General features: G+C 70.9%; 50 protein-coding genes and 1 pseudogene (1 of these 51 only partly in view). 29 read left to right on the top strand and 22 right to left on the bottom strand.

Annotation, left to right across the window (positions count from 1 at the left end; genetic code table 11):
- From ITJ50_RS03100 to ITJ50_RS03070, 7 genes are all read left to right on the top strand, one after another.
- Positions 1–622, top strand: the 3' portion of a protein-coding gene (locus tag ITJ50_RS03100; RefSeq protein WP_042538033.1) for a GntR family transcriptional regulator. 95 nt of this gene lie to the left of the window's left edge; 622 of the gene's 717 nt are visible here — the last part of the coding sequence; its start codon lies beyond the left edge, outside the window; it ends in the stop codon at positions 620–622.
- Positions 623–715: 93 nt separating this feature from the next.
- Positions 716–1,738, top strand: a complete 1,023-nt coding sequence (locus ITJ50_RS03095) for a sugar phosphate isomerase/epimerase family protein (protein WP_194589893.1) — start codon at positions 716–718, stop codon at positions 1,736–1,738.
- Positions 1,735–2,688, top strand: a complete 954-nt coding sequence (locus tag ITJ50_RS03090; RefSeq protein ID WP_071404415.1) for a 3-hydroxyacyl-CoA dehydrogenase family protein — start codon at positions 1,735–1,737, stop codon at positions 2,686–2,688. The genes ITJ50_RS03095 and ITJ50_RS03090 overlap by 4 nt, the downstream gene beginning before the upstream one ends.
- A 16-nt stretch (positions 2,689–2,704) precedes the next feature.
- Positions 2,705–3,484: an SDR family NAD(P)-dependent oxidoreductase gene (locus tag ITJ50_RS03085; RefSeq protein WP_194589892.1), complete on the top strand. Its 780-nt coding sequence runs from the start codon at positions 2,705–2,707 to the stop codon at positions 3,482–3,484.
- A gap of 140 nt (positions 3,485–3,624) precedes the next feature.
- The gene (locus tag ITJ50_RS03080) at positions 3,625–5,016 is read left to right on the top strand and encodes an MFS transporter (protein ID WP_017887782.1); all 1,392 of its coding nucleotides are present in this window, start codon (positions 3,625–3,627) and stop codon (positions 5,014–5,016) included.
- On the top strand, positions 5,013–6,719 hold the full coding sequence (locus ITJ50_RS03075; protein WP_194589891.1) for a dihydroxyacetone kinase family protein: 1,707 nt from the start codon (positions 5,013–5,015) through the stop codon (positions 6,717–6,719). The genes ITJ50_RS03080 and ITJ50_RS03075 overlap by 4 nt, the downstream gene beginning before the upstream one ends.
- Entirely contained in the window at positions 6,716–7,474 is a 759-nt protein-coding gene (locus ITJ50_RS03070) for a triose-phosphate isomerase family protein (RefSeq protein ID WP_159556190.1), read from the top strand. The genes ITJ50_RS03075 and ITJ50_RS03070 overlap by 4 nt, the downstream gene beginning before the upstream one ends.
- Here ITJ50_RS03070 and ITJ50_RS03065 read toward each other — a convergent pair.
- The 3 genes from ITJ50_RS03065 to ITJ50_RS03055 form a co-directional block, all read right to left on the bottom strand.
- The gene (locus ITJ50_RS03065; protein ID WP_017887779.1) at positions 7,471–8,142 is read right to left on the bottom strand and encodes a response regulator; all 672 of its coding nucleotides are present in this window, start codon (positions 8,140–8,142) and stop codon (positions 7,471–7,473) included. The two genes, ITJ50_RS03070 and ITJ50_RS03065, sit on opposite strands and share 4 nt — an antisense overlap.
- Positions 8,139–9,350, bottom strand: coding sequence for a sensor histidine kinase (locus tag ITJ50_RS03060; RefSeq protein ID WP_017887778.1), 1,212 nt, complete (start codon positions 9,348–9,350; stop codon positions 8,139–8,141). The genes ITJ50_RS03065 and ITJ50_RS03060 overlap by 4 nt, the downstream gene beginning before the upstream one ends.
- Positions 9,351–9,600: 250 nt before the next feature.
- The gene (locus ITJ50_RS03055; RefSeq protein WP_017887776.1) at positions 9,601–10,287 is read right to left on the bottom strand and encodes an SDR family NAD(P)-dependent oxidoreductase; all 687 of its coding nucleotides are present in this window, start codon (positions 10,285–10,287) and stop codon (positions 9,601–9,603) included.
- Between the two features lie 498 nt (positions 10,288–10,785).
- Between ITJ50_RS03055 and ITJ50_RS03050 the strand changes: the two genes are divergently transcribed.
- The gene (locus ITJ50_RS03050) at positions 10,786–11,646 is read left to right on the top strand and encodes a manganese catalase family protein (RefSeq protein ID WP_194589890.1); all 861 of its coding nucleotides are present in this window, start codon (positions 10,786–10,788) and stop codon (positions 11,644–11,646) included.
- 90 nt (positions 11,647–11,736) lie between these two features.
- Here the strand turns inward: ITJ50_RS03050 and ITJ50_RS03045 are convergent, their stop codons facing one another.
- Positions 11,737–12,063: a hypothetical protein gene (locus ITJ50_RS03045; protein ID WP_017887773.1), complete on the bottom strand. Its 327-nt coding sequence runs from the start codon at positions 12,061–12,063 to the stop codon at positions 11,737–11,739.
- A gap of 11 nt (positions 12,064–12,074) precedes the next feature.
- Positions 12,075–12,533, bottom strand: coding sequence for an Hsp20/alpha crystallin family protein (locus ITJ50_RS03040; RefSeq protein ID WP_056072606.1), 459 nt, complete (start codon positions 12,531–12,533; stop codon positions 12,075–12,077).
- Between the two features lie 226 nt (positions 12,534–12,759).
- Here ITJ50_RS03040 and ITJ50_RS03035 point away from each other — a divergent pair, with 226 nt between their 5' ends.
- From ITJ50_RS03035 to glgX, 4 genes are all read left to right on the top strand, one after another.
- A complete protein-coding gene (locus ITJ50_RS03035; protein WP_017887771.1) occupies positions 12,760–12,942 on the top strand; it encodes a hypothetical protein in 183 nt (60 codons plus the stop codon).
- A gap of 18 nt (positions 12,943–12,960) precedes the next feature.
- Positions 12,961–13,497 carry a MarR family winged helix-turn-helix transcriptional regulator gene (locus ITJ50_RS03030; RefSeq protein ID WP_194589889.1) on the top strand — a complete coding sequence of 179 codons (537 nt, stop codon included), beginning with the start codon at positions 12,961–12,963 and terminating at the stop codon, positions 13,495–13,497.
- Between the two features lie 133 nt (positions 13,498–13,630).
- Positions 13,631–14,245 carry a TetR/AcrR family transcriptional regulator gene (locus ITJ50_RS03025; protein ID WP_017887769.1) on the top strand — a complete coding sequence of 205 codons (615 nt, stop codon included), beginning with the start codon at positions 13,631–13,633 and terminating at the stop codon, positions 14,243–14,245.
- A 59-nt stretch (positions 14,246–14,304) separates the two neighbouring features.
- Positions 14,305–16,323, top strand: a complete 2,019-nt coding sequence (gene glgX / locus ITJ50_RS03020; RefSeq protein ID WP_194589888.1) for a glycogen debranching protein GlgX — start codon at positions 14,305–14,307, stop codon at positions 16,321–16,323.
- A gap of 148 nt (positions 16,324–16,471) precedes the next feature.
- On the opposite strand, the gene ITJ50_RS03015 is transcribed toward glgX, so the two are convergent.
- Both ITJ50_RS03015 and ITJ50_RS03010 read right to left on the bottom strand, forming a co-directional pair.
- Entirely contained in the window at positions 16,472–17,587 is a 1,116-nt protein-coding gene (locus ITJ50_RS03015) for a Gfo/Idh/MocA family protein (RefSeq protein ID WP_194589887.1), read from the bottom strand.
- Positions 17,584–18,384 carry a sugar phosphate isomerase/epimerase family protein gene (locus tag ITJ50_RS03010; protein WP_031260100.1) on the bottom strand — a complete coding sequence of 267 codons (801 nt, stop codon included), beginning with the start codon at positions 18,382–18,384 and terminating at the stop codon, positions 17,584–17,586. The genes ITJ50_RS03015 and ITJ50_RS03010 overlap by 4 nt, the downstream gene beginning before the upstream one ends.
- 250 nt (positions 18,385–18,634) lie before the next feature.
- On the opposite strand from ITJ50_RS03010, the gene ITJ50_RS03005 reads away from it, so the two are divergent.
- From ITJ50_RS03005 to ITJ50_RS02995, 3 genes are all read left to right on the top strand, one after another.
- Positions 18,635–19,933 carry an MFS transporter gene (locus tag ITJ50_RS03005; RefSeq protein ID WP_017887765.1) on the top strand — a complete coding sequence of 433 codons (1,299 nt, stop codon included), beginning with the start codon at positions 18,635–18,637 and terminating at the stop codon, positions 19,931–19,933.
- Between the two features lie 110 nt (positions 19,934–20,043).
- The gene (locus tag ITJ50_RS03000; protein ID WP_194589886.1) at positions 20,044–21,366 is read left to right on the top strand and encodes a carboxylesterase family protein; all 1,323 of its coding nucleotides are present in this window, start codon (positions 20,044–20,046) and stop codon (positions 21,364–21,366) included.
- A gap of 306 nt (positions 21,367–21,672) precedes the next feature.
- Positions 21,673–22,113: an NUDIX hydrolase gene (locus ITJ50_RS02995; RefSeq protein WP_056072589.1), complete on the top strand. Its 441-nt coding sequence runs from the start codon at positions 21,673–21,675 to the stop codon at positions 22,111–22,113.
- 9 nt (positions 22,114–22,122) lie between these two features.
- Here ITJ50_RS02995 and ITJ50_RS02990 read toward each other — a convergent pair whose 3' ends face one another.
- The 3 genes from ITJ50_RS02990 to ITJ50_RS02980 form a co-directional block, all read right to left on the bottom strand.
- Positions 22,123–22,392: a hypothetical protein gene (locus tag ITJ50_RS02990; protein WP_140448647.1), complete on the bottom strand. Its 270-nt coding sequence runs from the start codon at positions 22,390–22,392 to the stop codon at positions 22,123–22,125.
- Positions 22,393–22,849: 457 nt separating this feature from the next.
- Positions 22,850–23,038 carry a hypothetical protein gene (locus ITJ50_RS02985; protein ID WP_017887761.1) on the bottom strand — a complete coding sequence of 63 codons (189 nt, stop codon included), beginning with the start codon at positions 23,036–23,038 and terminating at the stop codon, positions 22,850–22,852.
- A 74-nt stretch (positions 23,039–23,112) separates the two neighbouring features.
- Positions 23,113–23,481, bottom strand: coding sequence for a VOC family protein (locus tag ITJ50_RS02980; protein ID WP_071250378.1), 369 nt, complete (start codon positions 23,479–23,481; stop codon positions 23,113–23,115).
- 54 nt (positions 23,482–23,535) lie between these two features.
- Between ITJ50_RS02980 and ITJ50_RS02975 the strand changes: the two genes are divergently transcribed.
- Both ITJ50_RS02975 and ITJ50_RS02970 read left to right on the top strand, forming a co-directional pair.
- Positions 23,536–24,177: a nucleoside/nucleotide kinase family protein gene (locus ITJ50_RS02975; RefSeq protein ID WP_194589885.1), complete on the top strand. Its 642-nt coding sequence runs from the start codon at positions 23,536–23,538 to the stop codon at positions 24,175–24,177.
- A 73-nt stretch (positions 24,178–24,250) separates the two neighbouring features.
- Entirely contained in the window at positions 24,251–25,084 is an 834-nt protein-coding gene (locus ITJ50_RS02970) for an SDR family oxidoreductase (protein ID WP_082046845.1), read from the top strand.
- A gap of 1,401 nt (positions 25,085–26,485) precedes the next feature.
- Here ITJ50_RS02970 and ITJ50_RS17255 read toward each other — a convergent pair.
- The 4 genes and pseudogenes from ITJ50_RS17255 to nucS all read right to left on the bottom strand — a co-directional run.
- Positions 26,486–27,031, bottom strand: a pseudogene (locus ITJ50_RS17255) (ArnT family glycosyltransferase); the annotation flags it as partial.
- Between the two features lie 361 nt (positions 27,032–27,392).
- A complete protein-coding gene (locus tag ITJ50_RS02965; protein ID WP_042538012.1) occupies positions 27,393–28,670 on the bottom strand; it encodes a CynX/NimT family MFS transporter in 1,278 nt (425 codons plus the stop codon).
- A complete protein-coding gene (locus tag ITJ50_RS02960; RefSeq protein WP_194589884.1) occupies positions 28,667–29,341 on the bottom strand; it encodes an HAD hydrolase-like protein in 675 nt (224 codons plus the stop codon). The genes ITJ50_RS02965 and ITJ50_RS02960 overlap by 4 nt, the downstream gene beginning before the upstream one ends.
- A gap of 101 nt (positions 29,342–29,442) precedes the next feature.
- Positions 29,443–30,138 carry an endonuclease NucS gene (gene nucS, locus ITJ50_RS02955; RefSeq protein WP_017887754.1) on the bottom strand — a complete coding sequence of 232 codons (696 nt, stop codon included), beginning with the start codon at positions 30,136–30,138 and terminating at the stop codon, positions 29,443–29,445.
- 174 nt (positions 30,139–30,312) lie between these two features.
- Between nucS and ITJ50_RS02950 the strand changes: the two genes are divergently transcribed.
- The 6 genes from ITJ50_RS02950 (at position 30,313) to ITJ50_RS17740 (ending at position 38,402) form a co-directional block, all read left to right on the top strand.
- A complete protein-coding gene (locus tag ITJ50_RS02950; RefSeq protein ID WP_194589883.1) occupies positions 30,313–31,701 on the top strand; it encodes a purine-cytosine permease family protein in 1,389 nt (462 codons plus the stop codon).
- A gap of 149 nt (positions 31,702–31,850) precedes the next feature.
- A complete protein-coding gene (locus tag ITJ50_RS02945; protein WP_194589882.1) occupies positions 31,851–33,407 on the top strand; it encodes a hydantoinase/oxoprolinase N-terminal domain-containing protein in 1,557 nt (518 codons plus the stop codon).
- Entirely contained in the window at positions 33,404–34,588 is a 1,185-nt protein-coding gene (locus tag ITJ50_RS02940) for a DUF917 domain-containing protein (protein WP_228500599.1), read from the top strand. Before ITJ50_RS02945 ends, ITJ50_RS02940 begins: the two co-directional genes overlap by 4 nt.
- Positions 34,585–35,709, top strand: coding sequence for a DUF917 domain-containing protein (locus tag ITJ50_RS02935; protein WP_071248827.1), 1,125 nt, complete (start codon positions 34,585–34,587; stop codon positions 35,707–35,709). The genes ITJ50_RS02940 and ITJ50_RS02935 overlap by 4 nt, the downstream gene beginning before the upstream one ends.
- A gap of 78 nt (positions 35,710–35,787) precedes the next feature.
- Positions 35,788–36,882 (top strand): DUF917 domain-containing protein, encoded by a 1,095-nt coding sequence (locus tag ITJ50_RS02930; RefSeq protein ID WP_194589881.1) that lies wholly within the window; start codon positions 35,788–35,790, stop codon positions 36,880–36,882.
- Positions 36,879–38,402, top strand: a complete 1,524-nt coding sequence (locus ITJ50_RS17740; protein WP_194589880.1) for a helix-turn-helix domain-containing protein — start codon at positions 36,879–36,881, stop codon at positions 38,400–38,402. The genes ITJ50_RS02930 and ITJ50_RS17740 overlap by 4 nt, the downstream gene beginning before the upstream one ends.
- A 12-nt stretch (positions 38,403–38,414) precedes the next feature.
- On the opposite strand, the gene ITJ50_RS02920 is transcribed toward ITJ50_RS17740, so the two are convergent.
- A complete protein-coding gene (locus ITJ50_RS02920) occupies positions 38,415–39,713 on the bottom strand; it encodes an MFS transporter (protein WP_194589879.1) in 1,299 nt (432 codons plus the stop codon).
- 105 nt (positions 39,714–39,818) lie between these two features.
- Between ITJ50_RS02920 and ITJ50_RS02915 the strand changes: the two genes are divergently transcribed.
- Both ITJ50_RS02915 and ITJ50_RS02910 read left to right on the top strand, forming a co-directional pair.
- Complete coding sequence (locus ITJ50_RS02915; RefSeq protein ID WP_194589878.1) at positions 39,819–40,952, top strand: substrate-binding domain-containing protein; 1,134 nt, start codon at positions 39,819–39,821, stop codon at positions 40,950–40,952.
- A 192-nt stretch (positions 40,953–41,144) separates the two neighbouring features.
- On the top strand, positions 41,145–43,313 hold the full coding sequence (locus ITJ50_RS02910; RefSeq protein WP_194589877.1) for an AAA family ATPase: 2,169 nt from the start codon (positions 41,145–41,147) through the stop codon (positions 43,311–43,313).
- Positions 43,314–43,428: 115 nt separating this feature from the next.
- On the opposite strand, the gene ITJ50_RS02905 is transcribed toward ITJ50_RS02910, so the two are convergent.
- From ITJ50_RS02905 to ITJ50_RS02895, 3 genes are all read right to left on the bottom strand, one after another.
- Positions 43,429–44,685, bottom strand: a complete 1,257-nt coding sequence (locus tag ITJ50_RS02905; RefSeq protein ID WP_194589876.1) for a hypothetical protein — start codon at positions 44,683–44,685, stop codon at positions 43,429–43,431.
- Between the two features lie 41 nt (positions 44,686–44,726).
- On the bottom strand, positions 44,727–45,926 hold the full coding sequence (locus tag ITJ50_RS02900) for a lipopolysaccharide biosynthesis protein (protein WP_194589875.1): 1,200 nt from the start codon (positions 45,924–45,926) through the stop codon (positions 44,727–44,729).
- Positions 45,927–46,009: 83 nt separating this feature from the next.
- Complete coding sequence (locus ITJ50_RS02895; RefSeq protein ID WP_194589874.1) at positions 46,010–47,320, bottom strand: MATE family efflux transporter; 1,311 nt, start codon at positions 47,318–47,320, stop codon at positions 46,010–46,012.
- A 236-nt stretch (positions 47,321–47,556) separates the two neighbouring features.
- Here ITJ50_RS02895 and ITJ50_RS02890 point away from each other — a divergent pair, with 236 nt between their 5' ends.
- Positions 47,557–48,132: an RNA polymerase sigma factor gene (locus ITJ50_RS02890; protein ID WP_194589873.1), complete on the top strand. Its 576-nt coding sequence runs from the start codon at positions 47,557–47,559 to the stop codon at positions 48,130–48,132.
- Positions 48,132–48,896: a hypothetical protein gene (locus ITJ50_RS02885; RefSeq protein ID WP_071249901.1), complete on the top strand. Its 765-nt coding sequence runs from the start codon at positions 48,132–48,134 to the stop codon at positions 48,894–48,896. The genes ITJ50_RS02890 and ITJ50_RS02885 overlap by 1 nt, the downstream gene beginning before the upstream one ends.
- 165 nt (positions 48,897–49,061) lie before the next feature.
- Here ITJ50_RS02885 and ITJ50_RS02880 read toward each other — a convergent pair whose 3' ends face one another.
- On the bottom strand, positions 49,062–50,399 hold the full coding sequence (locus ITJ50_RS02880) for a uracil-xanthine permease family protein (RefSeq protein WP_071249899.1): 1,338 nt from the start codon (positions 50,397–50,399) through the stop codon (positions 49,062–49,064).
- 81 nt (positions 50,400–50,480) lie between these two features.
- Between ITJ50_RS02880 and ITJ50_RS02875 the strand changes: the two genes are divergently transcribed.
- Entirely contained in the window at positions 50,481–52,445 is a 1,965-nt protein-coding gene (locus tag ITJ50_RS02875) for a M13 family metallopeptidase (RefSeq protein WP_194589872.1), read from the top strand.
- Positions 52,445–53,383: a serine hydrolase gene (locus tag ITJ50_RS02870; RefSeq protein ID WP_017887737.1), complete on the top strand. Its 939-nt coding sequence runs from the start codon at positions 52,445–52,447 to the stop codon at positions 53,381–53,383. Before ITJ50_RS02875 ends, ITJ50_RS02870 begins: the two co-directional genes overlap by 1 nt.
- A gap of 121 nt (positions 53,384–53,504) precedes the next feature.
- Here the strand turns inward: ITJ50_RS02870 and ITJ50_RS02865 are convergent, their stop codons facing one another.
- From ITJ50_RS02865 to ITJ50_RS02855, 3 genes are all read right to left on the bottom strand, one after another.
- A complete protein-coding gene (locus ITJ50_RS02865; RefSeq protein WP_194589871.1) occupies positions 53,505–54,881 on the bottom strand; it encodes a hypothetical protein in 1,377 nt (458 codons plus the stop codon).
- 60 nt (positions 54,882–54,941) lie between these two features.
- A complete protein-coding gene (locus ITJ50_RS02860; protein ID WP_194589870.1) occupies positions 54,942–55,361 on the bottom strand; it encodes a GNAT family N-acetyltransferase in 420 nt (139 codons plus the stop codon).
- 291 nt (positions 55,362–55,652) lie between these two features.
- Complete coding sequence (locus ITJ50_RS02855) at positions 55,653–56,930, bottom strand: SGNH/GDSL hydrolase family protein (RefSeq protein ID WP_194589869.1); 1,278 nt, start codon at positions 56,928–56,930, stop codon at positions 55,653–55,655.
- Positions 56,931–57,100 lie beyond the last annotated feature (170 nt).

The following is a 57,100-nucleotide window of genomic DNA, read 5'->3' as shown; positions in this document are numbered from 1 at the left end:
CCACGACGTCGAACCGGGCATGCGGCTGTCGATCGACGGCCTCGCTCGCTCGCTGGGGGTCTCGCCGACCCCGGTCCGCGAAGCCCTGGTGCAACTCGAACGCACCGGCCTCGTCACCCGTGAAGCGAACAAGGGCTACCGGGTCTCCCCGCCCCTGGCCGGTGACCAGCTCGAGGCACTGTTCGACGCCCGGCTGATCGTCGAGAGCGGCGCGGTCGAGCTCGCGGCCCGCGGCGACGTCGGCGGCCTGCGCGAGCGACTGGCAGCAGCGCTCGACGAGCAGGCTGCGGTGGCCGCCGAGGTCGCCTCCGTCGGTGCTGCGCACGCGCCGGAAGAGCTGATGGCCCGCTTCTTCCGCAGCGACTGGCAGTTCCACCAGCTGATCTTCGACGCGACACGGAACCCGTTCCTCGAGGAGATGTCCGAGATCATCACGACGCGCGTGCACCGCATGCGGCAGATCGTCGAGGGTGGCGGGGACGACACGGATCGTGCGGTCCAGGAACACCGGGCCATCCTGGAGGCGCTCGCTGCGGACCCGACGTCGGCCGTCGCCGCGATGCGGCTCCACATCGACGCCGTCCGGTTGCGTTCGCGCGCGGACGCGTCCCACACGAGCTGAGGCGGAGGGGTTGCGTTCCGGCGTCGTGCGAGTATCTTTCCTATAGGAAAGAGGTTCAAGGCTGAACCACCACGACATGCAAGGGAGCATTCCGTGACCACTCCACAGGACTGGGTCGACCAGGATTGGGACCCCACCACCTGGACGTCGGAGACCTGGCCGGTCGCCGCGTGCCTGCACGGGTTCGCGCAGGTCACCCGCGACGGGACGGCCTTCCACGACGCTCCCGCCGAGGTGTGGGACGAGGTGTTCGGGCAGATCGAGGCCGTCGGCTTCTCGCTCGCCGAACTCGCCGACAGCCACATCCGGCCCGCTGACCTCGAAGCCTCGCGCCGCGACGAGCTGTTCGCCGTCGCGAAGTCGCACGGCATCGGGATCCCGTCGGTGCACCTGCAGCGCAAGAGCGTCATCCAGCCCGGGCACGAGGACGAGAACCTCGCGTACGCCCACCGCACCATCGACGCGGCGGCCGAGTGGGGCATGCAGGTGTTCTCGACGGGCCTGCACCAGCCGTTCACCGACGCTCAGAAGCGGGCGCTCTGGTTCTGGACGGCGCCGGGTCCGAAGGACCCCGACGACGCCGAGGTCTGGAACGCCGCGGTCAAGCGACTGCGGGAGCTCGGCGAGCACGCTGCGAGCGTCGGGCTGCCGATGGCGCTCGAGCTGTACGAGGACACGTACCTCGGCACCGCCGACAGCGCGGTCCGCCTGGTCGAGGAGATCGGGCTCGACAACGTCGGCCTGAACGCGGACGTCGCGAACCTCATCCGCCTGCACCGTCCCGTCGAGGACTGGCGGGAGCTCTTCGCGAAGACCATGCCGCACACCAACTACCTGCACGTGAAGAACTACACGCGTGACGAGGCCGGCGACGGGAGCTGGGCGACGAGCGCGCCGAGCACGATGGAGACGGGCCTCATCAACTACCGCCAGGTCCTGCGCGACGCCGTCGCCGACGGGTTCCGCGGGATCGTCATGACCGAGCAGTACGGCGGGGACAGCCTCGGCGTCTGCGCCACCAACCAGCAGTACATCCGATCCGTCCTCGCGACGACGAAGCTCGACGCGACGGCGACCCCGACTGCAGCAACCAGCACCGAAGGAGCAATCCGATGAGCACCCTCGACATCGCCGTCGTCGGGTCCGGCTACATGGGCGGCGGGATCGCCCAGGTCCTCGCCCTCGCCGGCCACACCGTCCGGATCGCCGACGTCTCGGCCGAGATCGCCGAGCAGAACCTGGAGCGACTGCTCGGCGAGACCGCACAGTTCGTCGCCGACGGGCTGTTCCCCGAGGACGCCGTCGAACGGGTCCGCGCACACCTGAGCGCTGCCGAGTCGATCGAGGCCGCCGTCGCCGACGCCGACTTCATCGAGGAGGCCGTGCCGGAGAAGCTCGAGATCAAGCACGCGACGCTGCGCCGCATCAGCGAGGCCGCCCGCCCCGACGCCGTGATCGGCTCGAACACCTCGACGATCCTGATCGAGTCGCTGGCCGAGGCCGTCGTGGGCCCGGAGCGGTTCCTCGGCGTGCACTTTTCGAACCCGGCTCCGTTCATCCCCGGCGTCGAGCTCATCCCGCACCCGACCACCAACGAGCACGCGATCGAGGTCGGCGAGACCGTCGTCGCCGCGACCGGCAAGCAGTCGGCACGGGTGAAGGACTCGACCGGGTTCGTCCTGAACCGCCTGCAGTACGCGCTGTTCGAGGAGGCCACGAAGATCGCCGACGAGGGCATCGCGAGCCCCGACGACATCGACACCATCGTGCGCACCACGTTCGGGTTCCGCCTGCCGTTCTTCGGCCCGTTCGCGATCGCCGACATGGCAGGGCTCGACGTCTACGCCTTCTGCTTCGAGTCGCTGCAGACCCGCTGGCCCGAGCGCTTCGCCACCCCGCCGTCGCTGCAGCAGCACGTCGACGCCGGTGAGCTCGGCACGAAGTCGGGCGCCGGGTACCTCGAGGTGCCGGCCGACCGCACGCCCGAGCTCGTCGCCTACCGGAACAAGGCGTACGTCGCGATGCAGAAGCTCCTCGACGAGCTCGGCCCGGCACCGATCCACTGAGCCCGGAGCACGAACCATGAGCACGCAGAACCCCCAGACCGAACAGACCCGCACCGTCGTCCTCACCGGGGCCGCCTCACCGCGGGGCATCGGCCGCGCCACCGCCCACCACCTGGCCGAGGCCGGATGGGACGTCGGGATCGTCGACCTCGACCAGACGGCGAGCGAGCAGGTCGCCGCCGAGATCCGCGAACAGCACGGTGTGCGGGCCGTCGGTGTCGGTGCGAACGTCGCCGACGAGTCCGCCGTCCGTGGGGCCTTCGACACGATCGAGGCCGAACTCCGGCCGATCACCGCGCTCGTGAACCTGGCCGGGGTCTCCTCCGCGCACGCCTACCTCGACCTGCCCGAGGGGGAGTGGCACCGTGTGCTGTCGATCAACCTCGACGGCGTGCACTTCGCCAGCCTGCGGGCGGCGGAGTCGATGGTGCGGTCCGGCTACGGGCGCATCGTGAACCTGTCGTCGGTTTCCGCCCAGCGCGGCGGCGGCACCTTCAGCAAGACCCCGTACACGGTGGCGAAGGCCGGCGTGATCGGCCTCACCCGTGGTCTGGCACGCGAGCTCGGCCCACGCGGCGTCACGGTCAACGCGATCGCCCCCGGTCCGATCGACACCGACATCATGGGCGGCACCCTGTCCGAGGAGCGGAAGGCCGAGATGGCCGCCGACGGCGTGCTCCCGCGCATCGGCACCCCGCGGGACATCGCTGCCGCCATCGCGTACCTGATCAGCGAGGACGCCGGGTTCGTCACGGGCCAGACGCTCAACGTCGACGGCGGCCTGTACATGCACTAGGGCCAGCCGCCCACGGAACGCGCGCCGACCGGGCGACGCGATCCGTGCCTCCCGTCCGACAGGCCGACAGGCCGACCAGCCGACAGGCCCGACCGCCGGACGCCAGAACGACCGCACCGTGCTCGCAAAGGAGCGATCCCGTGTCACTACCCCCTGCCCCCGCGCTCGGGTCGACGAACGACCCCGGCCTGAAGTCCGCCATCGGCAAGGCGACGAAGCACCTCATGCCGATGCTCGTCATCCTGTACTTCGTCGCGTTCCTCGACCGCACGAACGTCGGCTTCGCCGAAGAGGCCCTGCGCGTCGACCGCGGTATCTCCGACGCCGCCTTCGCCCTGGGCGCCGGCATCTTCTTCATCGGCTACGCGATCTTCGAGATCCCGTCGAACCTGTTGCTCAAGCGGTTCGGTGCGCGCTTCTGGCTCGCCCGGATCGCCGTCACGTGGGGCATCGTCGCCGCACTGTTCGCCTTCACGACGAACGACACGATGTTCATCATCCTGCGGTTCATCCTGGGTGTGACCGAGGCCGGGTTGTTCCCGGGCGTGATCATGTACCTGTCCGAGTGGTTCCCGAACAAGGTGCGCGTGCGCATGTTCGCGATCTTCTACCTGGCGCAGCCGTTCTCGCAGATGATCGGCGCCCCGTTGTCCGGCGGCCTCATCAGCGTCGGCGACCAGGTCACCCCGTTCCACGGCTGGCAGGTCATGTTCGCCGGCGAGGGCATCCTCGCGGTGCTGGCCGGTGTCGCGGCCCTGGTGTTCCTGACGAACAGTCCACAGCAGGCGAAGTGGCTCGAACCGGGCGAGAAGGCGTCGCTCACCGCGGCCATGGAGCGCGAGGACACCGCTCGCACCGAGGACGGCCCGAAGGGCATCTGGCGCGCGATGGCGAGCGGGCGCGTCTGGTACTTCACGATCATCTACTTCTGCCTGCAGGTCGCCGTGTACGGCACGACGTTCTACCTGCCGCAGCAGGTGTCCTCGCTGCTCGGGCAGGACGTCGGCTGGCAGGTCGGGCTCGTGACCGCGATCCCGTGGCTCGTCGGGCTCGTCGCCTGCTACCTGATCGGGTCGCGGGCGGACTCCGTCGGCCGACGCCGGCGCTGGGGCACCCTGTTCTACGTCACGACCGGCCTGTCGATCCTCGGCTCGGCGTGGGCGGGGGCGAACGGGCAGCCGGTGCTCGGCATCCTGTTCATCACGCTGGCCGTCGCGAGCTTCCTGTCCGTCGGCCCGATCACCTGGGCGTACCCGACGGCCTTCCTGACCGGTGCCGCAGCCGCCGCGGGCATCGGCCTGATCAACTCGCTCGGCAACCTCGGCGGGTTCGTCGCCCCGATCATGCGCACCGCGATCAACGAGGTGGTGCCCACCGACAGCGGTGCGTTCGGCATCGTCTCGCTCGGCGTCCTGGCGTTCGTCGCCGCGGTGATGATCTTCTGCACCAAGTTCTTCCGCGGGGCCAAGGCCGACGAGCTGCTCGACACCTCGCACGTCCGCACCACCGACCCGAAGGGCAGCAAGCGATGACCCGACTGTTCAACGACCCGGCGGACTTCGCCGACGAGGCGACCGACGGCTTCGTCGCCGCGAACGAACGGTGGGTGCGGAAGGTGCACGGCGGCGTCGCCCGCGCCACCACGAGCCCCGACGGCACGGTCGCCGTCGTGATCGGCGGCGGCTCGGGGCACTACCCCGCGTTCGGCGGACTGGTCGGACACGGCTTGGCCGCGGGTGCCGCGATGGGCAACCTGTTCGCCAGCCCCAGCGCCCAGCAGGTCACCGGCGTCGCGAAGGCCGCCGAGCACGGCGGCGGGGTGCTGCTCAGCTACGGCAACTACGCCGGTGACGTCCTGAACTTCGACGCCGCTGCCCGCACGCTCGAGGCCGACGGCATCCCGGTCCGGACGGTCCGCGTCACCGACGACGTGACGAGCGCCCCGGCCGACGACCGCGCGAAGCGCCGCGGCATCGCGGGTGACCTCTGCGTCTTCAAGGTCGCCGGCGCCGCTGCCGAGCGCGGGGACGACCTCGACACGGTCACCGCCGTCGCCGAGCGGGCGAACGACCGGACGCGCAGCTTCGGCGTCGCGTTCTCCGGGTGCTCGCTGCCGGGTGCCGAGGAACCCCTGTTCACGGTCCCCGAGGGCCGGATGGCGGTCGGCATGGGCATCCACGGCGAGCGGGGCATCGACGAGACGGACGTGCCCACCGCGGACGGGCTGGCCGAGCTGCTGGTGTCCCGGCTGCTCGACGAACTGCCCGACGGCGTGGCACTCGAGGGCCAGCGGGTGGTCCCGATCCTGAACGGCCTGGGCTCGGTCAAGTACGAGGAGCTCTTCGTCGTCTACCGCTCGGTGCAGCGGCGCCTGGCGGACGCCGGGGTCGTCATCGTGGAGCCCGAGGTCGGCGAACTCGTCACGAGCTTCGACATGGCCGGGGTCTCCCTGACGCTGTTCTGGCTCGACGACGAGCTCGAGGAACTCTGGGCAGCACCCGCGGACACCCCCGCCTACCGCAAGGGCGGTGCCGTCGCCGAACAGCGAGTCGACTCGTCCACGGTGGCGGCGGACGCCGAGGGCGTCGGCATCGGCCCGGCGACCGACGAGTCCCGCGCGGTCGCCGAGCAGGTCGCCGCCGGGTTCGCCGCGGTCCGCGCCGTCCTCGACGAGCACGCCGACGAACTCGGGCGCATCGACGCCGTGGCCGGTGACGGCGACCACGGCATCGGGATGCAGCGCGGATCGCACGCCGCCGACGTCGCGGCCGCCGACGCGGTCAGCCGCGGTGCCGGTGCCGGCACCGTCCTGCTGGTCGCCGCGGATGCCTGGTCCGACAAGGCCGGCGGCACGTCCGGTGCGATCTGGGGTGCCGCCCTGGAGGCACTGGGTCGCGTGGTCGGGGACGACTCGCGTCCGTCGGGTGCCACCGTCGCGCAGGGGGTCCGCGCGGCCACCGAGGCCGTGCTCGCGTTCGGCGCCACCGTCGGTGACAAGACGATGGTGGACGCCCTGGTGCCGTTCGACGAGGTGCTCCGCACCCGGCTCGACGCCGGGGCGGCGCTCGCCGAGGCCTGGGGCGACGCGGCCCGTGCCGCCCGTCAGGCAGCGGACGCCACCGAGTCCCTGGTGCCGAGGATGGGCCGGGCGCGGACGCACGCCGACCAGGCCGTCGGCACCGCGGACCCCGGTGCGCTGTCCTTCGCCCTCGTCGTGGAGACGGTCGCCCCGTGATCACCGTCGGGGTGTCGCTGAAGACGTACTTCTCGCACGCCCGGACGCTGTCGTGGGCGGCCGAGGTCGCCGACATCGCCCGGCGACACCCCGCGGTGCGCTCGGGTGCGGCGTCGCTCTTCGTGGCGCCGACGTTCCCGGCCCTCGTCCCGGTGCGTGAGCTGCTCACCGGCACCGGTGTGCAGCTCGCCGCGCAGGACCTGTCGTGGGCCGACGCGGGCGCGTTCACCGGCGAGGTCTCCGGCGCCGAACTGCGGGAGATCGGTGTCGACCTGGTCGAGATCGGGCACGCCGAACGGCGCTCCCTGTTCCACGAGGACGACGCGACGATCGCGGGGAAGGTGCACGCGGCCTTCCGCAACCACCTGCGTCCGCTGGTCTGCGTCGGGGAGCCGGACCGGGCCTCCGATCCGACGGAAGCGGTGGCGGCGGTGACCGCGCAGCTCGACCGGGCCGTCTCCACCGCCGTCGCCGACGGGCTCGCCGGACCCCTGACCGTCGCCTACGAACCGGTGTGGGCGATCGGCGCCCCGGTACCCGCACCGGACGACCACATCGTGGCGGTGCTCGCCGGGATCGAGCAGCACCTCGCCACGCGGCCCGAGCTGCACGGCAGCACCGTGCTCTACGGGGGCAGCGCCGGGCCCGGTCTGCTCACCCGGGGGCAGGGGCGGATCAGCGGGCTGTTCCTCGGACGCTTCGCCCACGACCCGGCCGCGGTCGAGGCGATCCTCGACGAGGTCGCCGCGGACTAGTCCTCGCGGGTGCCCGCCAGCCCGTGGTCGTGGGCGTAGACGACGAGCTGCACCCGGTCGCGCAGTGACAGCTTGCCGAGGATGCTCGAGATCTGGGTCTTCACCGTCGACTCGGTGACGTACTCCTTCGTGGCGATCTCGGCGTTCGACAGGCCGCGGGACGCCCACCCGAACACGACGCGCTCCCGCTCGGTCAGGGTCGCGAACTCCGGCGGCTGCGGTGCCGGGGCCCGTGCCACGTCGGTGCCGAACAGCTGCGCGAGGTCGTTCGGGGCGATGACCGAGCTGCCCTCGTGCACGGCCCGCACAGCGGCGAACAGGAACGGCGGCGTGGTGTCCTTGAGCAGGAACCCGCTGGCGCCGAGCCGGATCGCGGTCGCCGCCGCCGGGTCGAGCCCGAAGGTGGTGAGCACGACGACGCGCGGCAGCGGCCCCGGGACGGCGCCGGAGTAGAGCTGCCGGACGGTCTCCACGCCGTCCATGCCGGCCATCCGCATGTCGAGCAGCACCACGTCGGGCCGCACCTCGGGGATGAGCGCGAGCGCTTCGGCCCCGTCGGAGGCCTCACCGACCACACGCATGTCGTCCTGGGCATCGAGCACCACCCGGAGCCCCGCGCGGAACAGCGCCTGGTCGTCGGTGAGCAGGATCCTGATCGGTCCGGTCATCGGACGGGTCCCCCTTGGACGTCGAACGGGATGCGGGCGCGTGCCGTGAACACGTCGTCCAGCACGGCGGCGTCGAACGACCCACCGAGGGCGCCGAGGCGCGAGTCCATGCCGTCGATCCCGCGGCCCGAGCCGGCCGTGGTGCCGTCACCGGCGACGTTCTCGACCTCGAGCACCAGGTCGGCGTTCCGCCAGGTCTCCCGCACGACGACCGGGTTGCCGGGGGCGCCGTGGCGCAGGGCGTTCGTGAGCATCTCCTGCAGCACGCGGCGGGCGGCGGTGCCGGTGTCCGGGCGCAGGGCCAGCGGGACCCCGCGCACCGTGCGGTCGACGTCGACCCCGGCGTCGCGGATGCCCTGCACGATCTCCTCGAGCGAGCCCGGGCCGGTCGCCTCGGCGGAGCCGTCGATGTGGCCGAGGACCTGTCGGACCTCGACCAGGGAGCTGCGGGCGGTGCTCGCGATGGTGGCGCTGACCGCTCGGATGCGCGCCTCGTCGTCGAGGAACGGCACCGAGTCGGCCTGCGCGATGATGACCGCGAGCGAGTGGCCGACGACGTCGTGCACGTCCCGGGCGATGTCCGCGCGGATGCGTTCGGACTCAGCGACGTCGATCGCGCGGGTGGCGGTGGCCTCGGCCTCGGTGGCGACGGCCTCGGCACGTGAGGCTGCGGCCTCGGCATCGGCACGGCGCTCCGACTCGCGGTCGCGGGAGCGGAAGGCCCGGACGGCGACACCGCCCGCCCAGACCCCGAGCAGCGCGGTCACCGGGGCGGCCATCGCCAGGAACGCCTGGTCGCGGGGACCGTTGATGAGCACGAGGAACCGGAAGCCGGTCGACGCCAGGTAGACCGTCGCACCCGCTCCGGCGACGACCGCGAGCACACCGGAGACGACGACCTCGGTGCGGGTGCCGACGACCGCGGCGGTCCCGATCACGACGAACATCGCGAGGTCCACCAGCGACGGGCGCTCGCCGCCGCCGACCTGGATCACCCCGAGGACGACGACCATCGCCATCGCGGCGGACGGGGAGATGCGGCGCAGGGCGATCGCCACCGAGGCCGACAGCACCGCGGCGAGGCTCGCGTGCTCGAGCTCGAGGTCGATGGGCAGCAGGAAGACGAACGCCGCCAGGACCGCCCAGGCCACGTCGACGACGATCGACCGGGTGGCGAGCGGCCGGAGGAACCTGCCCCGTTCGGTCACGGCTCGATCATCGCATGCCGCCCACGCCGTGCAGCGCGGACCGACGTCACGCGCCCGCGGTCATGGCGGCGAGGGCGATGACGGTCGTGGTGACGATCGCGGCGCAGAGCAGCAGCGTGGCGATCGTGTGCTTCGTCGAGGACTCCATGTCACCAGACTCGTGGCGCGGAGTCGCCGGGGCATCGGGCGCAGGGGCGAAGCGCTTCGTCCCTGCGGGTGAAGCGAGGGGCGATCACCCGGTACTCGGGGATCAGACGACGACGGATCCCAGCTGCCGGTGCGCGATCGAGACGGACTCGCCGGACACCGCGTTCAGCGGCGACGACAGGAACGCGACGAGGTCGGCGATCTGCTGCGGTGTCGAGTCGCCGGGGCCACCTGGGCGGACCTCGGCGGACGGGGTGTCCGTCACGGTCCCGGGGTTGACGACGTTCACCGTGACCCCGGTGCCCGCCACGTCGTCGGCCAGGTTCTTTGCGATGACGCTCACCGCAGTGTTCCGGAGCGACGCCGTGATGTTGCCGGAGAAGTAGGCGTTCTGCCCGCTCACCACGACCACGCGACCGAATCCGGCCTCGCGCTGGGCGGGGAGCACGGCGTTCGCGACGCGGAGGAACCCGAGCGCCTTGCCGTCGATCGCGTCGAGGACCTGCTCCGGGTCGGACTTCCGGGCCGGGTCGAGGGTGCTCGCGCTCGGGGCAGCGGTCACGACCAGCACGTCGATGCGCCCGTGCCGCTCGAGGACGGCGGCGATGCCAACGTCCACCGACTCCTGCGAGGCGGTGTCGATCGGCACGCTGCCGTCGGAGTCCTCGGCGCTGCGGGAAGCGACGACGACGGTCGCCCCCTCGGTGCGGAGGCGGTCGGCGACGGCGGTACCGATGTACCCCTTGCCTCCGACGACGAGTGCGACACGGTTCTTGAGTTCGAGGTCCACGCGGCCACGCTATGCCGGGACGGTGCGGTCTGCCCGCCCGTCGCGCACCGGAGCCCCCACCCGATGGCGGGCAGGAGCTCCGGTGGTCAGATCTTCGTCCAACGAACTTACTCTTGAGGAATCACAAGCAAGCCGTCAGGTGTGCATGGCGGTGGGTATCGCAACGGAACGAGGTGGACGTGGGCTCACGAGCAGCTGGAAATGTCGCGACGATCATCGCCGCAGGGTGTTTGGTACTGCTCCTCGTCGTCGTCTGGCTCCGCGGACAGCAGTCGATCGGAGATGGGTTCGCGATCCCCGTCGTGTCCGTGCTCGTTTTCGGGTTCACCGGCTGCACGGTGTGGGCCGGGGTCGTCGCCTTGCGTCGACGCGGGAGAGGACGCTGACGCCCGTCTGCGCGATCTGGCTTTCCTTGAGACGGCGCTGAGGCGGTCGCGCCGACCATCGCACACGGACCCGCTCGATCGACGGGCACCCGCTGGAGTGAAGGAGAGCCACGTGTACTTCCACAAGCAGGAACTGCAGTTCACGGCAACGCCCGACAAGCCCGACGCCGTCTACGCCCGCAAGCTGCAGGAGGTGCTCGGTGGCCAGTACGGGGAGATCTCCGTCGCCATGCAGTACCAGTTCCAGGCGTGGAACATGCACATCCCCGGCAAGTACCGCGACATGGTGTTCGGCATCGGAGCCGAGGAGATGGGCCACGTCGAGATGCTCGCGACGATGATCGCGCAGCTGCTCGAGAAGTCCCCGCTCGGCATCACCGAGGACGCGGTGCAGGACGACCCCACGGTCGCCGCGATCGTCGGTGGCACGGACGTCCAGCACGCCATCGTCGCCGGTGCGGGCGCCCGTCCAGTGGACAGCAACGGCAACCCCTGGCAGGGCTCGTTCATCACCGCCAGCGGCAACCTGCTCGCCGACTTCACGGCGAACGAGAACGCCGAGATGCAGGGCCGTGTGCAGGCCGCCCGGCTCTACCACATGACCGACGACCACGGCGTGCGGGACCTGCTGTCCTTCCTCATCGCCCGCGACACCATGCACCAGAACATGTGGGCGACCGCCGCCGCTGAGCTGCGCGAGCAGGGCGTCGAGGGCTTCCCCGTGCCGAGCAACTTCCCGCAGTCGAAGGAGAACCAGGAGGTCAACTACCAGTACCTCAACTTCTCCGACGGTGCCGAGGCGAAGAACGGCCCGTGGGCGAGCGGCCCCTCGTTCGACGGCAAGGGCGAGTACTCGTACCACGACGGCCCCACGACCTCGGTCCCGATGCCCCCGCCCACCCACCCCGACGTCCGGCTGTACGGCACCACCGAGCTGCCGAACGTCGTCGAGAAGACGGCCGGCCTGGTGTAGGACACGCTGCACAAGGAGTAGTCCCGCAACCCACGGAACGACAGGAGGCCCGGCGCACGACGTGCACCGGGCCTCCTGTCCGTCAGCGGGTCACCGCACCGACGGGGCGGACCCGCCCACGGTCATCAGCGCCCCCGTCTCGGGTTCTTCGTCACGCGGCGCCTCGAAGATGCCCGAGTAGGCGCGGACGGCACTCCACCCCGCGATCAGCAGGGCCGTGCCGAGCACCGACGCGACCCAGGGCGCCAGGAGCGACTGCTCGAGGAGCCGTGGAGCGGCGAGCCAGGCCAGGAACGTGCCGGTCAGGCTGCCGGTGGCCCCGAGGAGCACGGCGGTGCGCCGGTCCAGGCTCGTCAGTGCGAGCGCCGCGGTGACGACGAGGACCGCGACCACCGCGTGCAGCAGGACGGACGTCATCGCTCAGCTCCTCACTCGGCGGCGGTGCCGGAACCGGCGGCACCGGAACCGACCGCGAGCTGCTCGGACCCGCCACCGACGGTGACGGCGATCTTGCGCGGCTTCGCGGACTCCTTGACGGGGATCGTGACGCTGAGCACGCCGTTGTCGTACCCGGCGGTGATGCGCTCGGCGTCGAGGCCGTCGCCGAGCGTCAGCTGCCGGACGTACGTGCCGGGCTGGCGCTCACGGGTGAGCCACTGCGAGCCCTCGGGCGCGCCCAGGGTGCGCTCGGCGCGGATGGTCAGGACGGAACCGTCCACGTCGATGTCGACGGAGCCCGGGTCGATGCCGGGCAGGTCGACGTCGAGGACGTAGTGGTCCCCGGTGCGGTACAGGTCCATCGGCATCGAGCGCGGGCCGGTCGCGGTGCCGAGGAGCGAACCCGCGAGTCGGTCGAGCTCGCGGAACGGGTCGAAGTTCATCGTCATCGAAATCAACTCCTTCGTGGTTCTCGTTGAGTCCCCTCGACTCAACTGCCACCGTTTTAGCACTCGACCCTGGTGAGTGCCAAAAGAACGCTCAGAGGACGCCGAGAACCACGCAGCGCGCAAAACGTACACAGCGCGAATGGTTCGTTGAACTGACCGTTCACTGTGTGAAAGAGTTCAGCCGTCCGAACGGGACACACGGCAAGCAAGAAGGGCGGGACAGGACATGCACAGCACGTACTCCGGGATGCCTCGGGTCGCGACGATCGGCAGCAGCCACACGCGCGTCGGCCTCACCGACCCGGCGGTCATCGACGCGTACGTCGCGCGTCGCATCCAGGACCCCTCGCTGCTCGCCGGTCGCTCCGAGCCGTCCTACGCGGACTTCTTCACCACGCCTGCCGTATAGCAAGGAGCGCATGACCCCATGCCGTTGACCGTCGTCCGTCGAGAGCACGTCCACCTCTACACCCGCGAACCCGAGTCGCGGGCCGCGAAGACCGCGGTCGACGCGCTGCTCCGCCTGCAGCACGCCGAGGACCAGCAGATCGAGTCCGCCCGCATCGACAGCGGCCTGACGAAGAACGAGTTCCTCGCCGTCCGGTACCTGCTGCAGGCGCACCGGGACGGCCGCACGACGGGCCCGAAGGACCTGGCCGTCATGCTCGCCGTCTCGAACGCGTCGGTCACCAAGATCGTCGACGGGCTCGTGCAGAAGGGGCTGCTGTCCCGCGCGGCGCACCCCACGGACCGCCGTGCGCAGGTGCTCGCCCCCACGGACCAGGCCACCGAGAAGATCGACGCCTCGTACGCACGGTTCCACGAGGCCGTCGTCCAGGTGCTCGAGCAGCTCCCCGACGCAGACAACGCCGTCCTCGCCGACTCGCTCACGAAGATCGTCGACGCGCTCGCCGCGGGCTCGTCCGCGCCGGTCGACGAGTACACGGTCGACGACCAGGACTGACGCGAGCGCGCCCGGCTGACGCGACCCGACGGGTGCGGCGCGACCGCGATGCGGACGGGAGGCCCGTGGTGCGCCCGCCACGGGCCTCCCGTCCGACGGTGGCGTAAAAACCTTCCAACGGTAAGTTGGGTGCATGACCCACCCCGCGGACGACGCCGACGCGGCCCAGCCGCGCCGCGGCGGGTACCGCAAGGGCGCCGAGCGGCGCACCCAGATCCTCGACGAGATGATCCGCATGGTCGCGGAACAGGGGGTCGACGCTTCGTCGCTCCGTTCCGTGGCCGAGGCCCTCGGGATCACGCACGCGGCACTCCGCCACTACTTCCCGAGCCGCGACGAACTGCTGCTCGCCGTCTACCGGGAGCACGAGGTCCGCGAGCAGGGCGCACCCGACCGGATGAAGTCGGCGATCGGCGACATGCGCGAGAGCGCGTCGCGCAACCGTGCCGTGCCGGGGCTGGTGCAGCTGTACACGACCCTCGCCGCCGACGCGGTGCAGGAAGGCCACCCGGCCACGCGCGACTTCATGCGCGAACGCTTCGCCCGGCTGCGCGCCGAGCTCGCCGTGCTCATCGAGGCGGACCAGGCGAGCGGACGGATCCGCACCGACCTGGACCCGGTCGACCTGGCGAGCCTGAGCATCGCGGCGTCCGACGGGCTGCAGGTGCAGTGGCTGCTCGACCCCGACGCCGTCGACGGTGAACGGGTGCTGCGGCTGCTGGAGCAGCTGGTCCCGCCGGTGCGCTGAGCGGCCAGGGGTACGGCCAGACTGCCGGTGGCACAGCGACCGGCCGGTAGAAGGGCAGCATGACCACTTCCACGCGCACCCCGCTCGGCGTCACGCTCGTCGACGGGGGCGCCAACGTCGCCCTGTTCTCGAGCACCGCCGAGCGCGTCGAGTTCTGCACCTTCGACGACGACGGCACCGAGCACCGCACCGAGCTCCGCAACCGCACCGGCTACACCTTCCACGACGTCGTGCCCGGCGTGGCCGTCGGCACCCGCTACGGCTTCCGCGTGCACGGCGCGTGGGACCCGGCGAACGGCCTGCGTCACAACGGCGCGAAGCTCCTGCTCGACCCCTACGCCACCGCTGTCGACGGCGCCTACGAGTGGGGCCAGGCCCTGTTCGGCCACGACATGGACGACCCCGAGCAGCTCGACGACACCGACTCGGCCGGCGCGATGCCCAAGTCGATCGTCGCCGACCGGTCCTTCGACTGGGACGGCGACAGCCTGCTGCGGACCCCGCTCACCGACACCGTCGTGTACGAGGTGCACGTCAAGGGCTTCACGAAGCAGCACCCGGACGTCCCCGAGGAGATCCGCGGCACCTACGCCGGCATGGCCCACCCGGCGGCGATCAAGCACCTGACCGACCTCGGCGTCACCGCGGTCGAGCTGCTGCCGACGCACCAGTTCGTGCAGGACTCGACGCTGCTCGACAAGGGGCTCCGCAACTACTGGGGCTACAACAGCATCGGCTTCTTCGCGCCGCACGACGAGTACTCGTCCTCGGGCACCGCCGGGCAGCAGGTCGCCGAGTTCAAGTCGATGGTCAAGGCCCTGCACGCCGCGGGGCTCGAGGTCATCATGGACGTCGTCTACAACCACACCGCCGAGGGCAACCACATGGGCCCGACGCTGTCGTTCAAGGGGATCGACAACCAGTCGTACTACCGGCTGGTCGAGGGTGACGAGGCGAACTACTTCGACACCACCGGCACCGGCAACAGCCTGAACGTCGGACACCCGGCAGCGCTCGGCCTGATCATGGACTCGCTCCGCTACTGGGTCGAGGAGATGCACGTCGACGGCTTCCGGTTCGACCTGGCCACGACCCTCACCCGCCAGGACGGCGAGGCCGAGAAGCACTCCGCGTTCCTCGACATCATCCACCAGGACCCCGTGCTGCGCGAGGTCAAGATGATCGCCGAGCCGTGGGACACCGCCGGCTACCAGGTGGGCGGGTTCCCGGCCGACTGGTCCGAGTGGAACGGCAAGTACCGCGACGACCTGCGCGCCTTCTGGCGTGGTGACGAGGGTGCGCTGGGCGACGCCGTCCAGCGGGTCCTGGGCAGCCCGGACGTCTACGAGGGGTCGCGCCGATCACCGCTCTGCTCGGTCGACTTCGTCACCGCCCACGACGGTTTCACCCTGGCCGACCTGACGATGTACGCCGACAAGCACAACGAGGCCAACGGCGAGGACAACAACGACGGCGAGAGCGACAACACCTCGTTCAACGGCGGCATCGAGGGCCCGACCGACGACGGCGCGGTGAACGACTACCGCGACCGGCAGCGCCGCAACTTCCTCGGCACCCTGCTGCTCTCCGCCGGCGTCCCGATGATCCTGGGTGGCGACGAACTCGCCCGGTCGCAGGGCGGCAACAACAACGCGTACTGCCAGGACGACGAGATCTCGTGGTTCGACTGGGCCGCCGCCGACCAGGACCTGCTCGCCTTCACCACGGCGGCGATCGCGTTCCGTCGACAGCACCCCGCACTGCGTCCGGAGTGGTTCCGCACCGCGCCCGGTGACTCGGAGTCGACGGTGAGCGTGCTCCGCGCCGATGCCGCCGGGTTCGAGGACGGCGACTGGGCGGACGGCGGCAACCGGGCCGTGACGCTCGTGCTGCACCAGGGGGACGACACCGTGGCCGTGCTGCTGAACGCGTCGGGCACCACGGTGGAGTTCACGCTGCCGGAGCGTCCGGGCGGCGGCAGCTGGTCGCTCGGGCTGTCGAGCGACCCCGACCAGGCCGTGGTGGGCGACGCGGCGACGCTGCTCGTGCGCGACGCGTCCTTCACCGCGCTGGTCTGACGCGGGGCGCGGCGCTCGCACGGGCTCGCTCGCTCGCGCGGGCGGGGCGCTCGCGCGGCTTCGCTTGGCGAGCAGAAATGGTCGGGTTCCCGGTGGGGACCCGACCATTCCTGCTCACGAAGTGGTGCTCGTGGTGCGCGCGGCGCTCCTAGGCGTTCGCGCCCGCGGTCAGCACGGCCGCCGCGGGGTCGAAGTCCTCGGGCAGCGGCGGGATCGCGTCCACGGTCGACGTGATGTCGACGGCGGAACCCGACTCGGCCGCGTCACGGATGCCGAGCAGGACGTCGAGCACGTGCAGCGCGACGGCGCCGGAGGCACGCTCGGGGCGGTCCTCGGCGATGGCGCGGGCGAGCTCGACGACCCCGGTGCCACGACCCCAGGTGGAGCCGACCGCCTCGAGCGTCTCGGGCTCGTCCTGCCCGTAGCGCCAGAGCTGCGACGAGCCCTCGAAGGTGTTCGGGTCGGGCAGCGAGATCGTGCCGAGCGTGCCGTTGATCTCGACGAAGCCCATGCGCGGCAGGGCGTGCTGGAACGAGAACGTCGACTGGGCGGACTGCCCGCCGGCGAACTCGATCAGGGCCGCGTGGTGCGTCGGGACCTCGACCGGGAACGTCTCGCCGGCGCGGGGGCCGGACGCGATCGTGCGACGGTCGAGCGACTTCGACGAGACGGCCTGCACGCGCGAGGCGGTGCCGAACGCGTGCACCAGGGTCGTCACGTAGTACGGGCCCATGTCGAACAGGGGGCCGGCACCGGTGGCGAACAGGAAGTCCGGGTTCGGGTGCCACGCCTCGGGTCCGGGGACGTGGAACAGCGTGGTCGCGGAGAGCGGCTCACCGATGTCGCCGCGGTCGATGGCACGGAGCGCCGTCTGGATGCCCGCGCCGAGCACGGTGTCCGGAGCGGTCGCGACGCGCAGGCCCTTGGCCTTCGCCGACTCGAGCACCGCCGCGGCCGACGCGTGGTCGGTGGCGATCGGCTTCTCGCTCCAGACGTGCTTGCCGGCGTCGATGATCTGCTGGTCGACCTCGGCGTGTGCGGCCGGGATCGTCAGGTTGATCACGATCGAGATGTCGTCGCGGGCGAGGAGCTCCTCGACCGTGCCGGACGCGGCGACGCCGTACTCCGCCGCCTGGGCAGCAGCGCGGTCGAGCAGCACGTCGGCGACGAAGCGGACCTCGACGTCGGCGAACTTCGTCAGGTTCTCGAGGTACTGGGTGGAGATGTTGCCGGCACCGATGATGCCGATCCCGACGCGGCTCACTTGTCGTTGTCCTTGAGCCAGGTGAGGGACTCGGTGATGCCCTCGAAGACGTCGCCCTTGTACGCGTCGAACTCGACCACGCGGATGGCCTCGGGTGCGGCGGCGAGGATGGCGGCCACGTCGACGTCGCCCTGGCCGGCGGGGGTCTGGTTCTCGAAGGCGCGCTGCAGTGCCTCGGGCACGATCAGGGCGCTCTCGGACGAGGGCAGCGCGGTGCGGATGTCACCGTCGACCTTGCCGTCCTTGACGTGGATCGCGACGACGCGGTCGCCCAGGCCCGTGAGCACGGTGGGGGCGTCGGCGCCACCGACGGTCGCCCAGAAGGTGTCGACCTCGAGGACGGTCTCCGGCGACAGCTGCGACACGAACAGGTCGTAGACGGTGCGGCCGTCGACCTTGTTCGTGAACTCCCACTGGTGGTTGTGGTACCCGAACTGCAGGCCACGGCCGGCGGCCTCGGCGGTCAGCTCGTTGACGCGCTCGGCGATCTTCGCGACGTCGTCGGCGGTCTGCCAGCGGTCGGTCGGGATGAAGGGGTCGATGACGGTGTGGATGCCGAGGCGCTCGGCGGCGTCCCAGATCGGCGCGGTGTCCTCGGCGTCGATCACGGCGACGTGGCCGGACGGAGCCTTGAGGCCGGTGGCCGCGAACGCACGCTCGAGGTCGGTGGCGCGCTCGACGAACGCGTAGGGCTCGACGTTCTCGTACCCGATCTCGGCGACACGGGCGATGGCCTTGTCGAGGTCTTCGGCGATGGCGTCGCGCAGCGAGTACAGCTGCACAGAAGTGGTGGGCATTGCAGAGGCTCCTTCGATCCTGTCTGGGTGTCGCGGCCCGTCGAGGAGCGATGCTCCGCGGCGAGATCGATGACGACGCTACCCCAAAAACCACCCGGTGTGTAGTTTTTGCTGCCCCGTGTGACGCGGCCCGGACGGCCCGCGCGTCACGGCCCGTGAGGGGCCCGGTGTTGCAGACGACACCTGTCGATGTATGCTCGCGTCGGAAAAACCTTGCCAAGCAAGGTTTTCATCGACTCAAGGAGGCGTCATGAGCACACCCGAACCCGGCAGCCCGGCACTGCTCAACCCGGAAGAGGGCATCACCCAGCCCGTCAGCACGGTGAAGGTGGGCATCGGCTACCAGATCGCCCTGTTCCTCGGGCAGTTCGGCCTCTTCGTCGCGCTCATGGCCCCCGTCTACGTGAGCATGCAGCTCAAGGCGCAGGCCCTGGTCGGCGACGACGCCGCGAACGTCATCGGGTCGGTGCTGCCGATCGGCGCGTTCGGTGCGCTCATCATGAACCCCCTGGCGGGCGCCCTGTCCGACCGCACCCGCACGCGCTGGGGCCGTCGTCGCCCCTGGCTGCTCAGCGGTGTCGTCGTCTTCGCGATCGCCCTCGCCTGGATCGCCTACTCGCCGGACGTCCTCAACCTGACGCTGGCCTGGCTGCTCGCCCAGCTCGCCGCGAACGCCACCCTCGCCACCCTGCTCGCGAGCTTCGCCGACAACGTGCCGCAGCTGCAGCGTGGTCGGTCCTCGAGCATCATCGCGCTGGCGCAGAACATCGCCGTGCTCGCCGGCACGTACCTGTCGGTCTTCTTCGTGGCGAACCTGCCCGTGCTGTTCATCGCGCCGGGCATCCTGGCGATCATCCTGGTGGCCGTGTACGCCGTGGTGGCCCGGGACGACCTGCCGACCTACACGCTCAAGAAGTTCACGTTCCTGAACCTCGTCGCGTCGTTCTGGACGAACCCGGTCAAGAACCCGGACTTCGCGTTCGCCTGGTGGTCGCGCTTCCTCATCATCCTGGCGACGTTCATGTTCACGACGTACCGCCTGCTCTACATGCAGGAGCACATCGGCATCGAGAAGCCGAAGGACGCCACGGCCGCCGTCGCCTTCGGTGTCCTGCTCTACACGATCGCGCTGCTGATCAGCGCGGCGCTGTCCGGCTGGGCCTCGGACAAGCTCGGTCGCCGCAAGGTGTTCGTCGGTGGGTCGACGGCCATGTTCGCGGTGGGGCTCGTCGCGCTCGCACACGCCGACACGGTCACCGGCTTCTACGTCGCCGAGATCATCATGGGCTTCGCCTACGGCATCTACTCGGCCATCGACACGGCGCTCGTCGTCGACGTGCTGCCGAACGCCGACCGGCCCGGCAAGGACCTCGGTGTCATCAACATCGCGAACGCGTTGCCGCAGTCGCTCGCTCCGGCGATCGCCCTGTTCTTCCTGAAGGTCGGGTCCGACGGAGCAGCCGACAACTACGAGCTCATGTGCTGGGCCGCCGGTGCGATCGCCCTCATCGGCGCACTCGTCGTGATCCCCATCAAGCGGGTGCGGTAGCGCCCGTCGCAACGCGACCAGAAGACGGACGGGAGGCCCGTGGCGACGCCGCCACGGGCCTCCCGTCCGTCTGCCTGGTTGCGTCAGCGGCCCCCGATAGCGTGATCCCCATGCTCGCCGCCGCCCCAGCCCCGTTCGACACCCCCGCCGGCCGCATCATCGGGACGGTCGACGGGGACGTGGTGCGGGTGCTCGGGATCCCGTACGCGCAGGCCGAACGGTTCGCCCCACCGCAGCCGATGCCACCGTTCGAGGGCGAGCTGCACGCGTCCACTCCGTCGCCGGTCGCGCCGCAGCCGCACGAGGAGTTCGTCGACCTGCTGCTCAACCCGATCCAGGGCATCGAGGTCGACGAGCACTGCCAGCGACTCTCCATCACGCTGCCCGCCGACGTCCGTCCGGGCGAGCAGCTGCCGGTGATGGTCTGGATCCACGGCGGTTCGTACGTCATCGGAGGCGGTGACCTGCCGATCTACGACGCCCGCGACCTGGTGACCGAGCAGCGCGTGATCGTGGTGTCGGTCACGTTCCGGCTCGGCGTCCTCGGGTTCCTCGGCGACGGTGACACGATCCCGGCGAACCTCGGGCTCCTCGACCTGGTCGAGTCGCTGCGCTGGGTGCGCGCGAACATCGCTTCGTTCGGCGGCGACCCCGAGCTGATCACCGTCTTCGGGCAGTCGGCCGGCGGGGACGCGGCCGCGCACCTGATGATCAGTGCCGGCGCCGAAGGGCTGTTCCGCCGCGCGATCATCCAGAGCGCACCGCTCGGGCTGTCCCGTCGTCGTGCGCGGATGAACCGGGCGATGGTCCGGGCGGTGGGCAGCGTGCACGCCGACACCCCGCTCGAGGACCTGCTCGACCGTCAGGCGCTCGGCACCCGGGCCGCCGCACCCTACGGTCTGGCCGCCGGCATGCCCTTCGGCACCCAGTACGGGTTCGCTCCGCTGCCCGCCGAGCGTGACCTGGACGCCGCGTGGAGCCGCGTCGCACCCGACGTCGACGTGCTGATCGGGTCCGGCTCGGACGAGGCCGGCATGTACGTGCCGCTCGTGCCCGGGCTGCGCCGGGTGACCCGGTCGCGCGTGCTGCGGTCGGCCCTACGGTGGTGGGTCGTGCGCCCGCTGTCCGACGTCATCTACGGGCGCGATGCCCGACGGTTCACCGAGCGGCACCGACGTGCGGGTGGCCGCGCGACCTCGTACCGACTGCACCGCGGGGTGACGAGCGCCCCGACCGGAGCCGTGCACATGAGCGACCTGCCGCTGCTGCTCGGCGGGCGCGAGGCCTGGGCCGGCACCCGCTTCGTCTCCGAGCGCGACTGGCCCGAGGTCGAGCGCCGCGGCCGGGCCTTCCGGGCGATCTGGGCCGACTTCGCCCGCACCGGCGAGGTCCGTGCGCCCGACGACGAGACCCTGACCTTCGACCGCGGCTGACCCGCGGGCACGGCCCGTGGCGGCGGCGACTCGCGCCTCCCGGCCCGCGGGGTGGTCGCGACACACCGCACGGGGTGCGTCGCGTGGTCACGTTCCGTCGTCTGCGGGCGGCGGGGCCGACGGTCTGTGACCGCCCGGCGTGCGGACCGCGGGGGGTCGTGACCGGTCGGCGGGCTGGTGGAGCGTCCGCCGGACCCCGGACCCCGGACCCCGGACCCCGGACCCCGGACCCCGGACCCCGGTCCACGGCCTGGAGGCCCGGCGCGGCTGGCAGACGTCGGTGCACCCACCTGGCATGGTCGGCCCATGGAGTACACGGACTACGACACCCGGCTCGCCGCCTACGGCGTGATCACGGACGGTGACCGCGTGCTCCTGGCGAAGCTGCGCCAGCCCGACGCGGGCACGTGGACGTTGCCGGGCGGCGGGGTCGAGTTCGACGAGACCGTCGAGCAGGCCGTCGTGCGCGAGATCCGCGAGGAGACAGGGTACGAGGCCCAGGCCGGTGCCCTGCTCGGGGTCCGGCACCACATCGTCCCCGCGGAGCGCCGCATCCACGCCAACGGCCGGCCGATGAAGGCCGTGCAGGTCGTGTTCCGGGCGACCATCACCGGGGGAGCCCTGCGTCACGAGCTCGACGGCTCGACCGACGAGTCGCGGTGGATCCCCGTCGCCGAGCTCCCGCACCACCGCCACGGCCTGCTCGTGCCGATCGCCCTCGGCTGGGCGGGTGCCCTGTCCCGCTGACGGCTGGCGTCATCCCACGCGCAGCACCGCGAACTGCGGTGGGACCGCGGTGGGTTCAGGGGGCTGGACACCCCACCCGAGGTTGCGGAGCGACTGCGCGGTCTCTGCCGGGAACTGCCGAGCGGTTGCCTCGGCTTCTGCGCGGCGCCAACGACTGCGGAACCCCTGCACCGCGTCCCGCCACGTCGGCAGAGCGTCCACGCCGCACTCGACGATGACGAACTCGACCACGTCGGCGAGGCTCGGCCGGAAGTGCGGGCCGCCGAGCGGGAAGTGCAACGAGGACAACCGTGCCGCATCCCGTCGGCCCGAGCCGTGATCGCGCGCTCGGGCGAGCAGAGAACTGAACGCTCCGCGCTCCGCGCTCCGCGCTCGGCGTGCAAGTGCCAGTGCGACTGGGGCGTGGCCGTCAACGCCTCCTGGAACTCGAAGCGGACGAGTGGTTGCCGTTCGTCCGCGAGCAGAACGGCGTACCTGCTCTCGCTGACCACGAGAGCATCGAGGTGATCGACCCATCGGAACCGCATCCACGGGGCCAGGTCCGCGGTGTGCACATCGCCCACGGTCAAACGGACCGGGGTACCCCTTCCGGTCGCGGCGACTGACTGCATGATGAAGGTTCCGCTGCGCTCGTCGAGGGCGTAGTCGATCGACGCACCGTGCTCGGGCAGGGCTCCGTCCAGGAGCGCTTGCGCGATCGTCGCCTGGTGCCGCGCCGCCGACGCGGCCTGCTCGTTCATCGCTCACCCAGCAGGGCGGAGATGCTGTCGAGCCAGTTCTGCGTGAGGTACTCGTCCGTGAACAGGTCCCGCCACTGCTCGGTCGGGGCGAACTCCCGATCGTCGAGGTTCCACTCCGCGCGGACCCGCGCCCGCTCCGCCAGGAGTTCCTCGCGGGTCCACTGCCGTCCCAGCACCTTCGTCATGGCCGTCCTCTCGTCGGTGAGAGGACGGTAGGACGATCAGCAGTGCCGACGCGAGCTTTCGGAATACAACATGTTCACCCTTCGATGACGCTGAGGACGTTGCCCGACGGGTCGGTGAACCAGGCGATGAGCGGTCCGCCCTGCCGGTTCACACCCCGGTCGTCGGTCATCCCCTCGTACTGCAGGAACACGACACCCTTCGCGGTGAGCTCGTCGACCGCGGCGTCGATGTCCGGCACCGGGAAGTTCAGCACCGTGAAGGCCGCCGGTTCGTGACCCGGACCCTTCGGGTAGACGAGCACCTGGTGTCCACCGCCGAGCTGCAGGAAGAGCATGCCGTGGTCCTCGGTGACCTCGATCCCCAGGACGTCCTCGTAGAACGCCTTCGCCTCGGGCACGTCGCGCACCGAGTACCCGCTGAACGCCGTCGTCGCATCGACCATGCGGCAAGTGAACCACCGCGGTCCGGCGTCGGTGCGCTCTGCGAGGATGAAGTCGTGAGCGACTCCGGCACGACCGTCGACCAGGCCGTCGAGCGCGCGGTCGAGCTGGCCGCAGGCAGCGACCGCACCGTGCTCGGGATCGCCGGAGCACCGGGTGCCGGCAAGTCCACGCTCGCCCGCCGCATCGTCACCGCCGTCGACGAACGCCTGGGTGCGGGCACGGCGGTGCAGGTCCCGATGGACGGCTTCCACCTGTCGAACGTGGCGCTCGACGCCCTCGGCCGGCACGACCGCAAGGGCGCGGCGGACACCTTCGACGCCGACGGCTACGTCGCACTCGTCCGCCGGCTCGTCGCCGCCGACGAAGACGTGGTGTGGGCACCGGACTTCGACCGCCGCGTGGACGAACCCGTCGCGGGCAGCATCGCGGTACCCCGCACCACCCGGCTCGTGGTGTCCGAGGGCAACTACCTGCTCGACGACACCGCTCCGTGGTCGGCGCTGCCCGCGCTCTTCACCGAGACCTGGTTCTGCGCCGTCGACGACGGGGTGCGGCTCGACCGCCTGGTCGGCCGGCACATGCGGCACGGCCGCGACCACGACGCCGCGCGCGCGTGGGCGGTCCAGGTGGACGGCGTGAACGCCGCGAGGGTCGCACCCACGGTGATCCGGGCCTCCAGGACGGTGTGGACGTGACCACCGACCGACGCGACCCCACCGCCGACCACCGCCACACGACGACGAACCGACACCGACACGAGGAGCGACCATGACCATCGCCATCACCGGAGCCACCGGCAACATCGGGGGCGCCGTGAGCGCGGCGCTCGCCGCGGACGGCGTGCCGTTCCGGATGCTCGTGCGCGACGCCGCGCGTGCGCCGGAGCTGCCCGGTACCGAGGTCGCGGTCGCGACCTTCGCCGACGTCGACGCGAGCCGGACGGCGCTCCAGGGCGTCGACGTGCTGCTCATGGTGTCCGCCGCCGAGGCCCAGGACCGCCTCGACCAGCACCGGGCGTTCGTCACCGCGGCGGCCGACGCCGGCGTGCGGCACGTCGTCTACACGTCGTTCCTCGGCGCGGCTCCCGACGCGACCTTCACGCTCGGACGCGACCACTGGGCGACGGAGCAGGCGATCCGCGAGAGCGGGATGGCGTTCACGTTCCTGCGGGACAGCTTCTACCTGGACTTCGTCGAGGACCTGGTCGGCGAGGACGGCGTGATCCGCGGCCCGGCCGGTGACGGCGCCATGGCCGCGGTCGCCCGGGCCGACGTGGCCCGCGTCGCGACCGCGGTGCTGCACGACCCGGACGCGCACCGCGACCAGACGTACGAGCTGACCGGCCCCGAGGCGATCACCCTGGCCCAGGCGGCCGCGATCGTGTCCGAAGTCCGCGGCCGCACGGTCAGCTACCACCCCGAGACCCTCGACGAGGCGTACGCATCACGTGCGCAGTGGAACCCGGAGCCGTGGCAGGCCGACGCCTGGGTGAGCACCTACACGGCCATCGCCGAGGGTGCGCTCGCCCACGTGTCCGGCGACGTCGAACGCATCACGGGACGCACGCCGATGTCCCTGCGCGAGGTGCTCGCCGCCCGCTGACGCGTGGTGGCCGCGGTGGCTGTGGTGGCCGTGGTGCACTCCGGGTCCGACCGACGGGCCGGGCAGCCCGCAGTGCCACACGGTCCAGGTGATGCCGTTCGCCCGGCGCGGCTGCATCGGCAGGCGTGCGTGCCGGGTGCCGTGGGACAGTGCTCGGCAGCCGCCGGCCAGCGCGGCACGCAGGACCGGGTCGGTGCGGGGCGCGTGGGCCTCGACGACGAGCACCCGCAGGCCGTCGGCGATCCTGCGACGGATCTGGTGCGTCGTGAAGACGGGCACGGTGCCCGAGAACCCGCCGTCCGTCAGCACCGGCAGCCCGGTCGCGTCGATCACGGGCGCGGAGATGTGCCACGTGTCCGTCAGGAACAGCGGTTCGTCGTGCCGGTACCCCTCCAGGCGTCGCGCGGTCGCGACGAGCCGACTGAGGGCACGCGGGTACGGGGTCGATCCGCCCCACGGGTCCGGGCTCGACACGTGGAACACGTCCGGGGTGCCGGCCGGGATCGGCCAGCGCGCGGGCCACGGCCCGACGGATGCGTCGACGCCGCTGCCGTCGCGCGTGGCGTCGAGCGCCTGCAGTGAGAACGCGGCCGGTCCGGCGACCAGCGCGAGCCCGGCTGCGAGCGCGATGGTCGTCCGGGAGGCCCGGTGCCAGCCCGGCCCGCGGGTCGCCTCCCAGCGGGGTCGCCAGCACAGCGCCGCCACGCTGGCGACGACGGCAACCGTCGCGACGGTGATCGCGGGCCCGGCGAGCACGCGTGGCATCGCGGTGCCCTGGGCGAGGAACACCACCCAGCCGAGCTGCGCCACGGCGAGGACGGCGGGGAGCGCCCGGAGTGCCCGGGACTGCGCCCGGACCAGGCCGACCGCACCGCGCCACCCGAGGGCCGCGAGCAGGGCGAGCTGGACGCCGATCGCCGCGACGTAGGCGGTGTGCGGCACCGCGGCCACCGACAGCACGAGCGCCGCGGTACCGAGCCAGACGACCAGGACGGCCAGGGTGGCGGCTCCGGCACGGGTGTCGAACGCGTGCCCGAAGGGGGTGCCGGCGGTGTCGTGGGCTGTGCGTGTCGACGCCGGCGTGATCCTCCGCGCTCGCCGTCGGACCAGCACCACGGCCGCGACCACCACGCCGAACACCGCCGCGGGCAGGAGCCAGGCCACCTGCGACGCCAGGTGCGGTTCGAGCAGCTTGCCGAACCCGGCCGCACCACCGCGCCAGGTGTGCGGGCCGAACGGCACCGTGAACGACCGGACGGACCCGGGCACCGCGCCGGGCAGGAACCGGTCGATGCCGTTGTACCCGAACACCATGGCGAGCGGACTGTCGGTCGTCGAGCCGTCCGCCCACGGCCGCGAACCCGACGGCGTGAGCGCCAGCGCGGTCACCCATGACACCGATGCCAGGACCGCGACGATCCCGAGCACTCCGGCTCGGATGACCCGGGTGCCGAAGCGGAAGGGACGGCCGTCGTGCCGGGCCGAGGCCAGCAGCGTGCCGAGCAGCAGCGCCGGCAGGACGAACCAGGCCTGCACCATCTTCGCCTGGAACCCGACGCCGACCGCCAGGCCCGCGGTGACGAGCGGCCACCACCGCCCGGTCAGTGCCGCGTGCTGCCAGCAGAGCAGGGCGACCGCCAGCGCGGCGGTGACCATGCCGTCCTCCATCGGGTGCGCGAACATCGACACGAAGATCGGCGTCGACCCGGCTGCCGCGGCGGCGACGAGGCCCGTCCCGACACCGGCCCAGCGGAGTCCGACCAGGGAGCAGGCCCACAGCGTGACGAGCCCCTCGATGACCTGCGGGAACGCGAGCGCTGCGGTGGAGTGCCCGAACAACCGGAGGCTCAGCGCCTGCGGCACCGCGAAGCCGCTGAGCTTGTCGAGCGTCACCGTCGCCGAGGGGTCGAACGCGCCGGAGAACAGCGCCGGCCACGACTCGGACATCGACCGCGCCGACGCCTGGTAGAAGCCGAAGTCCCCACCACGGCCCAGGTTCCAGGCGAGCAGCACGGTCATGCCGCCCGCGATCACGAGCAGGGTGAGCCGTGCCGCGAGCGGCTGGTCCCGCCACCGGGCGGGTCGTCGGATGTCCACTCTCCGGACCTTGGCCGTCCGGGATGACGATGGGCCGGGACCGTGCCGCCAGCTGGCCGCGAAGCCGGTCCGCGCGCTGAGGGGTCGTGCGGGTGCGGCCCCCGTCGGTCAGCGCCTCGGGGGTCGAGTCGGAGCGGGGTCTCAGCCGGCGCTCGGGTTCGGGGTCAGGACGCCGGGCGGCGGGCGGGCAGGACGGCGGGCGGTTCCGCGCTCAGGAGACCCGTCGCGCGGCGAACGTCCCGACGACACCCAGGGTCAGCACCGCGACGAGCACGACGAGGAGCGGTGCGGTCCAGGTACCCGTCGCACCGTGCAGCGCCCCGGCGAGCAGCGGCCCCGCGGACCCGATCAGGTAGCCGCCGCCCTGCACGAACGCGGACATCCGGCGGGCATCGGCGTCGCTGGAGACGATCCGCACGATGACGATGAAGATCACGGTGATGCCGCCGCCCTGGGCCGCGCCGCCGAGCACGGACCACAGCAGCCAGAGCTGCGGGGCGAACAGCAGCCCGAGCGGCATGGCCAGCCACAGGGTGCCGACCAGGGCGATGATCGCCGCCGGACGCCACCGGGTCGCGAGCAGCGGGACGCCGAGCGCCCCGACGACGGCCAGGATCTGGAACACCGACGAGCTCGCGCCAGACGACGCCTTCGAGAAGCCGATCTCGTCGTGCAGCAGGGTCGGGATCCACGCGGTGAGGGCGTAGTACGAGAACGCCTGGCCGCCGAACGCCAGCGTCAGGCCCCAGGTGATGAGCCGTCGTGCCGGCCGGATCGGTTCGGCGGCGGCGACCCGTGCGGCCTCGGCGGCGCGCGCGGTGCGGATCGCCCCGGTGTCGAGCACCTGGTCGATCGGACCGGTGATCGGCAGTGGTCCGTCGTGGTCGGACGGCACCGGGCGTCGCCAGGCGGCCCGTGCACCGACCGCGTAGGTCCAGGCAGCGGCGGCGATGAGCGCGAAGACCGCCCAGATCGCGATGGCGACCGGCCAGCCCCACAGGGCCGCCAGGGGAGCGGTGCCGAGCGACGTGATCATCGACCCGACGTTGAGCGCCGACGTGTAGACGCCGGTGACCAGGCCGACGCGCTCCGGCGAGGTGTCCCGCCGGATGACCACCGGGATCACCACGTTGCCGATCGTGATGCCGATGCCGATGACCGCGGTGCCGATCAGCAGCGCCGCCGACGAGGGCATCGAGCGCACGACGGTGCCGGCGAGCACGATGACGAGCGACAGGGACACCGCGCGCTCGGGGTCGGCCTTCGCGATGACCCAGCTGGCGAACGGCGTCGCGAGGGCGAAGCAGAGCACCGGGATCGTCGTCAGCAGCCCGGCGATCGTCGCGGTCAGGCCGAGGTCGGCTCGGACGTCACCGATGACCGGGGCCGTGGCGACGATCGGGCCGCGGAAGTTCAGGGCGATGAGGACGATGGCAGCGGGCAGCAGCCAGGCGGCGCCGCGCAGGCCCCGTCGTGCGACGTCGTTCATGCGGACGGCGTCGCGGACGGCAGCAGGATCGGCAGCAGGTCGAGCGGGGTCGCAGCCGTGGCGATGGTGCCCTCGGCCTCGTCGGGGGAGCCGTAGCCCCACTCGGCGAAGACGACCGGGACGCCGTGCACGGTCGCGCCCTCGACGTCGTGCTTCCGGTCGCCGATCAGCACCGGGCGGCTGGTGTCGAAGCCGTGGGCCTCGAGGCGTCGCAGTGCTTCTTCGACGACGTCGGCCTTGCTCGACCGCACCTCGTTGTCGCTCGCGCCCGTGATGATGTCGATGTCCCCGGTGAGCCCGTAGTGCTCGAGGATGTAGGTCGCCGGGGTCTCCGGCTTGCTCGTCGCCGTCGAGATCGGCAGCCCTGCCTGGTGCAGGGTGCGCAGGACGACGTCGATGTCCGGGAACATCGCCGAGTCGAGCGCCCCGTGCGAGAAGTAGTGCTCGCGGTAGACGGCCAGCGTGCGGTCGGCCAGTTCGTCGTCCATGCCCATCGCGATCCGGAACGTGTCCATGATCGGCGGGCCCACGAACGACATCAGGGTGTCGCGGTCCGGCACCGGGACGCCGACGGTGCGGAAGGTGTGCGTCAGGCTCTCGAGGATGCCCGGCGCGGAGTCGCTGATGGTGCCGTCGAGGTCGAACAGGATGGCGGAGAACGGGCTGGTCATGTCCTGCCCACCCTAGCCGGGACGTGGCGGCGACCATCCGGGTTCCGTCGGCAGCGGGGCGGGGGTGCGCCGTGCCTCCAGGCCGGACGGGCCGACGCGGCTCAGAACAGGCGGGTGTGGCCGCCCTCGATGCCGCGCATCGCGTCGTAGTCGAGCACGAGGACGCGGATGCCGCGGTCCTCGGCCAGGGTGCGTGCCTGCGGTGCCACCGTCTGCGCCGCCAGCACGCCCTGCACCGGACGCAGGTGCGGGTCGCGGTTCATGAGCTCGAGGTAGCGGGTGAGCTGCTCCACCGCGTCGATGTTGGCGTTGCGCTTCATCTCGACGGCGACGCTCGCCCCGGCGTCGTCGCGCGCCAGGATGTCGACGGGCCCGATGGCCGTCATGTACTCGCGGCGGACCAGGGTGTGGCCGTCACCGAGCAGCTCGATCTGCTCGGCCAGGAGCTGCTGCAGGTGCGCCTCGACCCCGTCCTTCACCAGGCCCGGGTCGACGCCCAGGTCGTGGGTCTCGTCGGACACGACCTCGTACAGGGAGACGATGAGCTTGTCCTGCGTCTTCTTCTGCGTCACCGTCCACACCTGGGTGATGCCGGCGACCGACTGCTCCTCGTCCGGCTCGGTGATCTCGATCGAGCAGGGCGGGCTCATCCAGTTCAGCGGCTTGTAGCTGCCGCCGTCGGAGTGCACGAGCAGGGAGCCGTCCGCCTTGAGCATGAGCAGGCGGGTCGCGAGCGGCAGGTGGGCTGAGAGCCGGCCCGCGTAGTCGACGGAGCACCGGGCGATGACGAGACGCACCCCGGAAGCCTAACCGGCGTGGCGTGATGAGCCGGGCGGGCGCGCGGCCTGTGCAGCACGCACGGATTCACATGCCGGTAACGACGTTGTGCACATGTACCGCAATCTGATGCCGTCCTACCGTGGCTGACACCCCGATCGGCCCACGCCGACACCCCTCCCCGAGGAGCCACGATGGCCAGCGAGACCGCAGTGTCAGCACCACGAACCCCCCGTTCCGAGTCGGTCGCCGTCGACGACTACTCGCTCAGCCGGGTCCCGATGTCCGCACGCTACGGCTGGTTCCAGGTCGCCGTGCAGCGCTTCGGCCAGATCTCGGCCCTGTCCCAGTTCCTGCTCGGTGCGACGCTCGGCTTCGGCATGAGCTTCTGGGACGCCTTCTGGGCGATCACCCTGGGCGCCGTGATCCTGGAGATCGTCTCGGTGCTCGTCGGCGTGATCGGCGTGAAGGAGGGCCTGAACACCTCGGTCATCGCCCGCTGGACCGGGTTCGGCAAGGCCGGCTCGGCGCTGGTCGGACTGGCGATCGGGCTGAGCCTGATCGGCTGGTTCGGCATCCAGTCGGGCGTCTCGGCTGCCGGGCTCGTCTCGATCCTGCCGATCCTGCCCGCCTGGGCGTGGTCGCTCGTGTTCGGGCTGCTCGTCACCGCCATCGTGCTGCGCGGGTTCCACTCGATGCAGTGGCTGGCGAACGTGACCGTGCCGCTGTTCCTGGTGCTCGTCGGCTGGGCGGTCATCGTCGAGCTGAGCCGGCACTCGATCGCCGAGCTCGCCGCGCGTGCCCCGGCCGGTCCGGAGCTGAGCTTCGTGGCCGGCACCACCCTGGTGGCCGGCGGGTTCATCGTCGGTGCGGTGATCACGCCGGACATGACCCGCTTCAACCGCTCGGTCGGCGACGTCGTGAAGCAGACGCTGCTCGGTGTGACGCTCGGCGAGTACGTCATCGGCCTGGCCGGTGTCCTGCTCGCCCACGCCGTCGGCTCCGCGGACATCACCCGTGTGATCACGTCGAGCGTCGGCTGGGTCGGCATCCTCGTGATCCTGCTCGGCACGTTCAAGATCAACGACTGGAACATCTACAGCTCGAGCCTCGGTGTCACGAACTTCATCGACGCGGTGTTCGGCAAGCAGGTGAACCGCGGGCTCGTGACGCTCGTGATGGGCGTCGTCGGCTCGGTGCTCGCCGCGGTCGGGTTCCTCGGGGCGCTGACGCCGTTCCTGTCCGTGCTCGGAGTCGTCTTCCCGCCCATCGCCGGGATCATGGTGGCGGAGTACTTCGTCGTGAAGCGCTGGCGCCATGAGCTGAGCGACGCCGAGAACATCCCGGCGACCTCGCCCACCTGGGTGCCGGCCACCCTGGTCATCTGGGCGGTCGCCTCGCTCATCGGGTACTTCGTCGCCGTCGGGATCCCGTCGATCAACTCCGTGGTCATCGCCTTCGTGCTCTACGTGGTCGCCGGCAAGGCCGGGCTGATCCGCGGTGTCGGTGTGAGTCGGACCGAGGCTGCGCCGGCCGCCACCGAGGCCCCGGTCGCCGAAGCACCGGCCACCCCCGCCGCCTGACACGGGCGCTCCCCGAACGGCCGGTCGCGTCGCCGAACCCCTGATCCGCGCGACGGCGCGGCCGGTCCCCATCAACCAGCAGCACCCCCCCGCGAAGACCCCGCACCCGCACCACCGCACCCGCACCCGCACCACCGAAGGGAACCCCCATGCGCATCGGCATCGACGTCGGCGGCACCAACACGGACGCCGTCCTGATGGACGGCAGCACCGTCCGTGCGGCGGTCAAGCGGTCCACCACCCCCGACGTCACCTCGGGCATCGTCGCCGCGCTCGACGGTCTGCGCGAACAGCACGCCTTCGGCCCCACGGACATCGACGGCGTGATGATCGGCACCACCCACTTCATCAACGCCCTGGTCGAGGCACGCGGCCTCGCCCCGACCGCCGCGGTCCGCCTGGGTCTGCCGGCGACGGCGTCGCTGCCCCCGTTCACGGACTGGCCCGCGCACCTGGTGTCGGCCGTGCACGCGCAGCCGTTCCTGGCCCACGGCGGCCATGAGTTCGACGGCCGCGTCATCTCGGAGCTCGACCCCGAGGAACTCAAGCGGCACGCCGGTGCCATCGCGGCCGCGGGTATCCGGTCCGTCGCGATCTCGTCGGTGTTCTCGCCGATCAACGACGAGTTCGAGCAGCGCGCGCAGGAGATCATGGCCACCGAGCTCGGGCCCGACGTGGCGTTCTCGCTGTCGTCCGAGATCGGTCGCATCGGGCTGCTCGAGCGCGAGAACGCGACGATCATCAACGCGGCGCTCCGCGAGCTCGCCGACCGGATCGTCGACGGGCTGTCCGGGTCCGTCACGGGCAGCGGCATCGACGCACCGCTCTTCCTGAGCCAGAACGACGGCACGCTGATGGACGTCGAGTACGCCCGTCGCTACCCGGTCGCGACGTTCGCCTCGGGCCCGACCAACTCGATGCGCGGCGCCGCGGTGCTGTCCGGCTTCGACACCTGCGCGGTCGTCGACGTCGGCGGCACGACGAGCGACGTCGGCGTCCTGACCGCGGGCTTCCCGCGCGAGGCCACCGGCGAGGTCGCCGTCGCCGGCATCCGCACGAACTTCCGGATGCCGGACGTCCTGTCCGTCGGCATCGGCGGCGGCTCCCGCATCCGCGAGGACGGCAGCGTCGTCGGGCCGGACTCCGTCGGGTACCGCCTGACCGAGGAGGGCCTGGTCTTCGGCGGCACCACCCTGACCGCGACCGACGTGGCCGTCCGCGGTGGTCGTGGCGCGATCGGGGACCCGTCGCTCGTCGCCGGGGTGCCGGCCGAGGTCGCCGCCCGCGCGCTCGACGTCATCGCGGAGCGCGTCGCCGACATCGTGGAGCGGATGCGCACCTCGTCCGACCCGCTGCCCGTCGTGGCGGTCGGTGGCGGTTCGGTGCTGCTGCCGGACACCCTGCCCGGACTCGGCACCGTGCACCGCCCGGAGCACTACTCGGTCGCCAACGCCATCGGTGCGGCGATCGCGCAGGTCAGCGGTGAGGTCGACAAGGTCTACGCGATCAGCGACGGCCGACGGTCCGCCGTGGTCGACGAGGCGCGGCAAGAGGCCGTCGACCGCGCCATCGCGGCCGGCGCCGACCCCGGCTCGGTGGACATCGTCGACTTCGACGAGGTCCCGATCCCGTACCTGCCGGGCAACGCGACGCGGATCCGCGCCAAGGCCGTGGGCGACCTGGCACTCGGGGCGCTGGTCCGATGAGCGCCACCGAGACCGCGACCCCGCCCAGGACCACCTCCAACTCCCAGACCGCCGAGCAGTCCGCTGAGGTCCCCATCACCTCCATCGGGGCGGACTGCTCGGCCCTCGCCCGCGGCGCCGCGATCCTCGGCACCGGCGGCGGCGGTGACCCCTACATCGGCCGCCTGCTCGCCGAGGCCGCCGTCCGCGCCCACGGCCCGGTCGAGATCGTCCAGGTCGAGGACCTGCCCGACGACGCCGTGGTGCTCTCGGTCGCGATGATCGGCGCTCCCACGGTGATGGTCGAGAAGCTGCCGTCCGCCGGCCAGTTCGCCGAGGCCATCCGCAGCCTGTCGGCGTTCCTCAACGTGACCCCGACCCACCTGGCCTGCATCGAGGTCGGCGGCGTGAACTCGACGACGCCGATCGTCGCCGCTGCCGAGCTCGGCCTGCCCCTGGTCGACGGCGACGGCATGGGCCGTGCGTTCCCCGAGGTGCAGATGGTGCTGCCGACCCTGTCCGGGGTCAGCGCGACACCGATGGCCCTGGCGGACGAGAAGGGCAACACGGTCGTCTTCGACACGGTCGACAACCGGTGGGCAGAGCGGCTCGCCCGCACGGCGACGGTCGAGATGGGCTGCTCCGCGATCACGGCGCAGTACGCCATGTCCGGCGCGCAGGTGAAGGAGTCGTTCGTCCGTGGCAGCCTGTCGCTGAGCGTCCGGCTCGGCGAGACGCTGGTCCGCGCACGCGGCGAGAACGCCGACCCCGTCACGGCGGTGACCGAGGTGCTCGGCGGCACGGTCGTGTTCGAGGGCAAGGTCGCCGACATCGAGCGCAAGACCGTCACCGGGTTCGCCCGTGGCACGGCCCGCATCGCCGGTTCCGGCAGCGACACCGGCCTGGAGGCGGTGCTCCGGTTCCAGAACGAGCACCTGCTGGTCGAGGTGGCCGGCCAGGTCCGCACCACGGCTCCCGACCTCATCATCACCCTGGACGCCGAGACCGGCGAACCGATCACCACCGAGGCCCTGCGCTTCGGCGCCCGCATCCGGATCGTCACGGCACCGGCCGACGAACGCTGGCACTCCCCGGACGGTCTGCGCCTGGCCGGCCCGCGGTACTTCGGCTACGACACCCCCGCGGTCCGCCACGACGGCACCACGAGCGCGGGCGAGACGAACACGGGAGCGCACCGATGAGCTGGATCCTCGACGTCGACGACCTGCCCGACCTGGCCCGCGGCGCCGCGCTGCTCGGCACCGGCGGCGGAGGCGACCCCACCATCGGGATGCTCCTGGTCCGTGCCGCGATCGAACAGCACGGCCCCGTGACGATCCTCGACCCGTCCGAGGTCCCCGACGACGCCCTCGTCATCCCCACCGCGCAGATGGGCGCACCGACCGTCGTGCTCGAACGCATCCCCGCCGGACCGGAACCCCTCGGGGCGCTCCGTCGGCTCGAAGCCCACCTGGGCCGGACGGCGACCGCGACGATGCCCATCGAGTGCGGCGGCATCAACTCGATGATCCCGCTGCTCGTCGGCGCCACCGGCGGCCTGCCCGTCGTCGACGCGGACGGCATGGGCCGCGCGTTCCCCGAGCTGCAGATGGAGACGTTCTCGGTCTACGGGGTCCCCGGCAGTCCGCTGGCGATCAGCGACGAGAACGGTCACGGCGTCATCATCGAGACCGGCACGGACAACAAGAAGATGGAGTGGCTCGCCCGCGGGGTCACCATCCGGCTCGGCGGCGTCGCCTACATCGCCGAGTACGCCATGTCCGGCCGCCAGGTGCAGGAGACCGCCGTCCCGCGCACGCTCTCCCTGGCGCTCGCCGTCGGTCGGGCCATCCGGGTCGCCCGCGAAGCCCACCGCGACCCCATCGACGCGCTCGCCGAGGCCCTCGGCACGACGATCTACACGCACCTGCGCGAGCTGTTCGACGGCAAGGTCGTCGACGTCGAGCGCCGCACGGTCGACGGGTTCGCCCGCGGTCGCGCCACCGTGCAGGGGACCGACGGCTCCGAGCTCGAACTCCGGTTCCAGAACGAGAACCTGGTCGCCCGGCGTGACGGGCAGCTCGTCGCCGTCGTGCCCGACCTGATCTGCGTCCTCGACGCCGAGACCGCCGAACCGATCACCACCGAGCGCCTGCGGTTCGGGCAGCGCGTCCGGGTGATCGGCATCTCGACCCCCGACCTGATGCGGACCCCGGAGGCGCTCGCCGTGTTCGGGCCGTCGTGCTTCGGGCTCGACGAGCCGTTCGTCCCGGTCGAGGACCTGCACGAGCACGTCCGCCCGGCCGCCCCGGCGGTCGGCTGACCGACGGCCGCGCGCCGACCCGGGGCGCCGACCCCGGGCTCCGGGCCCGGGACGCGACCACGGCAGCAGAATGGACCCATGGACCAGGGTGAGCGGCGTGGCGGCGGTGTGACGGGCCTCCAGGCCGACGACGCGACCGTCTTCGGACGCGGCACCGCCCTGCTCGGGTGCGGCGGTGGCGGCCGCGTCGACCACATGGTCAGCGCACTCCGCTTCGCGCTCGGCGACCGCAGCGTGCCGGTCGTCGATCTCGACGACCCCGCACTCGGCTCGGTGGTGGCCGTGGGGATCATCGGGTCGACCAACGTGCTCGAGGAGAAGATGCCGAGCGGCGAGGAGCTGCCGGCCGCGCTCGCGGCGGTCGAACGCTGGACGGGCGTCCGTGCCGACGCCGTCGTCGCCGCGCAGATCGGCGGCGTGACCGGACCGGCCGCGGCCCTCACCGCCCACGCCGCCGGACTGCCGCTCGTCGACGCGGACCTGGTCGGCCGCGCGGTCCCGCGCATCGACCAGCTGTCGGTCTTCGTCGGCCCGACCACGACGGTCACGGCCGCGGCAGCCACCACGAGCGGTCTGCGGATCGTCGTCGACGCCCGGCACCCCCACGACGTCGAGACGGTCTGGCGCGAGGCCGTCTCGCACAGCGGCGGCTGGGCGGCCTTCGCGATCGGCCCGGTCCCGGTGGCGCTGCTGCGCGAGCGGGCCGTCGTCGGCAGCGTGCAGCGCGCCCTCCGGATCGGACGCGCAGCGGGCGGCGCACGCGACGCGGCGGAACTCGCCGCGCTCATCGGCGGCCGGGTCGTCGCGCAGGGCCGGGTCATCGACGTGCAGCGCGAGGGGGACGCGCTCGCGTTCGTCCGCAGCAGCCTGGCCATCCGCGACGCCGGCACCGGTGCGGTCGCCCGGGTCGAGGCGGGCAGCGAGTACGTGCACTGCCTGGTCGACGGTCTGCCCGTCGCCAGCACGCCGAGCGTCATCACCGTCGTCGACGCGCGCTCGCTCGCGCCGGTGGCGACCGACCGCACGCGGGTCGGCAACGAACTCGCCGTGCTCGTGCTGCCGTCGGCGCCGTGGTGGTGGGCGGACCCCGACCGCACCGCGCACATGGGACCGCGGGCGTTCGGCATCGACGCCGACGTCGTGCCCGAGGCCGTGGGCCAGGTGCTCGCGTGAACGCCGTCGGCGACCTGCTGCCGCTCCTGCCAGCAGGCACCCGCCTGCTCGTCGGCCCCGGCAGCACGGCGGTCCGGAGCGTCCGTGGGGTGGTGGGGACCCCCGACCAGGTCGGCCGGTCGCTCGCCCAGGGCGACGACGTCGTCGTGCTGCTCACCCCCGTCGACCGTGCGGACGCCCGCTTCGACGTGCTGCTGCGTCGGGCGTCCGCGGCCGGCACCGCTCTGCTCGTCGTCGACGGATCGCTGGAACTCGGCCCCGGCACCACGACGCTCGCCGACCGGCTCGGCGTCGCCGTCCTCGCCACCCCGGACCCGTGGGCGACCTCGGTCCGCCTGCACGAACTGATCGGCACCGGGATGGGTCCGGCGGCCCGGGCGGCCCTCGACGCCTCCCGCGTCGCGCTCGACGCCGGCCCCGAACTCGACGACCTGTTCGCCCGGCTCGACCGGTCGCTCGGCCACCCGGTGCGGTTCCTCGACGCGTCGGGCCTGGCACTCCGCGGAGCCGCCGTCGACGACACGGCGCGCGCCGTGCTCGTCCGCCGCGCCGGCACGAGCGACGTGCTGATCGCCGAGGGCGTCGACGAGACGCTCGTCGCGATCCCGGTCGGTACCGGCATCGGACCGCGCGCCTGGCTGGCCGTCGGTCTGTCCGTCCCGATCGCCACCGAGCAGCAGGTGGTCGCGAGCGCCCTGCAGGTCGCCGCCGTCGCCGTCGGGCACCGGCTGCTGCTCACCCGGCTCGACGACGAGCGCGATGCCCGCTACCGGATGGCGATGCTCGACGAACTCCGTGCGGCCGACGGGGCGCCCGCCCCGCAGCTCGTGCAGCGGACCATCGCCGCCGGGTGGCGGCTGGACGCCTGGCACGTCGGTGCGCGCGTGGTCGCGCGGCAGGGCGTCGACCTGGTCGCGCTCCGCCAGCAGGTCGACGCCGCGGTGCGCGCCGAGGGACTCGACGCGGTCGTCGTCGAACAGGCGGACGGCTGGGTGCTGTGGCTGTCGGAACCCGACGAACCCGGCCGGGAGGCAGTGGCCGACATCGCGGGTCGGCTGCGGCGCGCGCAGAACACGCTCCGCACCACCGTGGAGACCAACGTGGGCGTCGGCAGTCTGCAGGCGGGCCCTGCCGGGCTGGTGCGGACGCTCGGCGAGGCGGGCGACGCCGCCCGTCTGGCCGCCAGCCGTCCGGAGTCGGGGCACTTCGTGCACGTGGACCGGCTCGGGCTCGCGCAGCTGCTGCTCGCGTGGACGCAGACGGACACGTTCCTGCCGGCGTCACGGCAGTTGCTCGCACCGCTCGAACGCGGTGGCGGGGCGCTCCTGACGACGCTCGCCGCCTACCTGGACGCGGAGTCGTCGATCGCCGAGACCGCCGCGGTGCTCGGCGTGCACCGGAACACCGTGTCCGACCGCATCGCGCGGGTGGAGCGGTTGCTCGCGGTGGACCTGTCCGACCCCGAGACCCGCCTCGCCCTGCACCTGGCGACGCGGGCGCGGGCCGGGGACGGCGGCTGAGGGCTCGTTGCGTCAGCTGCGGTCGCTGGCGTTCTCGGTCTCGCTGGTCGCGGTGTCGTGCTCGTGCTCGGTCGTGCTCGTGTCGGTCCCGCGGGCGGGGCGGGCGGCGGCACCGGTCTCGCGGGCCGCACCCGAAGCCAGGCCGGCCGCGATGATGAACACGAAGACGATCAGCAGCGCGCCGAGCAGGCCGATCTGCTCGCCGAGGAACCCGATCAGCGGGGGCCCGGCCAGGAACGCCACGTAGCCGATCGTCGCGACGGCGCTGACCTTGGCGGCCGCGGTGCGGGGGTCGTCGGCCGCGGCGGACATGCCCATCGGGAAGCCGAGGCTGGCACCGAGGCCCCAGAGCACGACGCCGACGATCGCGAGCGGCACGTTGTCGATGAAGATGAGCATGCCCAGGCCGACCACTGCGACGGCGGCGCTGATGCGCAGGATCGGCACGCGGCCGAACTTGTCGATCAGCGGGCTGCCGGCGACGCGGCCAGCGGTCATCGCGGCCAGGAACACCGTCAGCACGGCAGCACCGCCGGCGTTGTCGAGCCCGTGGCCGTCGATCATCGCGAGGGGCAGCCAGTCGTTCGCGGACCCCTCGGCCAGCGCCATGCCGAGCACGATCACGCCGATGAGCAGCGTGGAGGGCTGTGCCCAGACCTGCCAGCGGGTGAGCGGGGTCGCGACCGGGCTGGTGTCGGTCGACACCGGCTGCTCGACGAGGTGCTCGTCCTGGAACTTCGCGACGGCGACGAGCATGGCGGCGCTCGTGATGACGACGAGCACGATGAAGTGCCCCGACACCGGGATCTCGAGCTTCTCGGCCAGGGCGCCGAGGCCCGCACCGGCGAGCGTGCCGAGGCTGAACGCGGCGTGGAACAGCGGCATGATCGTGCGTCCGCCGGCCTTCTCGGCGGCGGCGCCGGAGACGTTCATCGACACGTCGCACAGGCCGTTGCCGAAGCCGAACGCGATGAGCGCGATCCAGATGGCGGCGAAGCCCCACCCGAGCGTGACCGCGACCCCGGCGAAGATCATGCCGACCGCCAGGCACGCCGCAGCCACCTGCACGCCCCGTCTCGCACCGAGCTTCGCGACGATGTGCCCGGCGAAGGTCAGACCGCCGATCGAGCCGACGGCCATGCCGAGCACGAGCAGGCCCATCTCGAACGTGCTCGCCCCGAGGGAGTCGCGGACGCTCGGGATCCGGCCCAGCCACGTCGCGATGTCGAGCCCGGACAGGGTGAACACCGCGAACACCGCGATGATCCAGGCCTTGGTGGTCGGGACGGTGCGGGTGGACGGCGTCGTCATGGTGGTTCCCATCGTGCTGCGACGCGCTCGGTGCTGCGCGTTCTGGTGCTGGTGTTGCGGTTGTCGAATCGATTCGACCGCTCGTTCCGGCTACGCTAACGGGCGATGGACGAACCGGCAACAGGACCCGGCGCGTCGCCTTCCCGCGGCGGCGTCACCCGTTCGTCGCGCCCGACGCTGGCAGCGGTCGCCCGTGCTGCCGGGGTCGCGCCGTCGACGGCCTCGCTCGCCTTCAGTGGTCTCGGCCCGGTGTCCGAGGACGCCAAGGCCCGCGTGCTCGCCGCTGCGGCCGACCTCGGTTACGGCGGCCCCGACCCCCGTGCGCGTTCGCTGCGCCGCGGTCGTTCCGGCGTCATCGGCGTCGTGATGGACGAGCGTCTGAGCGATGCCTTCCGTGACCCGGTCAACGTCCTGACGCTCGACGGCATCGCCGAGGTCGCCGGCGCCGCGGGTGTCTCCCTGCTGCTCGTCCGGAGTCCGCTCGACGACGAGCAGGGCGCCGGCCCGCTGGTGGATGCTCCGATGGACGCCGTCGTGCTCGTCGGGTGCAACGTCCGGATCGACCCCGCCGTCGCCGTGCTGCGGCGTCGACAGATCCCGGTCGTCGCGATCGAGGCGGCCGAGATCGAGGGCGCTGTCCCCGTGCAGCTCGACAACCGCGATGCCTCACGCCGTGCTGCCGAGTACCTGCAGGGGCTCGGGCACTCTGCCGTGACCGTCGTGACGCTGCCGCTCGACGCCGCACGCCGCCGTGGCCCGATCGACGCAGCCCGTCAGGACGAGGGCATCGCCTTCACCACGCTCGAGCGACTGCGTGGTGTGCGCCAGGTCTACCCGCACGCCGTCGCGATCGAGACCGCAGGCAGCTCGGTGGAGGAGGGGCGTCTCGCCGGCACCGAGCTCTTCGCAGCCGAAGGCCCCCGCCCCACCGCCGTCATCGCGCAGAGTGACCTGATCGCCGTCGGGGTGATCTCGGCCGCGCTCGACGCCGGACTCCGTGTCCCCGAGGACGTCAGCGTCGTCGGGTTCGACGGCATCACCGTGGACGACAGCCTGCTCCACCGCACCCCGATCCGGCACCTGACCACCCTGGTGCAGCCGTTCGTGCAGAAGGGCCAGGCCGCAGCCCGTGCCGCCCTGGCCATGCTCGAGGGCGCGGAGCCCCAACCGGCGTCGTTCACCTCGGAGTTGCGGGTGGGGGACACGACGGGGCCGCCGCCCTCATCGAATCGCCACTGAAGCCGCATTCAACTCCACGACTATGTAGGGCGCGGCTTGGGACGGGATCACTCCTTGAGTGAGAGCGCTCGGCTACTTCTCAAGCGGATCGGGGCGGCAGCTGGTGTTGTCCGGCGTCTTCCAGCAGTCCGGCACGGGGGCGCGACTGCTGGACATCGCGCTTTACATGACGTTCTGTCATAGTTGACGTCCATGCAACCCAACGAAGCGCTGCCATCGGTTCTCGAGACGACGCCAGACCGCGATTACGACATCCGAATTCTTGACTGCAACAGCATTACCCAGGCGCGTCTTTCCCTTCATCGGGCGGCGTTGAACATAAAATACGGACCCAACGGAATTGGCAAGAGCACGATCGCTAGAGCGCTCAGGTTGAATGCAGCTGAGGACGGAGCGCTCTCGGAACTCTTGCCTTTCAAATACCGAGATACTGCAACACCGCCGGAGCCCAGGGTGGAGGGTGCCGAGGATATAAAGAAGGTTCTCGTCTTCGACGATTCTTATGTCTCCCAGTTCGTATTCCAACCCGACGAAGTCCTGAAAGATAGCTTCGAAATCTTCATCAATACCGAAGAGTACAAAAAAGGCATCAAGGACATCTCCTCGCTGTTTGCGGAGCTGCAGGACACGTTTTCGAACGAGGCTGACCTCGAAGAGGCGATCGCCGCCTTCACTGAGCTGCGAGACGCCTTCGGTATCACGAAGTCCGGAGTGATTGCCAAAACAAGCCGCGGTTTCAAAGCGCTTGGTATGGTGCCGAAGCTAACAAATATTCCCGTAACCCTGCAGGGGTATAAAGGCTTCCTGCACGGTAGTGACCCTGCTGGTTGGATCTCATGGCAGGCTAAGGGTAAGGCATTCCTGGAAATGTCTGACAACTGCCCGTTTTGTTCAACGGTTGACGTCGACAAAGAGACCGCGAAACAGGTGTCCACTGAGTACGAATCCGCCGCTGTGAAGGCACTCGCTGGACTGCGGGTTGTCGTGGAGAGGCTCGGTGAATACTTTGTTGAGTCCGACCGTATGTTGCTTCAAGACATTTTGACTTCGGCGGTTACCGAACTTTCGCTGGAGCAGGGGCAATTCCTCGCCAACTTGCGGGCGCAGATTCAGACGTTGCTTACAAAGTTGTCGGCCCTCCGCGCCCTGTCGTTTCACGCGCTCCGGGATGAGAAAAGTGTCGACGAGAGACTGCGTGCATTGAAGATCGACCTTAACTTGCTCGGTTCGCTCAAATCTGAGGCAACTCAATCTGTGATCCAGCCGATCAACGAGAAGATCGACGGTGTTGCGAGCAAGATAAATCTCATCCGCGAGCGGATCGGGAAGCAGAAGAAGCGTGTATCAGAGCTGATCAAATCGAATCAGGATGGCATAAACGATTTTCTCGCGTCGGCTGGATACCGTTACGGCGTCCGAATTGAGCCCAGCAGTGACTCTTACAAGATGATCCTTGAGCACAAGGATTCGTCCGGTCACATTCCGTCTGCGTCTTCGCACCTGAGTTACGGCGAGAAAAACGCTTTTGCGCTTGTGCTGTTCATGCATCACGTAAGGCGAGAGCAGCCAGACCTGGTTGTTCTCGACGACCCAGTTTCTAGCTTCGACAAAACAAAAAAGTTCGCGATCTTGCACCACCTCTTTCACGGTAAAAACAGCATTCGCGACCAAACAACCCTGTTTCTGACGCATGACATCGAGCCGGCGATCGACATCGTTCGTACCGCTACCCGGAACCAGTTCGCCGCTGCGAAGCCCGCTGCATACTTCCTCAGCGCTCGCTCGGGCGTTGTCACTGAGAAAGCGATCGGCAGAAGCGATATCGCAACCTTCTCTCAGATCTGCGATGAGAATATTAAGAGCGCCAGGGATATTTTAATCAAGAGTATCTACCTCAGGAGGCTGTATGAGGTACACGGGGACCTCGGTCTGGAGTACGAGATGCTCTCGAGCTTGGTGCACGCTCGTTCGGTGCCAGACCGCAAGGCGCACGGGGATGGTTCTCGCGTGCCGCTTAGTGCGGAGGAGCTGGCTGCCGCCACAAGCAGCATCCAGAAGGATATCCCTGGATTCGACTACGACATCGCAGTGGCTGAGTTACAGGATTTTGGAGGGCTGAAAGCTAAATATGACGCGACGGAAATCGGGTACGAGAAGGTTCAGATATTCCGCGTGCTCGCTGAGCTCGAACCGGAGCGACTTAAAACCGGAAGTGCGTTCCAAAAGTTCCTCAATGAGTCGTACCATATTGAGAATGAGTACGTGATGCAGCTTAATCCGCGAGAATTCGACGCCGTGCCAGAGTACGTGACCGAAGCCTGTAGCGAGCTACTTGAAGATGTGATTCGCTCGGCGAAGTGATATTGGCGGCCGATGCGGTGAGTCTGAACTTCAGACGCGCGCCGCATCGGCACCGCCCTTCGTCACCGTGCCCACGGCGGGTTCGTAGGGACGGTCCAGGAAGTCGAGGCGCTGTTCAGCCGACCGTGAGTTGCAGCACCGCGCCGTCTGAGGACGTCGCCACCGCTGAAGCAACGTCCCTTCCTGAGCCGCTCTTGAGGGCATCTTCGACGTCCACATGAGACGGCCGCCCTTTACGTTGCGCCTGCAGGACGGCAATGGGGTCGACCGATCGCAGTCCGTCAGCGACATCAGACTCGACCCCCTGGAACATCCGAACCACTTCCGAACCGACCTGGAACACAAACTCCTGGCCGATGAACGACGTCCCGCCCGGTCCAGCCTTCGTCTCGGCCATGACCTCGCTGTGTCTGCCCTCGCTGAATCTTGTAAGCCAGTCATCAGTGGCTGAAGACAGGCCTGCAAACTCTGCGAGACTTGCGTAGTCGACGTTTGTTGCCTTCGCAGCCAACTCTTCGGGAGTGAAGTCGACGACCGGCTCCTCGCCGCTCCAGTTGGGCAGGTCCCCACGCCAGTGGTCAGTTCCCGACTTGTTTGGGGTCCAGGAGACGGGGAACTCCTCGGGATCGACTGCCAGGAGGGTGATCCCGTTCTCGGTCGAGACTGTCGACACGGCGAGTCCGGTCATTGTCTGTCTGTTCACAGTGAGGCCGGCGAGTTGTGTGACGGCTCGTCCGAGCTGCGACTTCGCCGTAGCAGTACTCACGGTCCCTTTGGCCTCAAGGACCTCGAACCGCCTGCTTCCAGGGGAAGTCGGGTCGTCGAAAGCGAGAAGATAGTCGGGCTGCCGCCTCCCGTTGCGCTGGAGCTTCGGCATGGACCCGTTGAGGAGGGTCCGGTCCACGTCGATGATCGAGATCGCGCCGACACCAGGGAAGCGGGTCTGGCACCAGTGCTTCGCGGCGTGCGCGGCGAAGCCGATTCCAAGCTCCTCAGAAATAACCCGTCGCTGGTTGGCACCGACCTCGGCCAAGGCGCTTGGGCTGAGGATAAGCGTTCCCGCTGGCGTGTTGTTCTCGAAGAGGCCGAGGTACTTGAGCGCCGACCATCTGCGCCCGAACGATGCGACAGCGTCCGAGACGTTCAGTGCGGTTCCGCGAGCGAGTTCTAACATGACGGTGATAGGCCTCGCATCGAGCACGTCGTTCAGTCCGGCCGCGGGGGTGACTCTGGCTTTCACGGGAAGAGTTGGGTCGCTCATGAGGTACTTTTTTTGCAAGTCAGCGACAGTTTGTGCAAGCGATGTGTCGCTCTGAGTGCGGACTATTCCACGTTTGCCCATCGTGTCGATGGCCTGCCGGAGTGTCGGCATTCTTCCCCCAAGGTTGTTGTAGTGCCAGGTTGGCTCGCCGATCAGTTTGTATCACCGCGGACGGGCGGGCAGCTGCGACGCACCCCGAGCCCCACCACCGCAACCAGGTTCACCGCACTCCCCACCAAGAATCCCGTGGTCCCACCCGCGACTCCCGCGACGGGTCCGAGCACCGCCATGAGCCCAGCGCCCACGACGAACCCGGCGACCGAGGCAAGGGCGACCTGCCGTGAGCGTCCAGCGGCGAGCAACAGCGCCGCCGGCACGAGCCCGACGGTGAGCACCCACACCGCGACCATCAGGTACCGCAGGTCGGCGACGGCAGCGGCGCCCTCGGCGGGGTAGACGATCGGCAGGAACCATCCTGCGAGCAGGGCGACCAGGCCGAACACGACGGCGGATGCCGCAGCGAACCCGACGACGAGCAGCAGGGCCCCGCGGGAGCGCAACGATCCACCATCGGTCCGGTGCGCGAACGCCGGCACGAGCACCTGCCCCAACGCCTGCCCGAGCATCGACGCCGGCGTCGCCAGGGTGAACGCGGCGGCGTAGACGCCGGCGTTGTGCGCCGACGACGTCACCTGCGCCGAGATCATCGTCAACTGCAGCAACCCGTTCGAGGTCACCACCGCCAGCACGTTCCATGCCGCGAACCCGAGGACCCCGGCGGCGGGTTCGCGCGAAGCCGGTGTGAAGCCGTTGCCCCGCGGCCAGCACGCGATCGCGAACACCGTGTACCCGATGGCCAGGGGCAGCAGCACGAAGGGCTCGAGCCGTGCGACGCACGCCACCACGAGCAGCCCGAGCGCCAGCACGCTCGTCACGGAGTCCCAGAGCGCGACCCGGGGTGCCCGGTCGTAGCCGAGCTGCGCGCCTCGGGCGTAGCAGTAGAGGCCGTAGCCGACGACGACCGCTGCACCACCGAGCACCATCCAGGGGCCGTTGCCCCAGGCCAGCGCGATCGGCACGGTGACCGCCGCGAGCACCGCGCTCGACACCAGCATCGACACCCCGAGCAGCCGGTTCACCGCGGCATCAGAGTGCCGACGCCGTAGTGCGATGGCCAGGAACCGCGACGCGGTGTTGCCCGCGGCGTTCGGCCAGAGCAGCGCGACGAACACCGAGAGCGACAGCAGCGCCGTGGTCTGCCCGAGGGTCTCGGTGCCGAACACCCGCCCGACGACGACGGTCACGAGCAGCTTCGCGACGCCCTGCACCCCGATGCCGACCGTGGCGAGCACGGCGGACGAGGCCACCGAAGACGACGGCGCCGCAGGAGAATCAGACCCGGCAGACGAAGCGGGCCCAGCCGGAGAAGGCCCGCTCACCGCGCCAACGCCTGTTCCACCCAGCCGCGCCGGTGCGCGCGCACCCCGAGCGTCACCGCCCGGACCCCGATGTAGCCGAGGGCGAAGGCCGCCCACAGCCCCGCGAGCGTCCCGCCGGCCCACCAGAGCAGCGGCAGGTACACGACGAGGTTCACGCCCCCGGCGATGGCCAGGTACCGCGCATCACCGGCGCCGATCAGCACCCCGTCGAGCACGAAGACGTACCCGGCGACGGGCATCCCGACGGCGATGAGCACCAGCACGACGGGCAGGGCGTCCCGCACCGCCTGCGAGTCCGAGAACGCCGGCCCGAGCACGCCGCTCACCGCCAGGGTCAGCACCCCGAGCAGCACACCGCCGGCGATCCCGAGCAGCACGAGCCGTCGTGTCACCAGTCGCACCCGCTCCGGGTCACGCCCGCCGAGCCCGTGCCCGACGAGCGCCTGCCCGGCGATCGCCAGGGCGTCGAGCGCGAACGCCAGCGTCGAGAAGACGGTCAGCCCGACCTGCGTCGTCGCCAGCCCGGTGGTCCCCAGCCCGGCGGCGGCACCGACGGTCGCGAGCATCGCGATCCGCAGGGACGCGGTCCGCAGGAACAGCCATGCCCCCGACCGCAGGGCCCGTGCGACGCCCGAGGCGCCCGGGCGCAGCGGCGCCCCCGACGACCGAGCGGCCCGCACCGCGATGCGCACGTAGACGACGGCCATCGCCCACTGCACGATGACGGTGCCGGCGGCGGATCCCTCGACGCCCCAGCCGGCGCCGTAGATCAGGACGGCGTTGAGCAGCCCGTTCGCGACGAACCCGATGGTCGCGACGACGAGCGGGGTCTTCGTGTCCTGCAGCCCACGCAGCAGTCCCGTCGAGGCGGTCACGACCAGGATGCCGGGCAGCCCGATCAGCGAGATGGTCAGGTACGCGGTCGCCGCCGCCGACACCTCGGCGGACGCGCCGAACAGGTCGACGAGCGGCCCGGCGAGCGGCCACCCGACCAGCGCCAGCACCACCCCCAGCGCGAGCGCGAGCCACATCCCGTCGATGCCTGCGTGCACGGCTCCGCGACGGTCGCCACCGCCGAGCGCGCGCGCCACGGCCGGGGTCGTCGAGTACGCCAGGAACACCAGCAGCCCGGTCACCGTCGACAGCACGGCACTCGCGAGCCCGACGGCCGCCAGCGGCGTCGCCCCCAGGTGCCCGACGAGCGCGGTGTCGGTCAGCAGGAACAGCGGCTCGACCACGAGCGCTCCGAGCGCCGGCACCGCCAGCCGCACGATGTCGCGGTCGACCGCGCGCCGCTCAGCGGTCACAGCGGGTCGCGTCGGTCGGTGCACCGACCCATTCTGTCGGCGATGCCGACCCGTCGTGGTCACGAGGCGGGGTGGGCGCGACCCCGGGACGGACTGGAGGCCCGTGGCGGCGCCGCCACGGGCCTCCAGTCCGGTGGTCCCACGTCCTCGGGCTTGCGCCCCGCACGACCTCGTTCCGCGACGAGCCGATCCGCTGACGTCTGTAACGCTGGAGCCATGACCGGACACTCCAGAGTGTGAAGGACGAACAGGACGACGGCCCGCTGTGGACGCGAGCGGTCCGTGATGACGGGGCTGCGTTCGCCGCGCTGTTCGACCGGCACCGACCACGCATCTACCGACGGGCGTTGAGCCTGACGGAGCACTCCCACGACGCCGAGGACATCACCGCGGCGGCGTTCTACGAGCTCTGGCGCAAGCGCAAGAGCGTCACTCTGGTGGCGGGTTCCGTCGCTCCGTGGTTGCTGGTCACGACGGTCAACCTGACCCAGAACCACCGACGCGCGGCGGCGCGGTACCGGAAACTCCTCGACGCGCTCCCTCGGGACGATCCCCACGCTCCTGCCACGGACGCCGAAGACCTCGAGGCCCGCGATCGCCTCAGGACGACGATCCGGGGCCTCGCGCCGCAGGATGCCGCGCTGCTGGTGCTCACCGGGGTCGAGGAGATGCCGGTCTGGCAGGCCGCGCAGGCGGTCGGTCTCAAACCGCCGGCGGCACGCGTGCGGTTGCACCGGATGCGGCAGCGCCTGCAACGCGACCTGCACGACCTCCGTCCCAGTGTCCGCAACGCACCGGAAGGCACCTACTGATGAGCATCGACATGAATCCCGACGCCGCTGCAGCGGTCCGCTCGGAGCTGGCCGCCATCGGGACACGACCCAGCGCCCTGCAGCGCCAGCAACGACGTGCACGCATCGGCGTCTCGATCGTCTCCGTCGCAGCGATCGCGGTGACGACGAGCGCCGCCGCCCTGGTCGTCGCCGGGCTCCCGGGGACCACGACGACGGCAGCAGTCGGGCGCACGACCACTGCGACGCACACCGGTCCCGCACTGGTCGACATCGGGCAGGCTCCCGACACCGCGGGTGCCGTGATCGTCGACATCACGTGCCGCAACGACGTCGGCATGGTCCGAGTCCCCACCGTCGGAGGGGGCGCTTCCGGCCTGAGTTGTCGGGACGAAGGGACGATGCGCGTCGTCGACGGCCGGCTCCCGGAGCGAGGGACGACGACGTTCAGCATCGAAGCGTCGGCGGGGACGCGGTGGACGGCGACGCTGCAGTACGCCAACGCGGTCACGTCGGACTGGGCGGTCAACGACAAGGGCCAGACCTACGGGGTCCCGAACGCGTCGGGTCACCCGGATCTGGTCCCCGGGAGGGCGGACAACGGCCGCGAGGGCTGGGTCCTGTGGAGCGAGCCGGACGGCGGCGATGTGTACGAGTCCGACGGCACCACCGTGGTCGGGCAGTGGACGGCGGGGGTCGCCGACGAGGTCCCGCTCGATCAGCGGTACATCGACGAGCAGGAGTCCGTGCAGACCGCGACCCCGTCGCCCAGCGCGCCGCGCTGAACCGGGCGAGGAGCGCGTTGCGGACCGGAGCGACCGACTGGGGGGCGTTCCGGTCCGCAACGCAGAACGGGACGGACGGGAGGCCCGTGGCGGCGCCGCCACGGGCCTCCAGTCCGGTGGTCCCACGTCGTCAGGCGCGTGGCGACGGCCGGCCGACCACTCGCGTCAGTCGGCGCGCGGTTCCGCGGGGACGGCGCCGGTGGCGGCGTGTGCGGGGTCAGCGACCTCGGTCGAGGGCTCGTCGGTGCCGCGGGCCCGGCCGATGACGTCCATCACGTGGTAGACGACGATCGCGGCGATGGTGCCCACGATGATGCCGCCGAAGCTGGCCTGGCCGAAGGTGAACGTGAAGTTCGCGATGCCGATGATCAGGGCGATTCCGGCGGTCAGCTGGTTCTTCGGCTTCGAGAAGTCGACGCGGTTCTCGACCCAGATCCGGATGCCGATGATGCCGATCAGGCCGTAGAGCGCGGTGGTGGCGCCCCCGAGAACGCCGGCGGGCACCGAGGAGATGACGGCGCCGATCCTCGGCGACAGGCCGAGCAGGACGGCCGCGATCGCGGCGACCCAGTAGGCGGCGGTGGAGAAGACGCGGGTGGCGGCCATGACGCCGATGTTCTCGCCGTAGGTGGTGGTGGCGGAGCCGCCACCGATGCCGGCCAGGACGGTCGAGATGCCGTCGGCGAAGAGCGCGCGACCGGTGAGCGGCGTGAGGTCACGGCCGGTCAGCTGCCCGACGCCCTTGACGTGGCCGACGTTCTCGGCGACCAGCGCCAGGACGACCGGCACGAACGCCAGGTAGATCGGCAGCTGCGACGGGTCGAACGCGGGAGCGGTGAAGTCCGGCAGACCGATCCACGCCTTGTCACCGACCTTCGAGAAGTCGACCTGACCGCCGATGAGCGCGGCGACGTACCCGACGAGCACACCGATGACGATCGACAGGCGGCCGATCAGGCCCCTGAACACGACCGTGACCAGGATGATCGTCGCGAGGGTGATGACCGCGATGACCGGGGCTTCCGTGAAGTTCTTCCGGGCCGACGGCGCCAGGTTGAAGCCGATCAGGGCGACGATCGCGCCGGAGACCACCGGGGGCATCAGCCGGTCGATCCACCCGGCGCCGGCCAGGTGCACGACGAGCCCGACGATCGCGAGCAGCGCGCCGACGACGATGATGCCGGACAGGGCGAGCGGGATGCCGCCGATCTTGGTCGCCGCACCGATCGGGGCGATGAAGGCGAACGACGAGCCGAGGTAGCTCGGCAGGCGGTTGCCCGTGATGAGCAGGAACAGGATCGTGCCGATGCCGCTGAACAGCAGCGTCGTCGACGGCGGGAACCCGGTGATCAGGGGCACCAGGAACGTGGCGCCGAACATCGCGACGACGTGCTGCACACCGAGGCCGATCGTCCGGGGCCAGGTGAGCCGTTCGTCGGGTGCCACGATCGTCGTCGCGGAGACGGTCTTGCCGTCGCCGTGCAGCTTCCACGGAAGTCCCATGCGATGACCGTACCGGCAGCCGTGTGCCGGTGACGACCCGGATCGACCTGCCCCATGGGGTCGGTGGCTATCGTGGACCGCATGACCGACGTCGCACGTGCCTCCGGCATCCACACTGACGAACTCGACCCCGCGGTGCGCCCCCAGGACGACCTGTACCGCCACGTGAACGGGACCTGGATCGAGGCGACGCCGATCCCTGACGACAAGGCCCGGTACGGCTCCTTCACGGTGCTGGCCGAAGCCGCCGAGATCGCCGTGCGCGACATCATCGAGCGCTCGCAGCAGGCCGCCCCCGGCACCGAGGAACGCAAGGTCGGTGACCTCTTCACCTCGTTCACCGACGAAGCGCGGCTCGAGGAGCTCGGCACCGCACCCATCGAGCACCTGCTCGCCGAGATCACCGCCATCGAGTCCGTGCCCGAGGTCATCGCCGCCGTCGGCCGGTTCGAGCGCATCGGCCTGCCGAGCTTCCTGCAGCTCTTCGTCGACAACGACCCGGGCGACCCCGAGTCCTACGTCGTGTTCCTGGAGCAGTCCGGCCTCGGGCTGCCCGACGAGTCGTACTACCGCGAAGAGCGCTTCGCCGACATCCGCGAGAAGTACCGCGAGTTCGTCGCGGCGATGTTCCCGCTCGCCGGGTTCGACGACGGCGGCGCCCGCACCGAGCACGTCGTCGCACTCGAGACGGCGCTGGCGTCGAAGCACTGGGACAACGTCACCACCCGTGACAGCCAGAAGACCTACAACAAGCTGCCGTGGGCCGAGGTCGCCGCGCTCGCGAAGGGCGTCGACCTGCAGACCTGGTGGCAGGCCATCGACGCCCCCGCCGGAGCCTTCGAGACCGTCGTGGTCCGCGAGCCCTCGTTCATCACCGGCCTGGCCGACCTGCTGCAGGACCAGCCGCTCGAGGTCTGGAAGGACTGGCTGCGCTGGCAGGTCATCCGTGGTTCCGCCGCGTACCTGACGAGCGCGTTCTCGGCCACGAACTTCTCGTTCTACGGCACCGCACTGACCGGTGCACCCAAGCAGCGTGAGCGCTGGAAGCGCGGCGTCTCGCTGGTCGAGGGTGCGATGGGCGAGGCCGTCGGCCGCATCTACGTGCAGGAGCACTTCGACGAGACCTCGAAGGCGAAGATGGACGACCTCGTCGCCAACCTGGTCGAGGCGTACCGGCAGAGCATCACGGCGCTCGACTGGATGACCGACGAGACCCGTGCCCGTGCGCTCGACAAGCTCGACAAGTTCACGCCGAAGATCGGCTACCCGGTGAAGTGGCGCGACTACTCGGCGCTGCCCGTCCTGTCCGACGACCTGGTCGCGAACGTCCGCGCCGTCGCCTCGTTCCAGGTCGACCGCGAGCTCGGCAAGATCGGCAAGCCGATCGACCGCGACGAGTGGTTCATGACCCCGCAGACGATCAACGCGTACTACAACCCCGGGTTCAACGAGATCGTGTTCCCGGCCGCGATCCTGCAGTTCCCGTTCTTCGACGCGGACCGCGACGCCGCCGCGAACTACGGCGCGATCGGTGCCGTCATCGGGCACGAGATCGGTCACGGCTTCGACGACCAGGGCTCGCAGTACGACGGCGACGGCAAGCTCGAGAACTGGTGGACCGAAGCGGACCGCGCGGCGTTCGAGGAGCGCACGAAGGCCCTCATCGCGCAGTACGACGCCCTGGTGCCGACCGAGGTGCCCGACAGCCACGTGAACGGTGCCCTGACGATCGGCGAGAACATCGGTGACCTCGGTGGCCTGTCGATCGCGTGGAAGGCGTACCTGCTGTCGCTCGACGGCCAGGAGCCCCCGGTCGTCGACGGACTGACCGGCGCCGAGCGCTTCTTCCTGAGCTGGGCGCAGGCCTGGCGGATGGCGATCCGACCGGAAGAGGCCGCGCGTCTGCTGTCGATCGACCCGCACTCGCCGAACGAGTTCCGCTGCAACCAGGTGGTCCGCAACATCGACGTCTGGTACGACACCTTCGGCGTGACCGAGCAGGACGCGATGTACCTCGACCCCGCCGAGCGCGTCGCCATCTGGTGATGACGGAGTCGGACGCGGCCCGGTCGTCGCGCCGCCGGCGACCGGACGACCGCCCAGCGGGTGGCGGCCGCGGTCGTGGGCGGCACAGCGGCCGGGCCGACGACCGCTTCACCGCCACCACCGAGGCCCTCGGTGCGCTCGCGCTCGAGGGCGCCGGGGTGAGTGCCTCGGTGATCGACACGTCGAGCGGCAAGGCACTGCTCGGGATCGACGACACCCTGGTGCAGCCGGTCGCGAGCCTGGGCCGCGTCCTGCTGCTCATCGAGGTCGCCGCCCAGCTCGAGGACGGCCGCCTGCACGGTGACCGGCTGCAGCGGATGGCCCGCGACACCGCGACCGGCGCCGGCCTGTGGCAGTTCCTGCAGGAGCCGACCATGCAGGTGCCCGACCTGGCGACCCTGGTCGGGGCCACCGCCGATGCCTGGGCGATGAACGCGCTGCTGACGACGGTGGGCATCGACGCCGTCCGGGAGCGCGCGGAGTCCCTGGGCATCGAGCGCACGGCGTTGATCGACCGCGTGCGGGACCGCCGCGGGCCGGACGACGCTCCCGACGCGTCCGTCGCACCGACCGGGGAGCTGTCGTGGGTGATGCGCGGCCTGGCGCTCGGCGAGGTCGTCGACGAGGCGGTGTCGAACCGGGTGCTCGGCTGGCTGTCCCTGGCGAGCGACCTGAACCTGGTCGCCGGTTCCTTCGGCCTCGACCCCCTGGCGCACCGGGCACTCGACCACGGGTTGCAGGTCGTCGCGGTCACCGGGTCGAGCACCGGCGTGCGGGCCGAGGCGGGGATCCTGCGGGGGCCCGGGTCGTCGGTCAGCTACGCCGTGACGGTGACGTTCGACGACGCTTCGTTGCAGCGGCGGTTGGCCGTGGTCGAGGCGCTGCGGACCATGGGCACCGAGGTGCTCGAGGCGGTGCACGCCCCGGCTCGTCGCTGACGGCGCTTGCCGCTGCCGCTGCTGTTGCCGCTGCTCGTGCCGAGTCTCGGTCCGGCGGACAGATCGCGGGCGCAGCAACGGCGACACTGTCCGCGGGGCCGAGACTCGGGGAGCGCGGACGCTACGGACGGTGGCGGGTGCCGGAACGCGGTGTCGCCGTGTCAGGGCCGGGGACGCAGACCGACTCCGCGCGCAGACTCAGGCCGTCGACCGTGCCCCGGATGCTCGCCGTGGCAGGATCCGCATCCGTTGACGACGACCAGTAGTCCCGGCCCATCGCCCGGCCGCTGACCTCGAAGCCCTCGGAAGTCCACAGCGCGGTCACGGCGTCGAACGGCGCCTGCGCGTCGTCGACGATCTGGAACACGGGCACGATGCTGAACGCCGTCGCGCGGGTGCCGGTCGCGTCGGGCGACCAGGTCGACCCGGACGGCGCGCACTGTTCGGTGCCCGTGGTGACGGTCGCGGGGACCCCGGCGGCGTCGGCCGAGCGCTCGAGGAACGCCCGGAGCGTCGCAGCGTGGTCGCTCACGTCGGCGGGCACCCAGGGGGCCGGCGTGGGGCTCGTCCTCGGGGTGCCCGGGGCGGTGGCGTCCTGCGGCTTCTTCGCGTCGAGGGGGAGTCCGAGCCAGCCACTCGTCCCGTCGAGGCCGACGGAGAACGCGGTGCGCGGAGCGCGGTGTGCGTCGGCGGCTTCGTCCTTCGTCCGGACGAGGACGTCGGCGACGGCGCCGAGTCCTCCGCCCGACACCGACAGGGAGGGGCGTTCGGCCTCCCCAGCTGTGGCGGACTCAGCGGCGGCGTCGGTGGTGGCCTGCGCAGCGTCGGCGTAGGTCGTGCCCGGTGAGTAGGACAGGCGCTCGACGTCGTGGTCACCGTCGCGGTCGAACCCGTCGATCGTGCGCAGGAGTGCTCGCCCGGGGTGCGTCGCCGTGATCCCCACCGAAACGTCACCCCGGTCCAGCGAGGCCGGGTGGTCGCCGACGATCGGACGGGCCTGCGTGACGGCGTCGGTGAGGCTGACGCCCGGCACGAGCCAGATCGTGGAACCTGACGGGGTCACCCAGAGCCTGCGCACGAAGGGCTCCGCACGCAGCCGTCCGGCCAGGTCGACGACGTCGCGGTCCATCGGATCGAGGACGACCGGTGCCGACGCGCGGCCGCGAGGCACGTCCAGGGTCACCGACAGCGTCGTGCCGCTGACACCCCGCGCCGCCGTGTGCCGGATCCGTTCGGCGACGGCGAGGTCGCTCGAGTCGGCCCGCACCTCGAGCGACGTGATCCAGTTGTGCGGGTCGTCCTTCGCGTCGACCTGACGGACCTCGCCCTCGGCCGTGTCGACGCCGGGCAACCGCTCGATCCGGGTGATGAGCTTCGCGAGTGCCGATTCCGATCCGGTCGGCGGTGGCGGTGACCACGTGCACGCGGCGAGTGTGAGCACGACGATGAGCGCGGTCGCGAGCGCTCCTGCTGAACGTGTCCGTGCGCGAGCCCCCATGCGTCCGAGTCTAGGAACGCCGTGGTGCCGCACGGAATCGGTCGCGGGACCCATCCCCGCTCAGCGCAGGAGCACGAAGGAGCGCAGCGGCTGGGGTTCGACGTCGTGGGCCTCGACGAAGCCACGCGACTCGTAGAACGCCCGCTGCCCCGCCTCGGTGTCGGTGAGCAGGACCGTCTGGCGAACCTCGGCGTACCGCTGCAGGACCGCGTCGAGGAGTGCACCGCCGACGCCCGACCGGTGCGCGGACGGCACGACGAGGACGTCCTGCACGTACACGATCGTCACGCCGTCGGAGACCGTGCGGAGCAGGCCGAGCAGGTGTCCATCGTCGTCGCGGGCGGTCAGCACGCTGTGGGAGCCGACGATCGCCGCGGTGAGGGCTGCGGGGTCCTGCGTGTACGCGGTCCACCCGACGGCGTCGTACAGCGCCACCAGTTCGTCGATCCCCGGGGGTTTGTCGCTGATCGTCGTGCTCATGGAGCCCATCGTGCCCGAGCTCACGGGGACGGGCGCGACCGGCGAGTCGTGCTCATCTATTCCTTGACGCCCGGTCGGATCCGGACGAGCATCGCTGCTGGCGACGCGCGGGGGCGAGCGTCGCCTGGCACACGATGACGTGTGGTGTGAGCGCCGTCGTGTCGACCCGAATCCCCACGACGGCGCTCCTTGGACTGTCCGTACCTGCGGTTCGCGGTGCCCACGGTCCGGGGCTCCCGCTCGTCACGGACTGCGCCCCGCCCGCGATCACCACGCGGACGGGGCCCCAGCTCAGGCCGGTGTCGACGTCAGGTAGGCGTAGAGGATCGCCGCGATGACGTCGTAGCCGGTGTCGTTCGGGTGGATCCCGTCGTACATGTAGGTGTTGCCCGTTGTGCCGGTCTGCCCGAAGTACGGCGGCACGTAGGCACCGAGGTCGAAGAACCCGATCGCGACACCCGGGTTCGCGGACCGGAACGTGGTCACCGCCTGCTGCTGTGCGGCGCGGTACTTCGCCCACTCGGTGGTCGATGCCTTGCCCAGCTGGTACGGCATGATCACGAGCAACGCCGAGTCCGGGCTGCGGTCGTGCACCAGGTCCAGGTAGTTGACCGTCTGCTGCGTCAACACCGCGGGGGTGACCACGCCGTAGTCGTTCGTCCCCCACATCGACGTGATCAGGTCGGGCGAGAAGCGACGGAGCGCATCGGCCCAGGTGTCGTTGCCGTTCGCGGCCGACGAGGCGAGCGAGAACCCCTCGGTGCGCGAGGTCGACTGCGATGCCTCGAGGACGTGGAACCCACCGCCCTCGTCGCCGTCGAAGAGCTGCCAGCCCTCGAGGAACGGCTCGCCGCTCTGCCACGTCACCGTGACGGTGCGGACCGCGGAGGCCGACTTCGGGCTGGTCCAGGTCTGCTCACCGGTGGAGACCGCCGGCAGGGTGACCTTGGTGCCGTCGATGGTGACGGAGACGGCGTCACGCGTGCTCGTCGCCCGCCACGACAGCACGAACGACGTGCAGCGCTGCGTGAACGTCGCCGACCGGACGCCGGTGCCGGTGCCGGTCAGCGCGACGGCTCGTCGGCCGAGTCCGGACTTCGTGCTCCGGGCGCCCGCGTACGTGGCGGAGCGGAGGTCGATCGCGGCACCGTTCGCCCCGGTGTACGAGACGTAGGTCACCGTGGTCGGCGGCTTGTCGACCGTTGCGTACTGCGAGCGGGCGGGGACGTAGTCGAACCCGCCGGGTGCCTGCCCAGCACCGTTGCGGAGTCGTGCCCGCACCCGTGCCGGGTACCCCTTCTGCGGCGAGGCCGCGCCGAACGCCTCCGTGATCGAGTCGCCCGCCGTGACGATGGTCGCGGTGCCGGCGGCGACCTTGCGGAAGAACCCGGCGAGCGGGTCGCTCGCGGAGTAGGTCAGTCCCGACGGGATGAACGGCTTGGTGGCTGCCGCGGTCGCCGGTGACGCCGCAGCGCCGGCCAGGGCTGATCCGCCGATCGTGACGGCAGCGCCCTGCAGCAGACCTCGCCTCGAGATCCCCCGGCCGCTCTTCGAACTGTGATCCGTCATGTTTCCCCCAAGAGCATCGATGCGGTGGTCACGGCACGAGCGCACTCTCCGGTCCTGCCGACCTGCGGCAACCTGAGAGAACCCCCATCCCACGACGACCATAGGTCAGTTCCGTCGTGAGCAACAGACCTGTCCACTCCCGGGATCGGTGCCAGCGGATCGTCCGACAG

Source organism: Curtobacterium sp. VKM Ac-2889, from assembly GCF_015350855.1.
GTDB lineage: Bacteria > Actinomycetota > Actinomycetes > Actinomycetales > Microbacteriaceae > Curtobacterium > Curtobacterium poinsettiae.
The sequence above is the reverse complement of the archived record's forward strand: the minus strand, read 5'-3'. Positions and strand labels throughout refer to the sequence as shown.

What these genes read in the sequence shown, in the direction of transcription:
- ITJ50_RS03090 (WP_071404415.1), top strand. Translation starts at nt 1,735, where the DNA reads ATGAGCACCCTCGACATCGCCGTCGTCGGGTCCGGCTACATGGGCGGC.
- ITJ50_RS03085 (WP_194589892.1), top strand. Translation starts at nt 2,705, where the DNA reads ATGAGCACGCAGAACCCCCAGACCGAACAGACCCGCACCGTCGTCCTC.
- ITJ50_RS03075 (WP_194589891.1), top strand. Translation starts at nt 5,013, where the DNA reads ATGACCCGACTGTTCAACGACCCGGCGGACTTCGCCGACGAGGCGACC.
- ITJ50_RS03065 (WP_017887779.1), bottom strand. Translation starts at nt 8,142, where the DNA reads ATGACCGGACCGATCAGGATCCTGCTCACCGACGACCAGGCGCTGTTC.
- ITJ50_RS03045 (WP_017887773.1), bottom strand. Translation starts at nt 12,063, where the DNA reads ATGACGTCCGTCCTGCTGCACGCGGTGGTCGCGGTCCTCGTCGTCACC.
- ITJ50_RS03040 (WP_056072606.1), bottom strand. Translation starts at nt 12,533, where the DNA reads ATGACGATGAACTTCGACCCGTTCCGCGAGCTCGACCGACTCGCGGGT.
- ITJ50_RS03035 (WP_017887771.1), top strand. Translation starts at nt 12,760, where the DNA reads ATGCACAGCACGTACTCCGGGATGCCTCGGGTCGCGACGATCGGCAGC.
- ITJ50_RS03030 (WP_194589889.1), top strand. Translation starts at nt 12,961, where the DNA reads ATGCCGTTGACCGTCGTCCGTCGAGAGCACGTCCACCTCTACACCCGC.
- ITJ50_RS03025 (WP_017887769.1), top strand. Translation starts at nt 13,631, where the DNA reads ATGACCCACCCCGCGGACGACGCCGACGCGGCCCAGCCGCGCCGCGGC.
- glgX (WP_194589888.1), top strand. Translation starts at nt 14,305, where the DNA reads ATGACCACTTCCACGCGCACCCCGCTCGGCGTCACGCTCGTCGACGGG.
- ITJ50_RS03010 (WP_031260100.1), bottom strand. Translation starts at nt 18,384, where the DNA reads ATGCCCACCACTTCTGTGCAGCTGTACTCGCTGCGCGACGCCATCGCC.
- ITJ50_RS03005 (WP_017887765.1), top strand. Translation starts at nt 18,635, where the DNA reads ATGAGCACACCCGAACCCGGCAGCCCGGCACTGCTCAACCCGGAAGAG.
- ITJ50_RS03000 (WP_194589886.1), top strand. Translation starts at nt 20,044, where the DNA reads ATGCTCGCCGCCGCCCCAGCCCCGTTCGACACCCCCGCCGGCCGCATC.
- ITJ50_RS02995 (WP_056072589.1), top strand. Translation starts at nt 21,673, where the DNA reads ATGGAGTACACGGACTACGACACCCGGCTCGCCGCCTACGGCGTGATC.
- ITJ50_RS02985 (WP_017887761.1), bottom strand. Translation starts at nt 23,038, where the DNA reads ATGACGAAGGTGCTGGGACGGCAGTGGACCCGCGAGGAACTCCTGGCG.
- ITJ50_RS02980 (WP_071250378.1), bottom strand. Translation starts at nt 23,481, where the DNA reads ATGGTCGATGCGACGACGGCGTTCAGCGGGTACTCGGTGCGCGACGTG.
- ITJ50_RS02970 (WP_082046845.1), top strand. Translation starts at nt 24,251, where the DNA reads ATGACCATCGCCATCACCGGAGCCACCGGCAACATCGGGGGCGCCGTG.
- ITJ50_RS02965 (WP_042538012.1), bottom strand. Translation starts at nt 28,670, where the DNA reads ATGAACGACGTCGCACGACGGGGCCTGCGCGGCGCCGCCTGGCTGCTG.
- ITJ50_RS02960 (WP_194589884.1), bottom strand. Translation starts at nt 29,341, where the DNA reads ATGACCAGCCCGTTCTCCGCCATCCTGTTCGACCTCGACGGCACCATC.
- ITJ50_RS02950 (WP_194589883.1), top strand. Translation starts at nt 30,313, where the DNA reads ATGGCCAGCGAGACCGCAGTGTCAGCACCACGAACCCCCCGTTCCGAG.
- ITJ50_RS02945 (WP_194589882.1), top strand. Translation starts at nt 31,851, where the DNA reads ATGCGCATCGGCATCGACGTCGGCGGCACCAACACGGACGCCGTCCTG.
- ITJ50_RS02940 (WP_228500599.1), top strand. Translation starts at nt 33,404, where the DNA reads ATGAGCGCCACCGAGACCGCGACCCCGCCCAGGACCACCTCCAACTCC.
- ITJ50_RS02935 (WP_071248827.1), top strand. Translation starts at nt 34,585, where the DNA reads ATGAGCTGGATCCTCGACGTCGACGACCTGCCCGACCTGGCCCGCGGC.
- ITJ50_RS02930 (WP_194589881.1), top strand. Translation starts at nt 35,788, where the DNA reads ATGGACCAGGGTGAGCGGCGTGGCGGCGGTGTGACGGGCCTCCAGGCC.
- ITJ50_RS02920 (WP_194589879.1), bottom strand. Translation starts at nt 39,713, where the DNA reads ATGACGACGCCGTCCACCCGCACCGTCCCGACCACCAAGGCCTGGATC.
- ITJ50_RS02915 (WP_194589878.1), top strand. Translation starts at nt 39,819, where the DNA reads ATGGACGAACCGGCAACAGGACCCGGCGCGTCGCCTTCCCGCGGCGGC.
- ITJ50_RS02910 (WP_194589877.1), top strand. Translation starts at nt 41,145, where the DNA reads ATGCAACCCAACGAAGCGCTGCCATCGGTTCTCGAGACGACGCCAGAC.
- ITJ50_RS02905 (WP_194589876.1), bottom strand. Translation starts at nt 44,685, where the DNA reads ATGCCGACACTCCGGCAGGCCATCGACACGATGGGCAAACGTGGAATA.
- ITJ50_RS02885 (WP_071249901.1), top strand. Translation starts at nt 48,132, where the DNA reads ATGAGCATCGACATGAATCCCGACGCCGCTGCAGCGGTCCGCTCGGAG.
- ITJ50_RS02880 (WP_071249899.1), bottom strand. Translation starts at nt 50,399, where the DNA reads ATGGGACTTCCGTGGAAGCTGCACGGCGACGGCAAGACCGTCTCCGCG.
- ITJ50_RS02875 (WP_194589872.1), top strand. Translation starts at nt 50,481, where the DNA reads ATGACCGACGTCGCACGTGCCTCCGGCATCCACACTGACGAACTCGAC.
- ITJ50_RS02870 (WP_017887737.1), top strand. Translation starts at nt 52,445, where the DNA reads ATGACGGAGTCGGACGCGGCCCGGTCGTCGCGCCGCCGGCGACCGGAC.
- ITJ50_RS02865 (WP_194589871.1), bottom strand. Translation starts at nt 54,881, where the DNA reads ATGGGGGCTCGCGCACGGACACGTTCAGCAGGAGCGCTCGCGACCGCG.
- ITJ50_RS02860 (WP_194589870.1), bottom strand. Translation starts at nt 55,361, where the DNA reads ATGAGCACGACGATCAGCGACAAACCCCCGGGGATCGACGAACTGGTG.
- ITJ50_RS02855 (WP_194589869.1), bottom strand. Translation starts at nt 56,930, where the DNA reads ATGACGGATCACAGTTCGAAGAGCGGCCGGGGGATCTCGAGGCGAGGT.